The organism is Sphingobacterium wenxiniae (assembly GCF_900116225.1).
GTDB classification, from domain to species: domain Bacteria; phylum Bacteroidota; class Bacteroidia; order Sphingobacteriales; family Sphingobacteriaceae; genus Sphingobacterium; species Sphingobacterium wenxiniae.
On sequence record NZ_FOZZ01000014.1, the window covers coordinates 1 to 57,671 of the forward strand.

Annotated in this window: 42 protein-coding genes and 1 pseudogene (1 of these 43 running past the window's edge); 23 read left to right on the plus strand and 20 right to left on the minus strand. The window is 41.9% G+C overall.

The features are described from left to right. The first annotated feature begins 262 nt into the window (after positions 1–262). On the plus strand, positions 263–2,614 hold the full coding sequence (locus tag BM375_RS15065; protein ID WP_093367263.1) for a WG repeat-containing protein: 2,352 nt from the start codon (positions 263–265) through the stop codon (positions 2,612–2,614). A gap of 11 nt (positions 2,615–2,625) precedes the next feature. After that, positions 2,626–5,196: a WG repeat-containing protein gene (locus tag BM375_RS15070; protein ID WP_212611696.1), complete on the plus strand. Its 2,571-nt coding sequence runs from the start codon at positions 2,626–2,628 to the stop codon at positions 5,194–5,196. 56 nt (positions 5,197–5,252) lie between these two features. Here BM375_RS15070 and sucC read toward each other — a convergent pair whose 3' ends face one another. Next, positions 5,253–6,449: an ADP-forming succinate--CoA ligase subunit beta gene (gene sucC / locus BM375_RS15075; protein ID WP_093367267.1), complete on the minus strand. Its 1,197-nt coding sequence runs from the start codon at positions 6,447–6,449 to the stop codon at positions 5,253–5,255. Between the two features lie 118 nt (positions 6,450–6,567). On the opposite strand from sucC, the gene BM375_RS15080 reads away from it, so the two are divergent. The 5 genes from BM375_RS15080 (at position 6,568) to BM375_RS15100 (ending at position 10,951) form a co-directional block, all read left to right on the plus strand. Then, positions 6,568–7,221 carry an ABC transporter ATP-binding protein gene (locus tag BM375_RS15080; RefSeq protein ID WP_093367364.1) on the plus strand — a complete coding sequence of 218 codons (654 nt, stop codon included), beginning with the start codon at positions 6,568–6,570 and terminating at the stop codon, positions 7,219–7,221. Between the two features lie 99 nt (positions 7,222–7,320). Then, on the plus strand, positions 7,321–7,791 hold the full coding sequence (locus tag BM375_RS15085) for a hypothetical protein (protein ID WP_093367268.1): 471 nt from the start codon (positions 7,321–7,323) through the stop codon (positions 7,789–7,791). Further along, on the plus strand, positions 7,791–8,345 hold the full coding sequence (locus BM375_RS15090) for a hypothetical protein (protein WP_093367270.1): 555 nt from the start codon (positions 7,791–7,793) through the stop codon (positions 8,343–8,345). The genes BM375_RS15085 and BM375_RS15090 overlap by 1 nt, the downstream gene beginning before the upstream one ends. A 9-nt stretch (positions 8,346–8,354) precedes the next feature. Continuing rightward, a complete protein-coding gene (locus BM375_RS15095) occupies positions 8,355–9,911 on the plus strand; it encodes a S41 family peptidase (RefSeq protein WP_093367271.1) in 1,557 nt (518 codons plus the stop codon). A 35-nt stretch (positions 9,912–9,946) separates the two neighbouring features. After that, the gene (locus tag BM375_RS15100; RefSeq protein ID WP_093367273.1) at positions 9,947–10,951 is read left to right on the plus strand and encodes a LacI family DNA-binding transcriptional regulator; all 1,005 of its coding nucleotides are present in this window, start codon (positions 9,947–9,949) and stop codon (positions 10,949–10,951) included. Positions 10,952–11,064: 113 nt separating this feature from the next. On the opposite strand, the gene lpdA (BM375_RS15105) is transcribed toward BM375_RS15100, so the two are convergent. After that, on the minus strand, positions 11,065–12,453 hold the full coding sequence (gene lpdA, locus BM375_RS15105; RefSeq protein ID WP_093367274.1) for a dihydrolipoyl dehydrogenase: 1,389 nt from the start codon (positions 12,451–12,453) through the stop codon (positions 11,065–11,067). A gap of 207 nt (positions 12,454–12,660) precedes the next feature. Between lpdA (BM375_RS15105) and BM375_RS15110 the strand changes: the two genes are divergently transcribed. Beyond that, positions 12,661–12,981 carry a DUF3817 domain-containing protein gene (locus tag BM375_RS15110; protein ID WP_093367276.1) on the plus strand — a complete coding sequence of 107 codons (321 nt, stop codon included), beginning with the start codon at positions 12,661–12,663 and terminating at the stop codon, positions 12,979–12,981. A gap of 76 nt (positions 12,982–13,057) precedes the next feature. Here BM375_RS15110 and BM375_RS15115 read toward each other — a convergent pair whose 3' ends face one another. The 7 genes from BM375_RS15115 to BM375_RS15145 form a co-directional block, all read right to left on the minus strand. Next, on the minus strand, positions 13,058–13,459 hold the full coding sequence (locus BM375_RS15115) for an acyl-CoA thioesterase (RefSeq protein ID WP_093367277.1): 402 nt from the start codon (positions 13,457–13,459) through the stop codon (positions 13,058–13,060). A gap of 125 nt (positions 13,460–13,584) precedes the next feature. Beyond that, the gene (gene lpdA / locus BM375_RS15120) at positions 13,585–14,991 is read right to left on the minus strand and encodes a dihydrolipoyl dehydrogenase (protein WP_093367279.1); all 1,407 of its coding nucleotides are present in this window, start codon (positions 14,989–14,991) and stop codon (positions 13,585–13,587) included. A 243-nt stretch (positions 14,992–15,234) separates the two neighbouring features. Continuing rightward, complete coding sequence (locus tag BM375_RS15125; protein WP_093367280.1) at positions 15,235–15,762, minus strand: plastocyanin/azurin family copper-binding protein; 528 nt, start codon at positions 15,760–15,762, stop codon at positions 15,235–15,237. A gap of 70 nt (positions 15,763–15,832) precedes the next feature. Beyond that, positions 15,833–17,431, minus strand: a complete 1,599-nt coding sequence (locus BM375_RS15130) for a response regulator (RefSeq protein ID WP_093367282.1) — start codon at positions 17,429–17,431, stop codon at positions 15,833–15,835. A gap of 7 nt (positions 17,432–17,438) precedes the next feature. Beyond that, on the minus strand, positions 17,439–18,008 hold the full coding sequence (locus BM375_RS15135; RefSeq protein WP_093367284.1) for a chemotaxis protein CheB: 570 nt from the start codon (positions 18,006–18,008) through the stop codon (positions 17,439–17,441). Next, the gene (locus BM375_RS15140) at positions 18,005–18,835 is read right to left on the minus strand and encodes a CheR family methyltransferase (RefSeq protein WP_093367285.1); all 831 of its coding nucleotides are present in this window, start codon (positions 18,833–18,835) and stop codon (positions 18,005–18,007) included. The genes BM375_RS15135 and BM375_RS15140 overlap by 4 nt, the downstream gene beginning before the upstream one ends. Continuing rightward, the gene (locus tag BM375_RS15145) at positions 18,823–22,260 is read right to left on the minus strand and encodes a response regulator (protein ID WP_093367287.1); all 3,438 of its coding nucleotides are present in this window, start codon (positions 22,258–22,260) and stop codon (positions 18,823–18,825) included. The genes BM375_RS15140 and BM375_RS15145 overlap by 13 nt, the downstream gene beginning before the upstream one ends. Before the next feature lie 213 nt (positions 22,261–22,473). Here BM375_RS15145 and floA point away from each other — a divergent pair, with 213 nt between their 5' ends. Next, positions 22,474–23,460 (plus strand): flotillin-like protein FloA, encoded by a 987-nt coding sequence (gene floA / locus BM375_RS15150; RefSeq protein ID WP_093367289.1) that lies wholly within the window; start codon positions 22,474–22,476, stop codon positions 23,458–23,460. 122 nt (positions 23,461–23,582) lie between these two features. Next, positions 23,583–24,887: a DUF3472 domain-containing protein gene (locus tag BM375_RS15155; protein ID WP_244525926.1), complete on the plus strand. Its 1,305-nt coding sequence runs from the start codon at positions 23,583–23,585 to the stop codon at positions 24,885–24,887. 47 nt (positions 24,888–24,934) lie between these two features. On the opposite strand, the gene trpA is transcribed toward BM375_RS15155, so the two are convergent. The 9 genes from trpA to BM375_RS15200 form a co-directional block, all read right to left on the minus strand. Next, entirely contained in the window at positions 24,935–25,693 is a 759-nt protein-coding gene (gene trpA / locus BM375_RS15160) for a tryptophan synthase subunit alpha (protein WP_093367290.1), read from the minus strand. A gap of 40 nt (positions 25,694–25,733) precedes the next feature. Then, a complete protein-coding gene (gene trpB / locus BM375_RS15165) occupies positions 25,734–26,918 on the minus strand; it encodes a tryptophan synthase subunit beta (protein ID WP_093367292.1) in 1,185 nt (394 codons plus the stop codon). Further along, positions 26,911–27,522 (minus strand): phosphoribosylanthranilate isomerase, encoded by a 612-nt coding sequence (locus BM375_RS15170; RefSeq protein WP_244525927.1) that lies wholly within the window; start codon positions 27,520–27,522, stop codon positions 26,911–26,913. Before BM375_RS15170 ends, trpB begins: the two co-directional genes overlap by 8 nt. Positions 27,523–27,526: 4 nt before the next feature. Then, entirely contained in the window at positions 27,527–28,516 is a 990-nt protein-coding gene (gene trpD / locus BM375_RS15175; RefSeq protein ID WP_093367293.1) for an anthranilate phosphoribosyltransferase, read from the minus strand. 538 nt (positions 28,517–29,054) lie between these two features. After that, positions 29,055–29,513, minus strand: coding sequence for a hypothetical protein (locus tag BM375_RS15180; protein ID WP_093367295.1), 459 nt, complete (start codon positions 29,511–29,513; stop codon positions 29,055–29,057). A gap of 76 nt (positions 29,514–29,589) precedes the next feature. Further along, positions 29,590–29,811, minus strand: a complete 222-nt coding sequence (locus BM375_RS15185; protein ID WP_002996718.1) for a DUF2795 domain-containing protein — start codon at positions 29,809–29,811, stop codon at positions 29,590–29,592. A 109-nt stretch (positions 29,812–29,920) separates the two neighbouring features. Further along, entirely contained in the window at positions 29,921–30,679 is a 759-nt protein-coding gene (locus BM375_RS15190; protein WP_093367296.1) for an ABC transporter ATP-binding protein, read from the minus strand. Positions 30,680–30,705: 26 nt separating this feature from the next. Beyond that, complete coding sequence (locus BM375_RS15195; RefSeq protein ID WP_093367298.1) at positions 30,706–31,449, minus strand: lysophospholipid acyltransferase family protein; 744 nt, start codon at positions 31,447–31,449, stop codon at positions 30,706–30,708. Positions 31,450–31,664: 215 nt separating this feature from the next. Next, on the minus strand, positions 31,665–33,035 hold the full coding sequence (locus BM375_RS15200; RefSeq protein ID WP_093367299.1) for a dipeptidase: 1,371 nt from the start codon (positions 33,033–33,035) through the stop codon (positions 31,665–31,667). 321 nt (positions 33,036–33,356) lie between these two features. On the opposite strand from BM375_RS15200, the gene BM375_RS15205 reads away from it, so the two are divergent. Further along, positions 33,357–36,113: an outer membrane beta-barrel family protein gene (locus tag BM375_RS15205; protein WP_093367301.1), complete on the plus strand. Its 2,757-nt coding sequence runs from the start codon at positions 33,357–33,359 to the stop codon at positions 36,111–36,113. Continuing rightward, a complete protein-coding gene (locus BM375_RS15210; protein ID WP_093367302.1) occupies positions 36,113–36,898 on the plus strand; it encodes a GLPGLI family protein in 786 nt (261 codons plus the stop codon). The genes BM375_RS15205 and BM375_RS15210 overlap by 1 nt, the downstream gene beginning before the upstream one ends. Before the next feature lie 82 nt (positions 36,899–36,980). On the opposite strand, the gene BM375_RS15215 is transcribed toward BM375_RS15210, so the two are convergent. Then, positions 36,981–37,160, minus strand: coding sequence for a histone H1 (locus tag BM375_RS15215; RefSeq protein WP_093367304.1), 180 nt, complete (start codon positions 37,158–37,160; stop codon positions 36,981–36,983). A 124-nt stretch (positions 37,161–37,284) separates the two neighbouring features. Then, the gene (locus tag BM375_RS15220) at positions 37,285–39,423 is read right to left on the minus strand and encodes a S46 family peptidase (protein ID WP_093367305.1); all 2,139 of its coding nucleotides are present in this window, start codon (positions 39,421–39,423) and stop codon (positions 37,285–37,287) included. A gap of 130 nt (positions 39,424–39,553) precedes the next feature. Between BM375_RS15220 and BM375_RS15225 the strand changes: the two genes are divergently transcribed. The 11 genes and pseudogenes from BM375_RS15225 to BM375_RS15275 all read left to right on the plus strand — a co-directional run. Beyond that, positions 39,554–40,864: a DEAD/DEAH box helicase gene (locus tag BM375_RS15225; RefSeq protein WP_093367307.1), complete on the plus strand. Its 1,311-nt coding sequence runs from the start codon at positions 39,554–39,556 to the stop codon at positions 40,862–40,864. Positions 40,865–40,866: 2 nt separating this feature from the next. Then, positions 40,867–41,112 (plus strand): hypothetical protein, encoded by a 246-nt coding sequence (locus BM375_RS15230; protein WP_093367308.1) that lies wholly within the window; start codon positions 40,867–40,869, stop codon positions 41,110–41,112. A 54-nt stretch (positions 41,113–41,166) separates the two neighbouring features. Next, positions 41,167–41,517 (plus strand): gliding motility protein GldC, encoded by a 351-nt coding sequence (gldC, locus tag BM375_RS15235; protein ID WP_093367310.1) that lies wholly within the window; start codon positions 41,167–41,169, stop codon positions 41,515–41,517. Positions 41,518–41,586: 69 nt separating this feature from the next. Continuing rightward, on the plus strand, positions 41,587–41,997 hold the full coding sequence (locus tag BM375_RS15240) for an EVE domain-containing protein (RefSeq protein ID WP_093367311.1): 411 nt from the start codon (positions 41,587–41,589) through the stop codon (positions 41,995–41,997). Positions 41,998–42,403: 406 nt separating this feature from the next. Continuing rightward, positions 42,404–43,687: pseudogene (locus tag BM375_RS17530) on the plus strand (hypothetical protein); the annotation flags it as partial. Positions 43,688–43,861: 174 nt separating this feature from the next. Continuing rightward, positions 43,862–44,566, plus strand: coding sequence for a prolyl oligopeptidase family serine peptidase (locus BM375_RS17535; protein ID WP_262987268.1), 705 nt, complete (start codon positions 43,862–43,864; stop codon positions 44,564–44,566). Between the two features lie 358 nt (positions 44,567–44,924). After that, positions 44,925–45,659 (plus strand): LytR/AlgR family response regulator transcription factor, encoded by a 735-nt coding sequence (locus BM375_RS15255; protein WP_093367316.1) that lies wholly within the window; start codon positions 44,925–44,927, stop codon positions 45,657–45,659. 4 nt (positions 45,660–45,663) lie between these two features. Then, positions 45,664–48,864: a sensor histidine kinase gene (locus BM375_RS15260; protein ID WP_093367317.1), complete on the plus strand. Its 3,201-nt coding sequence runs from the start codon at positions 45,664–45,666 to the stop codon at positions 48,862–48,864. 163 nt (positions 48,865–49,027) lie between these two features. Then, a complete protein-coding gene (locus tag BM375_RS15265) occupies positions 49,028–50,608 on the plus strand; it encodes a collagen-like domain-containing protein (RefSeq protein ID WP_139227617.1) in 1,581 nt (526 codons plus the stop codon). A 29-nt stretch (positions 50,609–50,637) separates the two neighbouring features. After that, positions 50,638–52,350 carry a hypothetical protein gene (locus BM375_RS15270; protein ID WP_093367320.1) on the plus strand — a complete coding sequence of 571 codons (1,713 nt, stop codon included), beginning with the start codon at positions 50,638–50,640 and terminating at the stop codon, positions 52,348–52,350. Next, positions 52,347–57,671: the 5' portion of a carboxypeptidase regulatory-like domain-containing protein gene (locus BM375_RS15275; protein ID WP_093367322.1), read on the plus strand. The gene runs 2,829 nt beyond the window's last position; the window shows 5,325 of its 8,154 coding nt (coding positions 1–5,325); the start codon lies at positions 52,347–52,349; its stop codon lies beyond the right edge, outside the window. The genes BM375_RS15270 and BM375_RS15275 overlap by 4 nt, the downstream gene beginning before the upstream one ends.

The window sequence follows — 57,671 nt, forward strand, 5'->3', positions numbered from 1 at the left end:
GCGAAAGAGTTTGGTGTGTCAGCGAAAGAGTTTGGCGTGTCGGCGAAAGAGTTTGGTGCGTCAGCGAAAGAGTTTGGTGTATCAGCGAAAAAGTTTGGTGTGCCAGCGAAAGAGTTTAGGGGCAGTATCCCTAAAAGTGTGTAAGTCGAAAATTGTTACTTTGAAGTAGAAGAATAGAGTAGGGAAAAATTCCCTGCTTTCCGTTATTTTAGACCTCAAAGCTTTTGGCTATATTCGTCATATCAAATACACTCCGCTCTATATGCTACGTAGAATCCATAATATACTGCTTACAATGCTTGTGATTTATATATCTAACGCCCCGATACAAGCACAGGAATGGCAGACCTTCGATAAGATTAGTTTTAGTGATTATACCCACCCCTTGGTGAACGTGACAAAAGATGGCATTAAATACTATTACCACTTGGATAGCCAAGTGTGGATGGACGATATGCACAACCGTGCGGCGGGCATGACGGTGGGTATGAAAGATGGGGCTTATGGTGTGGTGCGTGACGATGGTAAGCTCATTGTCCCATTTGTCTATGACGAGGTGCGTGTGGAGGACGACTACGAAGGGCAGTGGTATGAGGGTATTCCCTACAACTACAAATTTATCGTGCTACAGCAGGATGGACTTTATGGATATGCAGATACGAACGGACATGTCTTGGCCCAGCCAAAGTACCAGCAGCTGAAGGTCATCAGTAAGGATATCATTGCTGTGGCCAAGGATAACCGTTGGGGTTGGTTGGATGCTTTGACCGGAGATTTGCTTCAGCCTTGTATCTACGATGAAGTAAGTAAGACCTATCTTTTTGACCATTATGTTATTGTCACGAATAGTGGTAAGGAAGGAGTTGCTACGAAAGATGGCACGTTGGTGGTTCCTGTCGAACAGGAGCAGCTCCATTTTATCAAGACCAAGGATTATAACTATATACATGCCCTTAAGGGTGGTCTGGCTACGCTGTATGGCATTTCTGGTGAGGTTATGGTGGAGGGCGATTTCCCTACTTTATCCGCCATAGCCCATAGCAATATGTTATCCATTCGGAAGAATAAACATGTCGGCTTACTCAATCCTCAAACAGGTAAAGTAGTACTGGAACCACAGTTTTCGTCCATTATTAACTATACAAGGGGGCTCTATATCGTAGTTAGGGATCATAACCTCTACAATGTCGCCAATGGAGAAGGTCAACTCCTGTTTTCAACGGACTTCGAACGATTGGATTTTGTCAATGCGGAAGGACGTGTGAAAGTCAGCGGACAAGTGGTGGATATAAGTGCTTACAGTGAAAGGGGAGTGAACCTGACTCCGCAACAAATTGCTAACATAAAGTATGAGGTCAAGGTGGATAGTCTGCCCTATTATATCCGCGGTTACAAAGAGGGGACGGAGGGTCTGTATGATTGGACCGGAAAAACCGTCGTACCACAAGGGAAATACCGTACTGTGAAACCGTATTGTTATGACCAATCGGTATGCTTTATAGTAGAAAATACCGAAAGAAAAATCAGTGTTTTGGATGCGCAGGGCAAAACTCTTTTGCCTATGGACTATTGGGTAAAAGATACCTACCAATACAATGCACAGGCTTTGAGCTCCAACCTGACCTTGAAAAAGCGTTACCTAGAGATAGTGGGTCAGAAAAATGAAGACAGCTATACAGAGTCTATAGGACTTTTTGATTTCGAAATAGGTAAGCTTATCGTTTCGCCCGCTCCACAATCTATTAAATGGCTTAACGAAAACTATTTTCGTATAGTAAAACAGGGAATAGAAGAGAATTTAGGTCGGGTAAGCCTATACGATAAGGAAGGGAATGCCTTACTGCAATTTGATAAAGAGGTGCGTGATGTTGAAATGCTGGGAAACCATTTTTTGTTGGTAGAAAAAGCCGAGGGATACAATAGCCCTGTGTATGTGTTGATGGATATACAAGGGAATATCCTTTACGAAAACCCTCAATGGAAAGTAAGGGGCAGCTATGGACATATCAACTTCCCCGAACCCGAAGGAAGAAGTATCGCTGGATTTCATGCAGGATTAAAGAAAATCTATGCCGATGAAACCAATCTTTTTATCAATGAAAAGGGAGAACCCAAGCGTTTTACTGACTATGAACAAGTTGGCGAATTCATAGAAGACTATGGCATTGTGGCTAAAAAAATGACCACCTCCTCAGCGTCTAACACTTATCGAACAGGCAATCATCTTTTTGGCGTTATAGACGCAAGTGGTAAAGAAGTGTTTCCACCAATATGGTCTGATGTTCATGCCTTTGGCAATTCCTCTTTACTATTGCAGGTCCGATTGGGGGATAAGGTGGGATTGGTAGACAAACGAGGGGTAATCATCTTAGAGCCCGAATACGAGTATATCGAATGGAGTAGTGGAAAACCTTATCTGCAGATTAGAAAGGATGGTAAAGAAGGGTTGATTACTGCGGAAGGTAAGGTGGTGATAGAACCCCGCTATGATAATATCCGTACAAGCTATGAGGGGGAGGAAAAGACATGGCCAATCCTGGTTAAAGATGGGGATTGGTACTACTTTGTTCGTAAAAATGGTAAGCCTTATACGATTCGAAGCAAATCAAATTAATGAAGAACAAGATGAAGCTAAAATATTATAGTTTTCCGGTGCTGATTTGGATAGCAGTCCTATTCGTGCCCGCAAAAAGCGATGCACAGGGTATTCCGCCCCCAGCAGTTGCGCCCCCGGTTGTCCCACCTGTTCAATCATTATCATTGAGTCCTTTCAGAAGCGGTTATGCTTTGGTGCGGGAAGGTAATATGTCTTATTATATCGATACCCAAGGTGAGAAAATACAGACGGTAAGCGAAGGCATACTTGGCGTGCCTTATGTACAGGAAGATTACGTGAGGGAAGTGAAAGAAGGATATGGCAAATACTTGCCAAAGAATAAGACGATTTTTGAAAAAGAAGGTAAGTATGGGGTATTATCCCCAATGGGAGAACAGTTGATAACAGCCGAATATGATTATATCGATACACAATATCAGCAGTTTTGGGAATTGCACAAAAATAAGAAAAAGACCTATTACCTGCCTGGTGGAGTCATGCTCCCGCTATTTGATGACATAGGCTTTTTGGATGGGAAATATTTTGACGTGAAGCAGGAGGGAGCCTGGCGTTTATATAGCAAATCCCAAAACCGTATAGTGACCAAACAAGCTTATGAAGGATTCGATTATTGTGGTGGTTGCTCAACCGGTGCACCTTATGTGTATGCCAAGAAGAATGGAAAATGGGGTGTCATCAGTTGGGAGGAACAGGTTCTTGTGCCGTTTGCCTTTGAACATGAGCATCGTTCTATGCGTAGCGATAACTGGGTAACCTCTTTTTATCAACAGGGCAAAAACGTAGTTATCCATATCCCCACAGGCAAAGTATTTGATGGATCATCGCCCGAAACAGATGTTATTTCCGGGATGTTAGTGACTGTAGAGAACGGCTTGTATGGTGCGTTTAATCGTGATGGCGAACTGGCCGTTCCGCATACCTATGATAAACTGGAAGCACCCAACGACAATTCATATTTGGGATATTTTGGACATTATCTCTTGGCTACCAAAGACCAGAAACAAGGATTGATCCATGTGGATGGCGATGTTGTATTGCCTGTGGAATATGAAAGTGTACAGGTCTATGATGATTACTTTGTGGCGAAAAAGGCAGGTGAAACATTTCTCTTTCAAGCCCGAAAGCCAGAAGCTTTATTGAAAAAAGAACATGCCGAAATCCAACATACCAACGAATATTTTTATTCTTCGGGAAGCCTAAGGTTGACGGTCTTCTCCATAAAGCAGAAAGCTTATTATGGACTTTATTTTGCGGAGAGTAATCGTTTATATGAACCCGAATTCTACAATATCAGGGTCAGAAAACAGCCAGAAATTGAAGGAGGTGAATTTATTGAGGCTGAAAAACAGGGGGTGAAAATTTTGTTCGACCGCAAGGGAGAAAAAATTATCCCTTTTGCTATACAAGATTATGCCGTCGCCGAGATTGCTAATAAGCTATTTTTAGCTTTCCAAGAAAAGGACAGGTGGGGGCTTTATGATATGGAAGCCAAAAATGTGATCATTCCAGCAATGTACGACCGATATTTTAATTCGTTGACTACACCCAACGGTATTATCGTACAAGCTGTCTTGGATGCGTTTAGTGGTATAGATCTGTATGACCTGCAAGGGAAAAAATACAATGATTTTGCCTTAAAACGGATAGATTCGTTGGATCGGGCGCATTATCTTACGGAGTATGCACAAGCGGGAGAAAAGCGGTATGCTATCTTTAATGTAGAAGGTTTGCACATGGAAGAACTCGACTACAAGACTGTAGAGATGATTCATGGAACGAGGGATCTTCTATTTGTATCCAAAGACGGCTTAGCGGGACGATTGTATGATGTTAAGGGAAAAAAAGAATGTTCGCAGCTGCTGTATCTCTTGAGTAGTTTGCCTGTGGATTTTGATATGGAAGAAGATGACGACCATTGGCTGTTATATGGGTTCGAACAAGGCTACGGTAAGATCCAATCCAAGGGTGGAATGGGGTATATCGATCGTCATGGAAAGGTTATTGTAGAACCTAAATATGCACAAGTACGGTTTGTGGGTAAAGATGCCTTACTGATAAATGCGGAGAAACAATCCAATGAAAATTATTGGGGCAACCCGTCACGGTGCTATTTTGTAAGTCTGAAAGGAGAGAAAATCTTTCCTCCTGACTACTTTGTCGATGATATGTTGTTTCACAATATAGATGATTTTGATTTAGAAAATAAGGTGATTTTGATGCGGGAAGGAGATAACGGCGATCTGTGCTTTGGTATTGGAGATTTGATGACGGGTGAACTCCTGTTACCGGCCATCTATCATGACATCCGTAGCATACCCGGCCTGCCTTATTTACTGGTTGAAACAAGGGTGGATGGCAAAAGCTGGGGCGGACAGCGGAGATATGGCATAGTGGATTTTCAGGGCAAGGTCATTGTGGAGCCAACGTTTGCCGATATCTATCCTCCTGTAACCATGTATGGAGAAGACAATCCTGAGAATTCCTTGTTTCCTTTATTGGTCAACGATGGCAATAAATGGCGGTATGTGAAGGAAGATGGAAGCTATCTTCCGATTACTGGAGATTATGCGAATAGATAACAAAAATAAAGGGGCATTATATAATGCCCCTTTATTTTTGTTATCTATATAAAGATTTATTTGTTCTCAAGAACTTTGGTTACCAATTCGGCAGCTTCTTTTAATAAGATAGCCGAGTAAACCTGTAGACCGGATTCGTCAATCAATTTTTTCGCTTCAGCAGCGTTTGTACCTTGAAGACGAACGATGATAGGCACAGGGATATTTCCGATTTCTTGGTAAGCGTCGATAACACCTTGTGCTACGCGATCACAACGAACGATACCACCAAAGATGTTAATCAAGATTGCTTTTACGTTAGGATCTTTCAAGATAATATTGAAACCAGCTTTTACTGTTTCAGCATTAGCCGTACCACCTACGTCCAAGAAGTTTGCTGGCTCACCACCTGCTAGTTTGATGATATCCATAGTTGCCATCGCCAAACCTGCACCGTTTACCATACAACCTACGTTACCGTCCAATTTTACATAGTTCAAATTGGATTCGCCTGCCTCTACTTCAGTAGGATCTTCTTCGGCAACATCGCGTAGCGCAGCGTAATCAGCGTGACGGTATAATGCGTTTTCATCAAAGTTTACTTTGGCGTCAACAGCTAATATTTTATCGTCAGATGTTTTTAATACTGGGTTGATTTCGAACAATGAAGCGTCGATAGTGTCATAGGCTTTGTATAAAGCAGCAATGAATTTCACCATGTCTTTGTGCGCAGCACCTGAAAGGCCTAAGTTGAAAGCAATTTTACGCGCTTGGAAACCTTGTAAACCTACTTTAGGGTCAACCTCTTCTTTGAAGATAAGGTGAGGAGTCTTTTCAGCTACCTCTTCGATGTCCATACCACCTTCTGTAGAATACATGATGATGTTACGGCCTTTAGCGCGATCCAACAATACAGAAACATAGAATTCTTTGATGTCGCTATCGCCAGGGTAGTACACATCTTGAGCAATCAAGACCTTGTTTACCTTTTTACCTTCCGGACCTGTTTGTGGCGTTACCAATTGCATACCGATGATGTCGGTTGCTCTTTGTAATACCTCGTCGTGGTTTTTAGCAAGCTTAACGCCGCCACCTTTACCACGGCCTCCAGCATGAATCTGAGCCTTTACTACTACCCAGTCCGAATTAAGATCTTCTTTTAACTTTTGTGCAGCTTGAACAGCTTGCTCTGGAGTTTCTGCAAGGATTCCTTCTTGAACTCTTACACCAAAACTCTTAAGTATTTCTTTTGCTTGATATTCGTGAATATTCATCGTAAAAAATTTGAGGTAAAAATAGGATTTTAAAATGGAAGGGTCAAGTAATTCTTTGGTAAAAAGTGATTAAAGAGTTTTGTTTATGGAATTGAGCCAATTTCCTTACCTTCGTACTATGATATTGCAGGCAAATGACATACATAAATCCTTTGGACAACTAGAAATATTGAAGGGTGTTGACCTTTCGGTAGCCAAGGGAGAAATCGTCTCGATAGTAGGTGCTTCTGGTGCCGGAAAGAGTACACTGTTACATATCGTAGGGACATTGGATAAGCCTGATTCGGGCAAAGTCACTATCAATGGGGTAGATGTCACAGCCCTGAACGAGAAGAAATTGAGCCAGTTCCGAAATGAGCACATTGGCTTCGTCTTTCAGTTTCATCATCTTTTACCCGAATTTACCGCATTGGAGAATGTATGTATACCTGCTTTTATCCAAGGGAAAAGCCCAAAGGAAGCAGAAAAGACAGCTATGGAACTTTTGGAAAGACTAGGGGTGCAGCACCGCGCATATCATAAACCCGGCCAACTTTCGGGAGGGGAACAGCAACGGGTTTCTGTCGCCAGAGCTTTGGTGAACAATCCGGCATTGATTCTTGCTGATGAACCATCGGGTAATCTAGACTCCGAAAATGCAGCTTCCCTGCACCAACTCTTTTTTGACCTTCGGGATGCCTTGAACCAGACATTTATTATCGTGACACATAACGAGGAACTTGCCGGTATATCTGACCGCACCGTTCACATGCGTGATGGGTTGATACTTTGAAATCAAGTGATGACTGTTATGGTAGTGAAGATAGTGATGTAAGATACAGCTTCCCTCACCTCCATAACTTCGTTCACTTCCATAACATTAAAATTATAAATGGAAAAAATAGTAATTACTTATGGTACGCGACCACTGGCACAACGTATCGGTCGCATGTTGACCCCTCGATTTGATGTGGTGTTTGCCTCTGCCGAAACCTTTCCAGACATATTGCTCCGTCAGAACTACCGTCAAATTCCAACCGGAGTTAACCCTACTTATGCACACGAGTTGCTCAAGACCTGTTTGGATGAGCAGGCTGATTACGTGCTGCCGCTCGGAAAGATGGAGTTAGCTCCTTTGCATGAAGCGCGGATCCTGTTTCATGAGTATGGTATTGAGGTTTTACAGCCAGTGGATCTGGCTGAATTCTTTATCTTGAAAAATCCGCCAAAAGAGCAACAACTGTATGTCTGTAGAGAAGGGGTGGATTTGCTGCATGGTGAAAAGATAAATGATGCCGGTTTTTCGGGAGTAGGGATGCTTTCTGATTCCGAGGAAGATATGATGTGGTGTTTAGCTGATTAATGATGATTATTCCAAGAGATAAAGAAATCTATGCTTTCGAGGTGGACGATGTGCTTTTCCCTAAACGGGACTATCTGTTGCAGGTGTACTACCTATTTGCCAATTTTACGGAATATACAGAAGGGAAAAGCCTGTCCAAGTCTATGGTGGACTTCATGAAGCAGACTTATGAAAGGGAAGGGGAAACGGTCGTGTTGGATGAAACGATAAACCATTTCCAATTGCCGGAGTCCTACAGGGAGAACTTTGAACGTCTAAAAGCAAATGCGCACCTGCCATTGAAACTGATCTTGAAGGATGATTTTAAGGCATTGGCAAAGGAGCTGATGGATAGCGGAAAGCGTATTGTGCTTTTGACAGACGGAAATCCGATTGAGCAGCTGAATAAGCTAAAGCACATCGAGTGGGGAGAGCTTGATGAACTTAAAAAACAGTTGCGCGTTTATTTTGTACAGGAATTGCTTTTCCGTAATATAAAGCCAAATGCTTATATTGCTGAGGAATTCGGGATAGGTACAGATGAAGTATATCCTGTAAATCATTTAGAAAATTAGAAATAGGTTATGAGAATTGTATACCTAACATTGGCTTTGGGGCTTTTTTTTAGCTTTTCCGCCTGTAAGAAAGAGGTGAACCCGACAACGGGTGGTAATCCAGTAGACCCGGTAGACCCTAGGGAGGTCTATCTGGATAATGAGCACGAGAATAAGGTGCGCGATTCTATCTGGTATTATTACAAGGTGCTCTCTTTATGGGAATCGTATGTCCCGCCCCGTAATATCAATGATATTGAGAAAGCAGGCTATATAAGAAACGAGTATACCAAGTATTATGAAACCGGAGAAGATGTGCTCGACTATTTAATGGACTTAACAAAGGCTCCAGGTACGGAATCTACTAAAAATTATGATTGGTATAGCTTTTTGGATAGAGCCGGTGAAGTAAGTGGCGAGATACAGGACGCGGTAGCAACGAGCTATGGTATGTATGTGTTCTATTTGCAAACGGAAACTTCGGGCAATAACGCCTATCTGTATGTCAGAATGGTAGACAAAAACTCGCCTGCGTATAAAGCAGGTATCCGTAGAGGGGATATGATTTTGGGCATTAATGGCGATACGAAGATTGACTATGACTCTCAGGCAGCACAGAATTTTCGTGGCATCAATACCTATTTGAGCTCACAAAGTATGAAGGTTCGTTTTGCCAAACCTGATGGGACGATTACAGAAAAGGATATAGCGAGCGTCCAATACAAAATGGATCCTGTTATGGATAGCCGAGTTTTTGATCGAGACGGAAAGAAGGTAGGATATTTAGCATTTAGTTCTTTTGTAAATGTTCTTGAAGCCAAGAATGGGATGAAGGCGACTTTTGATGGCATCTTTAGCGATTTTGAAAGCAAAGGAATAAATGAGTTAATCGTCGACCTGAGATACAACGGTGGTGGAGCTGTGGTTACGGCGGAATATCTGGCAGATAGAATTGTGCCTACATCTGCTGATAAAGACTTAATGTATAAATATGAAGTAAATGATTTGCTGAAAAGCTGGGATTGGCTAGAAGAAGGAGAAGGATTCGCTCCAGTATATTTTAATAAAACGGGGGCGCTAAACTTATCACGGGTGTATTTCTTGGTCACCAATTCCACGGCCTCGGCGAGTGAGTTGCTGATTAACTCTTTGACACCGCACATGCAAGTATATATGGTGGGGACTAACTCAGTGAATAATCAAAATCAGGTAGTAGGGAATAATACGTATGGAAAACCTGTTGGATTTTTCGGATTGCCTATCGTAGATGATGATATAGAATTGTATGTGACATCTTTTAAAACGCTGAATAAAAAAGGAGAAGGAGATTATTTCAACGGTTTAGAACCAAATGCACATGTTTGGGAATTCAGTGATTTTCGTGATTTTGGCGATGATGAGGAACCTATGATTGCTTCGGCATTGAACCATATCCAAAACGGTACATTTGCGACAGTAGCATCCCGGGTAGCTATAGCGTCCAATGGACGGATAACGACCAAACGCCCTAAAGCCGTTTCTGTTTTACAAGAAAACAGACTAAATAACGGGATGTATAAGTTCTTAAAAAAGGATTTGCGAAAATAAAGCGTATCTTTGATTAGAACTAAAATACCAGTCGTATGAAGAAGAAGCCAGCTACAATAAAAGAGATTGCCCGCAAACTACGGATTTCTCCGTCTACGGTTTCTCGTGCGCTGAACGATCACCCCAGTATAGGATTGGTTACCACGATGCGTGTTAAGAAAATGGCGGAAGAGTTGAACTATGAACCGAATCAGACTGCTATCTTTTTCAAACAGCGCAAAACATTTACCATTGGTGTTATCCTGCCAAGCCTATCTGAACCCTTCTTCTCTTCTGCTATAAGTGAGATAGAAGATGTGGCGAAGGATCATAACTATATGGTACTGATGGGACAATCGCACGATGATGCAGATCGGGAATTGCAGATTCTCCAAACGTTTAAAAAGCACCGTGTGGATGGTATCCTCATATCATTGGGGAAAAATACGGAAGATTTGAGCTTTATAGAGCTTTTGGAGGAAAGCGAGATTCCTGTAGTATTCTTTGACTGTGTGCCCAATATAGATCAGGTGAATAAGGTGTACAGCGACCTTTCTTCAGGCATGAAAGAGGCTATTGAGGCTTTTGCATCGATCGGTCATCGGCGGATTGCCTTGATTAACGGCCCAGAGAATCTGCTTGCTACGCAAGAACGGGAAACAGCATATAAAGCAGCACTCACTGAAAATAATTTAGAATATAACGATAAGTATATCGTGCATACAGATTTGACGGAACAAGGGAATATAGAAGCTACCGAAAAGTTACTGGCATTGCCGGAAAGACCGTCGGCTGTGATTTCCTTTAATGATTTTGTAACGTTGGATGTGATGAAGTATGCGCGTCAAAAAGGGTTGGTCCAGAAAAAAGATGTTTATTTCATTAGCTATGCGAATTATCCTCTGTGGAAGTATATGGAGAATCCGCCTATGGGTAGTATTGAGCAATATCCCGATAAGCAGGCGCGCAAAGCTGCGGAAATTCTGTTCGAGAACCTGGAAGCAAAAGATCCTATTGAACCAAAAACAGTAGTTTTTGAATCGAAATTGGTGTTAAAATAAAAAAGCGGTTTTTAAAAACCGCTTTTTTTATTTTAAAGTTATCGAAGTGAAAAAGTTATGGAGGTGATGAAAGTCTTGTCCTCCGTAACAAGCATCACCACCATCACTTTATTTTATAAATGAATCACTTCGCCATAAGCATCGGCAGCAGCTTCCATAATCGCTTCACTCATTGTTGGGTGCGGATGTACGGCTTTAATCATTTCATGACCGGTAGTTTCCAGTTTTCTGGCGACTACGATTTCAGCAATCATTTCGGTAACGTTCGCACCAATCATGTGTGCACCTAACAATTCACCATATTTCGCATCAAATACCAATTTGATAAATCCGTCTTTTGCGCCAGCTGCAGAAGCTTTACCGGAAGCAGAGAATGGGAATTTACCAACTTTTAGTTCGTATCCGGCATCTTTAGCTGCTTTTTCGGTATAACCTACTGATGCAATTTCCGGTGAGCAGTATGTACAGCCCGGGATATTGTTGTAGTCAATCGGATCGACGTGAAGACCTTTGATTTTCTCTACACAAGTGATACCTTCCGCAGAAGCTACGTGTGCCAATGCCTGACCTTTTACAATGTCACCGATCGCGTATACACCTTCAACGTTTGTTTTGTAATAATCATCTACAAGAACACGACCTTTGTCTGTTTTCACACCAACTTCTTCCAGACCTAAGTTTTCGATATTTGGCGTAATACCTACGGCCGAAAGAACAACCTCAGCCTCAATCGTTTCGGTGCCTTTAGCAGTTTTGATAGAAACTTTCGATAAATCTCCTTTGGTATCTACCGATTGTACTTCGGATTTGGTCATGATGTCGATACCTGCTTTTTTGAGTGATTTTTCCAGTTGTTTGGAAACTTCTTCATCTTCCACAGGAACGATTCTGTCCATAAATTCTACGATGGTTACTTTTGTGCCGATAGCGTTATAGAAATAAGCGAACTCAACGCCGATAGCTCCTGAACCGACAACAACCAATGATTTCGGTTGTTTAGGCAGGTTCATCGCCTGACGGTAGCCGATGATTTTTTTACCGTCCTGAGGCAGGTTTGGCAATTCGCGGGAACGAGCACCGGTAGCTAAAATAGTGTGTTTAGCGGTATATTCTTTGGTCGAACCATCCGCAGCTTTAACATCTATTTTACCACCTTTTTTGATTTTGGCCGTTCCCATGATGACATCGATTTTGTTCTTTTTCATCAAGAACTGTATACCTTTGCTCATGCCATCGGCAACGCCACGGCTTCTTTTTACGATAGCTCCAAAGTCGGCTTCGCCACCTTGTACCTTAATACCGTATTCTTCGGCATGGTTCAGGTATTCGAAAACCTGTGCACTTTTCAACAAAGCTTTTGTAGGGATACAGCCCCAGTTTAAGCAAATTCCACCTAACGCTTCACGCTCAATAATAGCTGTTTTGAAGCCTAACTGTGATGCTCGGATAGCAGCAACATATCCTCCGGGACCACTACCGACTACTATGATATCGTAATTCATATAAATTATTTGTAGTTAAGACTATATTTACATTATGAATAGCCAAAAATACGATTTTTTTTGGCTAAGAAACAAGTGTTTTGCATCAATAGCACACAAAAAGCCCTCCCAATGTCAACCGTGGGTCAATAGATGATTTTAATCTGGAGATTAAAGTTTTAGGATGTATGTTTGCCGGAAAGTTATTTATCCGGTAGTATAAATTATATGTTACGTATCTTCAGACAAGTGGCCCTGTGGGAGGCTATTTCTACGATTATCCTGTTCTTTGTGGCGATGCCCGTCAAATATCTCTTAAAATATGTGATGGATGTGCCGGAAGATATCCGAAATGGTGCCGTGCGGATTGCCGGTTCTATTCATGGATTTTTGGTTGTTATATTCGTTATCCTACTTATTATGTGTTGGAGCGAATATAAATGGTCTTTCCGTAGAGTGGTAAGTTATTTGTTTGCCTCGTTTATTCCTGTTGTATCTTTCTGGGTAGAGAAAGACCTTAAGAAGATTATCAACGGCGAAAAGAAATAAAACTTAAAGTTATGGAAGTGATGGAAGCTGTGTCTTACATCACTATCTTTACTACTATAACTGTCATCACTTTATTTTAATCCTTATTGGTCTTGTCAATACTCATGTAGGCATAGGTGATTTCAGTCTTGCCATGTGGAGTAGGTATGCCATCTTCGTTCAGGTTCACAAAAACCAATTTATCAATCGATAAGATAGTCTTACGGGTGATCTTATTACGGACCTCACAGGTCAGTGTGATTGAGGTGTTGCCAAAATGTGTAGCGATGATACCCAATTCAATAATATCGCCTTGTCTCGCTGAACTCACAAAGTTGATTTCTGAAATGTATTTCGTGACCACATGTGGGTTGCCTAGCTGTACAATAGCATAAATAACTGCCTCCTCGTCTATCCAACGTAGAAGGGTGCCACCGAAGAGTGTGCCGTTGGGGTTTAGGTCTTCGGGCTTTATCCATTTGCGTGTATGAAAGTTCATGGGGGAGTGGCTTGATATGATTTTGAGAAACTTGTTTTTAAAACTTCGGAAGTTTTCTGTTTAATTATAAGCTGTAAACTATAGGCAGATAAGATAGCTTACTGCCTATAGCTTATAGCCTTATACTAAGCGTGAATTGCTCGATTTGCTGTAGCAGCTAATGCGGCTTCTTTGAATGCTTCGGTGAAAGTTGGGTGGGCATGGCAGATACGACCGATGTCTTCTGCGGATGCTCTGTACTCCATGGCTACGACTGCTTCGGCAATCATATCCGCAGCACGAGGACCAATCATGTGTACACCTAATAGTTCATCTGTTTCTGCATCGGCAAGTACTTTAATGAAACCATCGGTATCGCCTGACGCTTTCGCACGACCGGAAGCTTTGAAAGAGAAAGAACCAGATTTGTATTTAACACCAGCTTCTTTCAGTTGCTCTTCAGTTTTACCTACGGAAGCAACTTCCGGCCAAGTGTAGACAACGCCCGGAATCAAGTTGTAGTCGATGTGTGGTTTTTGACCTACGATACGCTCTGCGACATATGTTCCTTCATCTTCAGCTTTATGTGCCAACATGGCTCCTCGAACGACATCACCTATCGCATAAACACCCTCTACCGAAGTTTCCATGTGTTCGTTGACAGTGATTTTGTTTCCTCTTTCCTCTGTTTTGATGCCGATATTTTCCAGGCCTAAGCCTTCCGTATAGGCTGTACGCCCAACAGCTACGATACAGTAATCGCCTTCAATGGACACAGGTTGACCTTTGGCATCTTCTGCTGTTACGGTCACTTTTTTGCCTTTGGCTGATGCGCCAGTTACTTTGTGGCCAAGTAAGAACTCCATACCCAAAGATTTCTTAAGCACGCGTTGTAGCTCTTTACCCAAGCCCCCATCCATCGTGCCGATGATAGATTTTGCATATTCTACTACGGATACTTTAGCGCCCAATCTTGCGTAGACTGAACCCAGTTCTAAGCCAATAACACCGCCACCGATAACGATAAGGTGTTTAGGGACTTCCGTCAAGTTTAATGCTTCTGTGGAAGTTATAATACGTTTTTTGTCTACGGGTAAGAATGGTAATGCTGTAGGTTTAGAACCTGTAGCAATAATAATGTTCTTCGCTTTTAACTCTTCTGTAGAGCCGTCTTGTTTCGTTACTTTAATGGTGTTCTTGTCAACGAAAGAGCCCACACCTTCGTAGGTGTCGATTTTGTTCTTTTTGAATAAAAATGTGATACCTGCTGTGTTTTGCGCGATAACCTCATTTTTGCGGTCAATCATCTTCTGTACATCGATGGAAAGATTACTTAAGTTGATACCGTGTGTTTCAAAGTTGTGAGCTGCATTATGATAGTGCTCGGATGTATCCAATAATGCCTTGGAAGGGATACAGCCTACGTTTAAGCAGGTTCCTCCAAAAGTGCTATATTTTTCTATGACTGCGGTTTTTAGGCCTAATTGCGCACATCGAATTGCACCAACATAGCCTCCTGGACCACTTCCTATAACAATTACGTCGTATTGCATAAAAATAGTTTTATTGTTTTGGCTTCAAAGTTAACCATTTAAATAAACTCTTGGGAATTTATCTTATAAAAATGGGGCTGTATCATAGATGCAAAATATCAGCGTCATTGCGAGGAAGAATGACGAAGCAATCTGCGTTTTTGACATCACTCCCGCTCAAAGCGAGACTTCGTTCCTCGCAATGACGGCGTGTTTGCATTTCTGATACAGCCCCTTGTTATGTCTTATTAAATGCCGAACTGCTTATTCAGCAACGATTTTTCCTTGCATAATTCCAAAGTGGCCAGGGAAGCTACAAAGGAAAGGATAAACGCCTTTTTCTAATGTGAAGGTGATTTTATCTTCTTCACCTGGACCCAACAATTTTGTGTGGGCAACGATGGATGACAAAGAAGACTTAGGAATATAATCATTGTCTACCGCGGCAACAGCTTCGCTACCGAAGGTAGGAACATCTACACCTGGTTTTAAAATGACAAAGTTGTGTCCCATGGACTCTTTCGGTAAAGAACCTACATTTTTCAATGTCAATTCTACAGTTTCTCCGGCTTTTACGCGCAACAATTCTTTGTCGAATTTCATCTGGTCGTTACCTTCAACAGCGATTGTATTCGATAATTCCACATTTTCAATACCCGGAACTGTTTCAACAGGAGTTGATTCCGTAGCAGCAGTTTCCCCTGTAGTCGTGGTTGTCTTGTTGTCTGAACCTCCACAAGCCGCTAATGACAGTGCTACTGCAACTGCTGGTAATATGAATAATCTTTTCATGATAAAATTTTAATTTATTACTATAAAAGCAAACATACTAAATATTAATGATAAAGAAGTGGTTATAACGTCATTTTGAAATCAGCTTTTCAATCTTCTCGTGGAGATCCAAAGGATTGAAAGGCTTGCCAATTACGCTATCTGCTCCGGCTTCGTATGCTGCGGCTTGCTCGTGCTTAAGCACAGAAGCTGAAATGGTCAGGATAGGTGTAACTACGTTGTTCGCTTCATCATTCTTTTTAATTTCTTTGATAGCCTCAAAACCTGACATAATTGGCATATGTGTATCCATCATAATCAAGTTATACTTTTTCTCTCTTGTCTTGTTGACGGCGTCGCGACCGTTTTTGACAATATCCACGCGGCACCCCCAGGTCTGAAGTAGATTTGTTAAGATGAAACTGTTCAAGTCGTTATCTTCTGCTACTAATACATTTATACCTTCAAATCTGTTGAGGTCTGCCAATGGAGTGTTCTCCGATTCGGTTTCTGTAGCATATTTGTCGACTACTTCAAATGGAGCTTCAAATGAAAATTCTGAACCGTTTCCAAAGCTACTTTTCGCACTGACTTCCCCATTTAATAGAGTGGCTAATCGCTTAACTATAGCCAATCCCAAACCTGTTCCGCCGAATTTTTTCGTGATGCCGTCGTCCCCTTGCTCAAAGGCCAGAAATATTTTCTCCACGACTTCGGTCCGGATTCCTATCCCCGTGTCTTTGACGGTAAACTTGATTTTACAGGTGCTTTCAGTTTGTTCTTTGGCTTCTACAATCAAGGAAACCTCACCATTCTCTGTAAATTTGAGGCTATTGGAGATAAAGTTTCCGATAACCTGCTGTATTCGTAGTGGATCACTCTTGATATATTCAGGCACATTATCAGCGATATACATGCCAAAGGATAAGCCTTTGTCTTCCGCTTTTATTTTGAAGATTTTGTTCATATCCATCAGTTTCTGATGGATGGAGAAACTCTCGTATTCGATCTTCATCATTCCAGAGTCGATTTTGGAAATATCCAAAATATCGTTGATAATCAATAGTAAAGAGTTAGAAGAACTGTCGAGCCTGTTGAGCCAATCTTTCTGTTCTTCATCTAACGATGAATTGCGCAGCATGTGTATAATGCCCATAATGCCGTTAATTGGTGTCCGGATTTCATGGCTCATGTTTGCCAGAAACATTTCTTTGGATTTGCGGGCTTGTTCTGCTTCCTCCTTGGCTTGTATCAATTGTCGGCGGGACTCTTCCAACGCAATATTTTTGTACTTTATCTCTTCTTGAATATGTACCTGCTTTACAAATGAACTTACTTTGGCAATCGTAATTTCTGGATTCAGGGGTTTATATAAGTAATCTACCGCACCGCTTTCTAGCCCCTTGACCAAATATTTGTCTTCTTTGGAAATAGCTGTAACCATAATCGCAATGATATGGCTCGTTTTGGGGTTAGATTTCAACAGTGAAACAAATTCAAAGCCGTTTATTTCCGGCATCTGTACATCAACCAAAGCAATGGAAATATCGTTTCTCCAACAGATTTTTAAGGCTTCATTGGGGTCTGTACAGCTGATGATATTAATATGCTCCACCTCGGAAAGCAATGCGGATAAGCTAATTATATTTTCTTCCTTATCATCTAATAAAAGCAAGTTAACAGGCTTCATTATACGGTTATGTTAAGTTTCTAAAATAAGAGATAATCTCTTGGTTGGAGTAAATTGTACTTGTTTCGCTCTGTTCTATCGCGCTGAGTGGCATGGTTGTGATTAAGGCTTCATCCGGTGATTGAATGAAGGTCTGTCCGCCCATTTGGTCGATATGAGATATACCGTTGGCACCATCCTTGTTCGCTCCTGAAAGAAGAAAAGCTGTGCAATCTTTCTGATATACATCCGCCGCTGATTCAAAAAGAACATCAATGGAAGGGCGAGAAAACGCTACAGGTTCCGACGAATCGAGCGCAAATGTATAACCTGGTTCTACAAGAAGATGATATCCCGGTGTAGCAAAGTATATGCTGTTCTGTAAAATGGGTTCTTTATCATTGGCTTGGCTAATGACGCGCCCTGATTTCTTGGTCAAGGTCTCTTCCATGTGCGTTTCATAACGGGCATTACGGTGGATCAGTACGATGATGGCGGCACGGAAATATACAGGTAAGGCTTCTATAATCTGTATGATGATAGGATAGGAACCAGCACTACCTCCAATAAGAATGATATTTTTGGCTACCGCTGTCATTTTATCTTTTGGTAAATGTTAAAATCTCGATTAACCAGCTTAAACTTGGCTCTCAAATCGCTGTAGAGTAGTTTTTCTTTCGAACCAAGGCATAGGAAGCCAAATTCACTAAGGGAGTTGTATAAGAGATTGAGTACCTTCTTCTGCAATTCCGGGTCAAAATAGATCAGTACATTTCTACATGAAATAAACTGAAATTCATTGAAGATGGAATCTGTAGCTAAGTTATGTTGCGAAAAAAGAATATTCTTGCGGATTTGCTGATTGAAAATGGCCGCATCATACATAGCGGTGTAGTAAGTAGAGAGACTATTTGCTCCTGTAGTCGCAATGTAGTTCTCGGTATAGAGCTTTATATTCTTCAGTGGATAAATCGCTTTTTTTGCAGTTTCGATAACTTGTCCGTTGATGTCCGTACCATAGATAAAGCTACGGTCATAGAGGTTTGCTTCTGACAGCAAAATGGCTAGTGAATAAACTTCTTCTCCTGTAGAACAGCCTGCACTCCATAGCTTGATTCGAGGAAAAGTTTCCAGATAGGGGAATACTTCCGTACGCAAGGCCGTGTAATAATCCGGGTCTCGAAACATCTCGGTAACATTCACCGTAATTTCGTTCATTAGGAAAGTCTGAAAACCTTCGATGTTTGTGATAGCATTTTTCAAATCGACAATATCCATCTTCTCTAAGGCCATGATACGCTGGACCCTCCTCTTCAAAGAGGATTTGCTATAGCCTGAAAGGTCATAGTCCGAAATGTTGTTCAGCAGAAGGATGATCTCATCCAGTTCCTGAAAGGTAATGTATGCATTCGTTAGCTTAGCCATACGCGTATTAATGAAACCAACTTATCCATATCAATAGGCTTGCTAATATAGTCATTGGCACCTATCTGTATGGACTTTTCTCTATCTCCTTTCATTGCTTTGGCCGTGACCGCTATAATGGGTAGATGAGCATGGCGCTTGTCCTTGCGAATATTTCTGATTGCCTCATAACCATCCATCTGGGGCATCATGATGTCCATCAATACAATGTCTATAGCCGTGTCGGGATTGTTGACGATCTCTACAGCCTCTATACCGTTATTGGCTATTTCTACCTGCATATCGTACTGTTGTAGTGCTGTAGTCAATGCAAAAACATTGCGCATGTCATCGTCAGCAATCAAGACATGTTTGCCCTTTAATGTATCCTGAAGTGGGGTAATCTGCTCTAATTTTTCCGTATTTTTCAACGGGGCATAGTTGTCCGAATTGAGCTTATTTAGGAAGAGCGTAACTTCATCAATCAATCGGCTGTTGCTTTTACTCGATTTCAGGACCATTGCCTTGGTGTACTGATGGATGTTATCTATCTGTTCCTGCGAAAGGTCGTATGCTGTGTTTATAATAATAGGTGTCTCACGGTGGTTCTCCATCGATTTGATGGCGTCCAATACGTCAAGTCCATTGGCATCAGGGAGCTTAATATCCAAGATTACACAATCTATATTTTTATCTTCTGTCAATTTTGTCAAACCAGATTGTGCCGTAAATGCTTGGATAACATTGATATTCTGTTCTGCAAAAGCGGACTTGATGACTTCGCTCTGAAATTCTTGATCTTCGATCAACAGAATTCTTTTTACGCCCTCTTTGATATTCAAATGGATATTTTCAAAGGTGCGCTGTATGGCTGATTCGGACACGGGCTTGGAAAGAAAACCAATAGCACCATGTTCTATAAACTCTCTTTGGTCAAAGTTTGCGGCAGACATCATGTGGACAGGGATATGTTTGGTTTCCACATCGGCTTTCAGGGTTCGCAAGACTTCCCATCCATCGGATAAGGGTAGCATCACGTCCAGAATAATGGCATTGGGCTTTAGTTCTTTGGCCTTTTGCAGTCCTGTGGTGCCATCATGTGCCAAAATGGCCTTAAAACCTGCTTGAACGGCAAATTCTCGGAGAATTTCTGCAAAATTAACATCGTCCTCAACGATTAGGAGAGTTTTGCCTACATTGCTATCTTCGTTTTTCTTGTTGAAAGAATGGATAGGTTGAACTTCTTTTTTCTCTTCTGGAATAAATGCAACCGTTTCGATAGGTGTATCTGTCGGGGCTGTGTGTTTGAATGGAATAATCAGAGAAAAAGAGCTTCCTTTGTCGATTTCGCTTTTCAGGGTAATCTTTCCGCCTAGTAGGGATGCTATCTCCCTGCTTATGGATAAACCAAGGCCTGTCCCTCCATATTTGCGGCTTGTCGAACCGTCTTCCTGACGGAATGCCTCAAATATGATGGCTTGTTTGTCAGGTGCTATACCCTTCCCATCGTCTGTTACGGTAAATGTTATATGCTCTTGGTCGCTTGTAATAGCAAATTGGACATGTCCTTTTCTTTCTGTAAACTTGAATGCATTAGAGAGAAAATTCTTTAGAATCTGCTCTAATCGATATTCATCGCTGACAAATTCGACAGGAGTCGATGGATCTATATCTATGTTAAAGGTAATGTCCTTTTCCTGTGCAGTTGCTGCAAATAGATTTTCTAATGTTTTTGCAAAAAAAGTAGTTTGTATCTGCTCAAAGCTGAGTTCCACTTTGCCCGATTCTATTTTTGCCAAATCCAGTATAGAATTGATAAGTGAGAGCAAATCACTTCCTGCACTATGGATAACGGATGCATATTTGACCTGATCGTCGTATAGGTTTTTTTCCTTATTGTCACGAAGTAGCTTCGCCAAAATGAGAATACTGTTTAGAGGCGTACGAAGCTCATGGCTCATATTTGCCATAAATTCTGATTTATATCGACTGGCTTGTTCTACTTCCTGAATTTTTTGCTCTACAGTTTGCTGTGCTTGATGAAGATCATTATTGCGTGTTTCCAATAACTGTGCTTTATCTTGTAGCTCCTGATTCGCTTGCTGTAATTCTTCTTGTTGTACGCGAAGTTCTTCTTCGGATGCCTCCAGCAGATTGGTCTTATAAACAAGTTCCTCATTCGTAATCCGCAGTTCTTCCTGTTGTGCCTCTAATTCTTCTGTTTGTTGTTGGGTCTCTTCAAATAAGCTCTCCAACAAGGTGTGTTCCTGTCCGAATTTAATGCTCATAGCAAGTGTGCGCATTACCCGCTGTAGGTATTTGGTGACCTTTTCCAATTCATTTTCACTTTGGAAGTCGACTCCTATTTCCAAAAGCCCCCAACTTCTATGCTCATATACAAAAGGAACTAATATGATTTTTTTCAAAACATCAGAAGCAATAGTGGAGGAAGATCGTATGGTGTCTTGTGTTGGGTCTTGATCCAGAATAATCATCTCTTGATTATTGGTTGCCAAACCGCGAAGTCCCTCCCCATCTATGAAAGAGGAAAGATGTCCATTCTTGTTATCAATACCAACGTGTTCGTGTAATATATATTCCTGTGTATCGCTTTTTTTGATATAGAAAGCACCAGCAAGGAATTTGGTCGAGTGCCGTATAGTTTCAAAACCAATTTTGGCAATCTTTCTTTCATCATCTATGCCGTTGAGCTTCTCATTCAATATATTGACCTCTTTTAAAACCCAGTTGGTCATATTGATTTTCTCTTGGGCGACTTTGTATTCTTTGTTTAATTCTTCTGCCGCGTGGTTGTTTATACGGAGCTGCTTATTTATTCGGATAACCCGGCTGGCAATATACAGGATAAAAAGCAAGGGGAGTCCGATGGCAACGTAAGCTAAGGTTTTGGTACGATTGGCAGCAGCATAAATAGCATCATTCTGTGTGTTGCGTAGACTGATTAATGCTTCCCGGATAGTTGTGATATGGCGACTGACTCGACTGTGCTCGGCGATGAGGTCACGTTTATTTTTGTCAAAATCTTCGTTTTTCTGTCTTTCAACCTCTGTAAGGTTGATGATAGGTGCTATGGTGCTCTCTAGATTGTCAATCTGTTTCGATAATAATGATGTGCTTTCATAGCCTGCTCTTAAGTTGCGGATAGCATCTTCTATCTCATCCCGTGATGTGGCAATGTTTTGGAAAGAAAGCTGGTCATCTAGTACAAAGTAGCGTGTCTTTAATTGTTCAACTTCCAGCATTTGGCTCTCAATAGCATGTAGAATGCCTAATTTTTCCTGAGCATCATAGGTTGTTGCTTGAATGCGATCCATGTTGGCACTCATGGAATAGTAAAAATAGAAGGAAGCGCTCAAAACAATAGCATAGGCAATGGCGACTGCAATCACCAACTCCCATCGAATAAGTCTTTGTTTATGTTTCATTTTTCAACATTCAAGAATATTATAAATTCCACAAGTAGTATAATGATTATAGTGGTTAGATTAAATCTCTAAATTTAATATAATTTCAATACACACCGCTTTGCAAAATTAATTTTTTTCATCTATAAAAGATGTATTGAATTTTAGAACAGGTTTTTATTAGAGATTTACGCAGGAAAATAATATCTTTAAGAACAATTAAATAAAAAATGTATGGATCCAGGAATTAGCTTAATCTTAATTATCGTCGGAGGCGTTATTGCCTTCTTCTTCTTATTGTATTTGTTGCCGGTCAACTTATGGTTTACAGCGCAGTTGTCCAATGTGAAAATCAGTCTGTTGAACTTAGTGTTGATGCGGTTGAGGAAAGTACCACCTTCTTTGGTTACTAATGCGATGATTACTTCCACGAAAGCGGGTCTGCGCATTACTTCCAATGAAATTGAAACACATTATCTGGCTGGAGGCAATGTCAATAAAGTGATTAAGGCATTGATTTCTGCAGATAAGGCTAATATTCCTTTGGACTTTAAACTGGCAACGGCTATAGATTTGGCTGGTCGTGATGTTTTTGATGCGGTGCAGTTGTCTGTAAATCCGCAGGTTATCAACACACCTCCTGTTGCGGCTGTAGCGAAAGATGGTATTCAGCTAATAGCAAAAGCCCGTGTTACGGTGCGTGCAAACATCAACCAATTGGTCGGTGGTGCAGGTGAAGAAACTATTTTGGCACGGGTTGGTGAGGGTATCGTAACGACCATTGGCTCCTCAACGAATCATAAGGAAGTGCTGGAAAATCCAGACAGAATTTCCAAGACCGTATTATCGAAAGGTTTGGATTCTGGGACTGCCTTTGAGATACTTTCTATTGATATTGCCGATATAGATATCGGCGAAAACGTGGGCGCGAAATTACAGACCGATCAGGCAGAAGCTGATTTGAAAGTGGCGAATGCACGTGCGGAAGAGCGCAGGGCGATGGCGGTAGCGACAGAGCAGGAGATGCGTGCAAAGGCTCAGGAAGCGAAAGCCAAGGTTATTGAGGCCGAATCACAAGTGCCGATGGCGATGGCTGAAGCATTTCGTAGCGGGAATTTAGGCATTATGGATTATTACAAAATGCAGAATATCCAAGCGGATACGGATATGCGTACCTCTATTTCTAAACCGGGTTCAGGAGGAAATAAAGGTAATAGTTAATTTTTACAGGAACTTGTTTTCTGAAACAATCCAGCTACACAACCGATTGATTGAAAAAATCAGTCGGTTTTTTGTTTTTTTTATGCTAAAATTAGTCTTTGAAATCAGAGATTGAAAAGAAAATGAAAGCGATTACAAAGAAATTATGGGTAGCCTTGACTGCAATTGCAGCCCTCTCGGTAGGAGATATCATGGCACAGACTGCATCTAAGGAAATTATTGTTCCTATATCGGGTAATACCTGGCAGTCACCCAAGGAAACAAAAATCCTAACCCGGGAAGACGGGATAAAAGCGGGAGACAAGGACAGTGAATTTGCAACCTATGTGCGTTTTGCTACATTGGGTACAATAAATCTAGCGGTGCAAGTTGGGGAAGTGAAAGAGTCGGCCTCTATAAAGCTATCCGTTGGCAATCAGGTGTCGGAAGTTCAGGTCAATCCCCAGCAGAGTAACGGCACAGTTGCTGTTGGTGATTTTGTCGTGCAAGATACGGGATATGTCGCGATTAAATTGTCAGGCAACGGAAATCAAGGGCTTCCGACAATCCAGTCCTACCGCATAACTGGAAATCAAGAGTTGATTAATTCTGCAAAATATGTAGCCGATAACGAAGGAAATTACTTCTATTGGGGACGCCGTGGCCCATCGGTACATCTTTCTTATACAACTCCTGCCGATAAAGATATTGAATACTATTACAATGAGATTACGGTACCGGAGGGTGAGGATGTTGTCGGGTCTTACTACATGGCGAATGGATTCGGGGAAGGTTATTTCGGGATACAGGTCAACAGTGCGACGGAACGTCGTATTCTTTTCTCGGTATGGAGTCCTTTCCATACGGATAATCCAAAAGAGATTCCAGATGACGAAAAAATTCTGTTAACAGCCAAAGGAGCGGATGTTTATACGGGCGAGTTTGGCAATGAAGGTTCAGGCGGACAATCGTTCTTGCGCTATAACTGGATTACGGGAAATACCTATAAGTTTTTGTTACGAGGCCGCCCGATTGCTAACAATTATACGGAATATACGGCTTGGGTATTTGCTCCGGAAAAAGGCGATTGGCAGCTTATTGCACAGTTCCAACGCCCTAAAACAAATACATATCTGAAACGCTTTCACTCATTTTTAGAGAATTTTATTCCTTCACAAGGTAATTTGGAAAGACATGTTCGTTTCGCTAATCAATGGGTAAGGGATGTGAATGGAAAGTGGCATGAATGCACGCAGGCGAAATTCACGGCAGATGCTACGGCGAGAAAGGCATATCGTTTGGACTACGGTGGAGGTGTAAAAGGTAATGATTTCTATTTGCGGAATTGTGGTTTCTTCGCAGATTATACGGCTATTGGTTCGGAATTCGAAAGCGTGCCGAATGGTCAACAGCCTAATATAGATGTGGAAACGCTTCCACTACAATAATTAATAAAGAAGTAGAGACGTAGCATGCTACGTCTCTACTTCTTTATCTATAATCCTTTAATGCCTTGTATAAAGCTTGGAATTTTGTCCATGTAATCCGGTTCGCCTAATAGCTTAACAAAGGCACTGCCCACAATAGCCCCTTGGGCATATTCTGTGGCTTTTTGGAAAGTTTGTGCGGAAGATATACCGAACCCGATAACCAACGGGTTTTTGAGGTCCATGTCTTTAAGTTTTTGATAGTATGCTGCAGAAGATTCCTTAACCTCCAAGGTTTTTCCGGTTGTTGCATTTGAAGACAGGACGTAGATAAAACCTGTAGAAAGGTTGTCGATATACCGGATGCGTTCTTCTGAGGTTTGAGGTGTGACCAAGAAGATGTTGCTAATGCCGTTTTCCTCGAATATGTCCCGATAGAGTTCCTCATACTCATACATCGGAAGATCTGGAATAATGACACCATTTACACCCACTTCCTTACAGGATTTACAAAAGTTCTCTATACCGTATTGAAGAACGGGATTGAAATACCCCATCAGAAAAACTGGAATAGAAACTTGTTCACGAAGGTTCTTGAGTTGTTCGAAAAGTAGGGGGATGTTCATCCCATTTTGAAGGGCTACTTCAGAGCTATGCTGAATCACCGGTCCATCTGCAACAGGGTCGGAGTAGGGAAAACCAATCTCCAGAAAATCCGCTCCTGCTTCTTCTAGCATCTTGGCAATTTGTAAGGTGCTATCCAATGATGGATAGCCGGCTGTAAAATATATGGATAGTAATCCGTTTGCGTGTTTATTGAGTTGCATTTTTATACATTGTGATGTAGGGGCAAAAAATGTTTTGCCCCTACAAGTTAAAATACTTCATGTAATTATCTAAATCCTTATCGCCACGACCAGACAAGCAGATGACCACATTTTCTTTTCCGCTGAAGGTCATTTTTTCCAGATAGGCAAGTGCGTGTGAGCTTTCAATGGCCGGGATTATTCCTTCCAATTGCGTTAATCTCAATCCGGCTTGCATAGCTTCGTCGTCTGTAATGCTGACGTATTGACCACGCCCACTTTTGAATAACCAAGCATGCTGAGGACCGATTCCCGGATAATCCAATCCTGCAGAGATAGAGTAAGGTTCTACAACTTGTCCATCTTCCGTTTGCATCAATATGGAGCGGCTGCCGTGTAAGACACCTTCTCTGCCTAATGCTGTAGTCGCAGCCGATTCGCCACTATTCACACCATGTCCAGCAGCCTCTACGGCAATCAATTTTACCGTTTCATCATCTAAGAAATGATAAAACATGCCTGCTGCGTTAGAACCTCCACCGACACAAGCCATGACATAATCAGGTTGGTCATTTCCAGTTTTCTCAAGCAATTGTTTTTTGGTTTCTTCTGAAATAATGGATTGAAAGCGCGCAACCAAATCGGGGTAAGGATGAGGGCCGACCACGGATCCAATGATATAATGTGTATCTACGGGGTTATTAATCCAGTCGCGCAAAGCTTCGTTGGTGGCATCCTTTAATGTTTTGCTCCCCGATTGCGCCGCTACAACTTGTGCGCCCATCATTTTCATACGCGCGACATTGGGCGCTTGACGCTGTATGTCCATTTCACCCATATAAACGACGCATTCCAGCCCTTTCAATGCGCATACTGTAGCTGTTGCTACACCGTGTTGTCCGGCACCGGTTTCTGCAATGATGCGTTTTTTTCCTAAACGTTCAGCTAGGAGAATCTGGCCGATAGTATTATTGATTTTATGTGCACCAGTATGGTTGAGATCTTCCCGTTTTAGAAAGATATTGGCGTTATAGCGTTCCGATAGTCGTTGTGCATGGTATAAGGGAGAAGGACGTCCTACGTAATCTCTTAGCAATTGCTGAAACTCTTCCTGAAAACTTTTATCCTGCATGATGGCCAAATACTGCTGACGCAGTTCTTCCACATTGGGATATAGCATTTCGGGTATATATGCTCCTCCGAAAGGACCATAATATCCTTTTTCGTTGACTTGATATTTACTCATCTTTTATAATTTTCAATGCTTTTTTTAATTTTTCAATATCCTTTAAACCGGGAGATTGTTCAAATTTAGAATTTAAATCTAATCCTACTAACCGTGGATCTTGGATTTCTAAGGCTTGGGCAATGTTGTCTAAGCTTATCCCCCCGCTTAAGAAATAAGGTTTGTCATATGGGTAATCATTCAATATTGACCAATCGAATACCTGACCGGTACCTCCGTGCTGTTGGCTGCTGGTATCAAAAAGGAAGTAATCTACACTATCGAGATAAGGCTCCAGTATCTCCCACGAAAAATCGGGATGCAGACCAAAGGCTTTCCAGGTTTCCACACCTAACTTTCGCACTTCTGTACATAAAAGAGGAGATTCCGAACCGTGCAATTGCACAACTTGCAGACCTTCTGCTACTTTTTGTTGAACGACCGAGAGCTCAGCATTGACAAAGACACCTGTTTTGCGGATGTTCTTGCTGTCAATGTCCGGTATATACGCAACATAACGCGGGGATTTTTCGTAAAAGATAAATCCAATGTAGTCGATGTCTAACTGCATGAGCGTCTCGATATTCCTCTGCTCGCACATGCCACATACCTTGATTTTCAACATGCTGTTATGCTTTAACTAATTTCTTGAAACTGCCTAAAGCTTTTCCTCCAAGCAAGGATGCTTCGGCTTCATAATAGCAATCGCCAAAACTTTTTTCCGGGTGAAAGGTCTTGATACCAAAGGCTGCATTGGTCAATACGACATTGTTTTGCACATCTGTACCCTTGCCGTCCAGTATTTGTCGGAAGATAACAGCTGCGTCCTGCACATTATCACCTCCGGAGAGCTCTTCCATCTGCACTTTCTCGAAACCAAGTCCTTCCACCGTGTAGTAATTTTCACCTTGGTTATTGATGACTTTAAAATCACCTGTTAAGGAGATCTCGTCATAGCCATCTAAAGCATGGATAATGCTGTATTGCTTTTCAGTGTGCTGATAAAGGTAATTATAAAGCCTTGCCAGTTCCAAACTGAATACGCCTACAGACTGAAATTTCGGGTTCGTAGGGTTGGTCAAGGGCCCTAACATATTGAAGAAAGTTTTTACACCTAAAGCTCGGCGTATAGGCGCAACAGTTTTCATCGCCGGATGGAAGAGCGGTGCGTGCAGAAAACAGATATTTGCTTCGTCAAGCTGACGCTTGAGTTCTTCCTTGTCGTTGGTAAAGGTGTAGCCTAAATATTCCATGACATTGGACGAGCCGCATCCTGAAGAAACACCTACATTGCCGTGTTTGGCGACATGATAACCTGCGCCTGCGACCACAAAGGAGGCCAAAGTGGAGATGTTAAAGGTATTTTTGCCATCGCCTCCTGTACCACATAGGTCTATCAGGTCATAACCCGGAAACTCGACCTTAACACATAGATCATACATCGCATTGCGGAAACCACTCAACTCTTCCACACGGATGCTACGCATGCCGTAAGTGGTCATAAAAGCCGCAATCTGATGGGAGTCATACTTTCCTGTCGCAATATTGGTCAGGATCTCGTAAGCTTCCGCTTTCGTAAATGTCTTGTACTCGAATAGATGTATTAGTATTTCTTTCATTGTCTGTTGCTGTAAGCTGTATGCAGTAAGCTTTAGGCATTATCTGTACAGCTATGGTTAAAGTTCTCTCTCCAATCTTTTGCTTCGCGATGGCGGAGGAATAAAAAAGGCCTGCCTTTTCAAGGCAAGCCCACTATCTTTTGATGTAAATAATTCAAGCAATAGGTTTTCGCCACAACATTAGATGTTGTGCCACCACCACGCTGTATTTACATTGCTGAATTTCATTTTTAACATTATCTAAAAACAAATGTCATATATTTATTAATTAATTCCAAGAAAAATTATGAAAAAATAAAGACTTCTGTTTAATATCTTGTTTTTAAGTTTTCTTGTTACAGAGGTAGAGTGTTTGGTGTTGAGAAAAAAACACTTCCGAGGTCATCGGTCAACGCCATTGTATTAAGTTAACAGATGTCGCTTGATATTCGAGGTACACACGGCACGTGTGCACCAGCAGTGTTTGCTGTCGCGCTCGTGATTGTGTTAAGTAATCATAGAAGGCTTATAGCATAAAGCTTACAGCCTATTGCTGAATCTAATACGTGACAAAATGCGCAACTCGATTTCCTTTAGAAACTAAGGTAAAAGACGCTATTCTGTTGTCTTCGATATAGATAGCCAACATTTGTCTGCCTTTGTACTTTAAGAAATACATGTTTTCCGTCGGTTTCCCTTCCGGGTCGATGTCCCGGGTCTCTTTGCGCGGGAGTTGTTGAAAGGAAATGTACTGGATTTCATCTATATTTTTTGTGCTGAGATTGAGCTTGATTTCCTCAATACTTGCCTCAAGGTAGTCGTACATATCGTTGTCAAGCGAGTCGCTAAGCCAGACATGTTTATTGAGGATGACATCAGACCTTGATTCACTGTTGGCAATATCGTTTATGAAGTTATGGATGATATCTAAGTGTGAGGTGTTTGTAGCAGAGGGTGTATCCTGTGCATATAGCGCGTTGGTCAATACCATGACCAGAATAGTAATTATCGTTCTCATTGTAGGGATTAGACGAAAGACATCTTAAAAAGATTAATTTACTAAAAAAGCCACCTCAAGGTGGCTTTTTTATGTTTTAATACTCATCTTCGTTGAAAAAGAAGTCGTCTTTGGTCGGATAGTCAGGCCAGATTTCTTCAATGTTTTCATACGGCTCGCCATCATCTTCCAAAGCTTGTAAGTTTTCGATGACTTCCACAGGAGCTCCTGAACGAATAGCATAGTCAATTAACTCGTCTTTAGTTGCTGGCCATGGCGCATCTTCTAAGTGTGATGCTAATTCAAGTGTCCAATACATATCTAATAATTTATAGTTGCCATTTTCCGCAAAAATAACATTATTATTCACTAAAGCAAGTCAAAAGAATGTTAAGTATATAATTTACTGAAAAATAGTTGTTTAAAATTTATATATTCTCAAAATCTGTTCCTTTCTCCCGCAGGGCATTCAACCGGGGGAGTACGGATTTGACATCGGGATTTGGATAATCGTCTTCAATAAGGCCATCCCGCATACGAACAATACGGTGTGCATGTTGCGCAATATCCTCTTCGTGTGTCACCAAAATAATCGTATTACCCCGTGCATGGATATCCTCCATAAGTCCCATTATTTCGATAGAAGTTTTGGTGTCTAAGTTACCTGTTGGCTCATCGGCTAGGATAATGGAAGGGGTATTGATAAGTGCTCGGGCTACGGCTACACGCTGTCTTTGACCGCCCGATAATTCGTTAGGCTTATGGTCGACACGGTTCCCCAATCCAACATTTTCAAGCGCTTGCAATGCACGTTCCTCTCGAGCTTTTTTGCTTAACCCTGCATAGATAAGCGGCAGAGCAACATTTTCCATCGCCGTACTTTTTGGCAAGAGGTTGAATGTCTGGAATACGAAACCTATTTCCTTGTTCCTCACTTCTGCTAGCTCATCCTCGCTCATATCCGATACATTTATCCCATTCAGAATATATTCGCCTTTGGAAGGTGTATCCAAACAGCCCAAGATATTCATCAAGGTTGATTTTCCTGAGCCGGAAGGCCCCATCAATGCCACAAATTCGCCTTTTTTTATGTTCAAGGTGACCGATTTTAACGCATGGATTTCCTCTGCGCCTATGACATATCTTCGTCCGATATCGTTTATCTGAATTAAGTAGTTATCCTCCATGTATTATGTTGCTAACAGGGGTTAAGTTACGATTTATTATAGATATCCCAAGCATCTTTCATCTTATTGTACACGTCGGTTTCCAGAAAATCAATCGCTGCTGTATCCAATCCATTGGTTTGGATGGGGGCAAGTACTTTTACGTGGATAGTACCAGGTTTTGATCCTGATTTTAGACCATCATCCCATAAGACTTTCCAAGCGTCTTGGATGACTACGGGAAGCAATGCAATATTATTTTCGGTTGCGATGCGAAACGCACCAGACTTGAAACGGTGCAATGTCGGGGGGTATTGATCGTCAATTTTTCCCTCGGGGAAGATGACCAATGACTTGCCCTGTTGTACAAGTGCAGAACCATTTTTATAAGCCTTGAAGGATGATACTTTACTGTCTCGTTTAACAGCAATGTCTATCGTCTTGAAAAATATTCTGGTAACCGGATTTTTCAATAATTCTATCTTTCCCATAAAAGAAAATGAGGAAGGACAGAGGTTATTGATGACGGTAATATCGAGGATAGAAGTGTGGTTAGGGCAGATGATATAGTTGCGGTTCCAGTCAATAGCTTGCTCGTATTCAATCTTTATACGAAACCCTACTGTGTAAAAACCAGCTAAGCTAATCCATCTGCGCATCTTTACAAGCTGATTGTAATACTTTGTTGGGTTGCGGGCATAAAAAAGCAGGAAGGGATAACCCAATAGGAAATAAAAAAGTATAGCAGTAAAATAGGCAATTAGATGTAGTCTCCTTAAAGCTTTGTTCATACTGGGGTGTAATAAAACTTGTAGAGGATGTCTGGAGGACTAACTATAACTATCGTCGTCATTACGAGGTACGAAGCAATCTGACGATAGTAAAACGCAGATTGCCTGCCTGCGGTAGGCAGGCTTTGTCGCTACCACTTCTCGTCCCGAATACTTTCGGGAACGCGTTTTTAGTTTAGCAGATGCTTTCCCAGACATCCTCATAAATGCCCATTCTATTTATTTAGTTCTGCATAGTATTTGAAAAACGAAGGAATTGTTTCAATACCTTTCAGGTAGTTTTCAATACCATACTTTTCGTTTGGCGAATGCAGATTGTCGCTATCCAGACCAAAGCCCAGCAATACTGTTTTTACATTTAGCTCTTTTTCAAAAAGTGCAACGATAGGGATAGAACCTCCACCTCTGGTTGGAATAGGCTTTTTGTTGAAGGCTTCTTCCAAAGCTTTTTCTGCAGCTTGGTAAGCTATGCTATCCGTAGGAGTAACTACAGGCTCACCACCATGATGCGGTTTTACTTCGACTTTGACACAAGCTGGTGCTATGCTTTCAAAATGTTTCTTGAATAAATTGGTAATCCTTTCCGAATTTTGGTTAGGAACCAAGCGCATGGATATTTTGGCATAAGCCTTAGACGGAAGCACGGTTTTTGCACCTTCACCGATGTATCCACCCCAGATTCCGTTTACCTCTAATGTAGGACGAATACCTGTGCGCTCGATACTTGTATAGTCTTTTTCTCCCCAGACATCGGCTATACCCAAATCTTGCTTGTATTCTTCAATATCAAAAGGTGCTTTGTTTAATGCTTCTCTTTCTTCAGCGGATAGTTCGATGACATCGTCATAGAATCCCGGAATGGCGATGTGGTTGTTTTCATCATGCAGGGAAGCAATTAACTTTGACAAGATGGTTGCCGGATTGGCAACAGCACCACCGTATATACCTGAGTGAAGGTCACGGTTAGGGCCAGTTACTTCGACTTCTACATACGACAAGCCTCTAAGCCCTGTCTCGATTGAAGGCTGTTCTAAGCTAATCATGGCCGTATCAGAGATGACAATCACATCACAGGTCAACCGATCTGTATTGGCTTTTACAAAAGTGCCCAAGTTAGCAGAGCCAACTTCCTCTTCTCCCTCAATCATGAATTTGACATTGCAATGCAAGGTGTTGGTTTGCATCATGTATTCAAAAGCTTTGACATGCATGTAAAACTGCCCTTTGTCATCAGCAGCACCGCGAGCATAGATTTTACCATCTCTTACCGTAGGTTCGAAAGGAGGTGTTTCCCACAACTCCAAAGGATCAGCTGGTTGAACATCGTAATGCCCATAGACTAAAACGGTAGGAAGCGCGCTGTCTATTATTTTTTCACCATAAACGATCGGATTTCCTGCTGTAGGACATACCTCTACTTTGTCAGCTCCCGCATCGCGAAGTTTTTGGGCTACAAATTCAGCTGTTTTAAGCACATCGCCTTTATATTTAGGGTCGGCACTTATCGAAGGGAAACGTAACAATTCAAATAATTCTTCTAAAAATCTGTCCTTGTTGGATTGAACATATTCTTTAATTGTCTGCATAATTTACCAGTTTTTACAAATCTAAACAATAAATCCAATGGCCTGTAACTTTTTGGTCTATTCTGCGACATATTTATGGAAAGAAAGGGATTTCAGCATCTTCTCTTTGCAACATCTTTGTTAATATGAAGGAAAAGTACGACTGATCTTTGGAAAGGGCGTAGTATTATGATATTTTCGTAGATGTGTTTCCAAGCAGCCTCCCGTAAAGAAATTCACAGGATGTTAAGAATGGTTAAATATGAATGTGAGAGGAGAGATTCAACCATAATTATAATATTTTCGCACAGCTATTAAAATTTAAAACTATCTATTTTTGTAATGAAAAGACTAACCCTACTGTTTGCCTTAATCTTTGTGAGCAGTTTCATGCTTGTGCATGGACAGACGAAGATCACGGGTGAGGTTGTTGATGAAAGCGATCAAACAACGAAGCTAACCAATGCCACTATTATGCTTCTGCAAGCCAAAGATTCTATTTTAGTGGATTTTACCCGAGCCAATGAAAACGGGAAGTTTTCCTTGGTAAAGCCAGATTCTTTGTCGTATCTCGTCGTTGTTAGTTATCCAAAGTTTGGGGATTACGTACGTGAAATTACTGAGCAGGGTGAGGTTAGCTTAGGCAAGATAGGATTGACAAGCGTGAGTAATCTCTTAGAGGAGGTGATGGTAACGGGGAAAATTCCTGTGGTTATCAAAGGCGACACGGTAGAATATGATGCATCTAGTTTTGCGGTAGAAAAAAATGCGAAAGTAGAGGACCTGTTAAAAGTATTGCCGGGAATCACGGTAGATGCAAATGGTAAAATTACTGCGCAGGGAAAAACAGTGGAAAAAGTGTTGGTCGACGGAGAAGAGTTTTTCGGTGATGACCCGACATTGGTCACACGTAATCTGCGTTCGGATATGGTGGATAAAGTACAACTTTATGAGAAAAAATCGGAAGAAGCCGAGCGCACCGGGGTCGATGACGGCGAGCGTATACAGACCCTGAACGTAACGTTGAAAGAGGATGCCAAAAAAGGGATGTTTGGAAAGGCGGAAGCAGGTGGCGGTACGGATGAATTTTATCTGGGGAAACTGGCATTAAACCGATTTAGAGGATCGCAAAAGATTGGGGCTTATGCTATTGGTGCCAATGACGGAACATTAGGCTTGGATTGGCAGGAGTCAGAAAAATTTGGTATGTCGCAGATGGAAATGTCCGATGATGGCGGTTTCTTTTTCATGGGAAGCGGTCTTGATTATTGGGATGGCAAGGGGCGTCCAAAGGCTTTTAATACCGGGATTAGTTTGACGGATGCATGGAAACAAAATAAGCATAAGTTAAACGCTAGTTATAAATATGGAATTATCCAAAATGACATTGAAGAGAGCACTATCTCCCAGAATAACTTAGTTGCCGGACAGATAAACTCTACAAACAACTCGCTGCAAGAGTCTGATAACCGTAAGCATAGATTCAATGCAAAATACGATTTGAAGGTGGATTCATTGACTACGTTTACCTTAAAATTATCTGCGGATAAGAGCAAAGTGGAGGTGGATAACTTTACAAATGCAACAACTTCAGACGAGAATTTCAATTTGATGAATAGTAACGAAAGGACACAAAAATCGATAGCGGACAACTCGAATTTTACGTATGACGGTTATTTGACGAGAAAGTTCAATAAGATTGGACGTTCATTATCGCTGCGTGTAGCGGGTAATGTGGCTGAGAACCAAGGTGACGCTTATCTACATTCTACGACTAATTTTTATGAAAACGGTGATCTCAGTAGAACACAATTAATCGATCAGTATAAAGATATTTCCAGTAAGTCCAATAATCTACGTTCATCCGTAACGTATACAGAACCACTGACTAAAAAACTCAATGCTTCTGTGGGATACGAGTTTAATCGCGCGAATACGCATTCGGTAAACAATTCCTACAATAATGATGGGACAGGAAATTACAACCAGTTGGATGCGGAATTCAGTAATGATTTTGATTTCAATACGATTCGCAATGCGGCGAACCTTTCTTTCAATTACAAGATGGAAAAGGTAGACATTAATTTTACCAATAATTTGCGGAACGATAATCTATTCCAGCGGAATAATTACCAAGATATGGAATTGAGCCGTGACTTCTTGACGTATAACCCGTCTATGCGGGTGACGTATAATATTAACAAGAATAAAAGGTTAAATTTCAGTTATAATCATTCTAATACGTTACCATCTTTATCGCAGATTCAACCTTTGCGCCAAAATACGGATCCACTGAATATCATCGTGGGAAATGAAGCATTGACGCCGGCAAGGAATGATAATTTCAGTATGTTTTTCAATAACTATAATATGCTGAAGGGGAAATATGCTTATGTCAGTGCAAACCTGAGACAGGTTCGAAACTCGATCCAACAGAATGTGATGATTGATGAAGTGACGGGTGTAAGAACATCTTTCTTTGATAATTTGGATGGTTATGTATCGAACAACCTGAGCTTGTGGGGAGGTGGTGGATTCCCGTTGATTAAGAAACATAAGATTGATGGTGGTTTCGACGTGGATGGAAGCTACGGTAATTATTATAATTTCATTAATGGTGAACTCAATGAGAATACGAATTTCAATTATTCTGCTGGACTTTCTATCAGAAAAAATACCACCAAGAATATTGACTTTCGTGTTAGCTTTCAACCCGGATGGCGGAATATGAAAACCTCCTTACAACCGGAATTCAATAGTTCTGGCTTCACGTACCGAACCAATGTCTGGTATAATTGGTACTTGCCGCTCAAAATATCCGTGTATGGAGACCTTTCCTATGACTATGAAGCTCCGACAAAAGCATTTGATGAGAAATTTGAACGCGTCCTGTTCAAACCGGGCGTGTCTAAAAAATTCTTGAAAGATGAAAGCTTGAGACTCGATTTTTATGTGAACGATATATTCAACCAAAATGTTGGGTTCAGACGCTTTCAATCAGGAAACGTTATCACCCAGAACACTTATAATACGATTTCCCGTTACTTCATGCTGAAAGTGACCTGGGATTTTACAACGATGAAAGGAGGAAGTAACTAATGAAAAGATATATTTATATAATAATTGCTTTGTTGATCACGACAAAGTTGAGCCATGGACAATATGCTTATTTTCCGGTAGAGGGGAGTATCGAGTACGATAAGACGGTACACGTGAAGAATTTACTAAAGCGCCATATTTCTACTTTGAAGGATGATGCTTTCTCTAAAAAGATATTTGAAGATATGATAGATAAAGTGAGTGAAACAGCTGTGCTGAAGAAAAAGCTTGCTTTTCGGGGTGAGGAAATGAGCTTGGAAAATGTTGAACAGACACATCCACCCATGATAAATAACCTCTTAAGACAAGGCTTGTTGGATTATCAGCAGACTGTTTATCAAAATTTGGAAAAATCTATCTCTAAGTCCAGCTTTGATATAGGAGGTTCGCCAATTCTGGTACAGGACTCACTTCTAAAGGTAAAGTGGAAAATCACCAACGAGTATAGAAATATTGCAGGTTATGAATGCCGAAGAGCCAATGGCGTTACACTGGATTCGGTGTATGTGGTTGCTTTTTATACCGATCAGATCCCGACTTCTGCAGGTCCGGGAACTATTCACGGCTTGCCAGGCATGATTCTGGGCTTGGTGGTTCCGGAACAACATTACAATATTTATGCTACGAAAGTTGATTTTAGCCAGCCAACCCTAAAAACGAATATTGGAGGGAGAAGAGATACGCCGATGACGCGTAAAGAGACACAGGATAAGCTAAAAGAAATATTAGGTAGATGGATGAGTGATCAACAGTTTAATCTGGTGATGGCGGCGATGTTATTATAGAAAGAAGCGTCGATATACCAAATAAAAATAGCCGTTGTGATATCACAACGGCTATTTTTATTATATGCAAAAAATCAAAAGACTATTTGCCGTCGTTTTTCTTAGCTGTTACTTCGTTACGAATTTCTTGCGCTAAAGTTTTGATTTCTTGTAGGCCTTTACGTACACGTGTACCAGCTGCTGAATTACCGTTGTTGAAGAATTTGTCAGCGTCAGCTTCGATAGAGGCTACTAAGCTTTTTAATTTGTTGTAGTTTTCCATTTTTAATGATATAATTTTAGTTTCTATTAATTAACTGTCCTAAGTTATTATAAAGATACAAAAACAACGAATGAAAGTGCAATTTTTGTATCTTTATTAGCAAATAAATTTGATTTTGACGTTTTTAATCTACAATTTTAAGTTCATCGATGATGTTTTGTGCTCCAGCAAATTTGTCGATGATGAAAAGTACATAACGAATATCGACTGAGATCGTACGCTGTAAAACAGGGTCAAAAATCACATCGCCAGCCATCGCCTCGATATTACCGTCAAAGGCCAAACCAATCAATTCGCCGTTTCCGTTAAGTACAGGTGAGCCCGAATTACCGCCTGTAATATCCTGATCGCTTAAGAAATTCACCGGCATATAACCCGCTTTGTCGGCATAGCGTCCGAAGTCTTTCGATTCGTACAATTCCATTAAGCGTTTAGGCAAATCAAACTCTTCGTCGTTAGGCTTATATTTTGCGATTGTACCTTTCAACGTGGTGTAGTTGTTGACTTTGGCATCGTTGCGTGGGTCAGCAGGTAAAGCGCGGATACTGCCGTATGTCAAACGCAAAGTGGAATTAGCATCCGGATAATATTTTCCTTTCGGGTTGGACGCTAACACGCCGGCGATGTATTTGCGGTAAGCTGCTTGGTATTGATCGGTCAAAGCCTCCAATTCCGGACTTTGCTCGCGATACTTGTCCATCAACGATTTGGAGATAAGGTATAAGGGATCGTTTTCTATGCTCTCCGTACTTGGCGATTGTAAGAAAGCTGTTAATTTATCCTTATCGGCGAAAATGCTTTTCGCAAAGGCTTCTTCAATCTGCTTTTGGAAATTATTGTTGTTCTGCGTAGCCAGTTGCTGAATGTACGGTGCTATGTTACCTGCTTTGCTTGCGTACAGGTTCAGCTCAGCGGCCAAAACATCGATCTCCAACGGAATATGGATATCCTCAAATGTAGATGAGAATGCATTTTCCAAGTTTGGTTTCATTTCTTGGCGTTTAGCCTCGTTGGCACCTGTATATTGTTTTAAAGCATTCCCGATGCTATAAGGAAGAGCCGCGTATTGTGATGAACGAATCATGCCGATAAGGTAGTTGTCGTGCAATGCCTTCTCGTTTGTTGTTTGAAAATAAGTATTGATGTCTGCCAATACATTGCCGTACTGCGCACGGTTAGCTTTCTTGTTTGCCCATTTCTGGAACTTAGCTTCTTGCTTGCGCTTGGTTTCCGCAGTACGGTGTTTCGTCAACGCATCAATCATTCCCTGACGATTTTTCCAATAGTTTGCTACACCAGAGTATTTTGATGCATAGTTTAATTTTACTGCTTGGTCTTTATCCATGTGTTTTTTCATGGCATCCATACCAACTTTAGAAGCTTCTACCCAAGCTGGATAAGCATAATGTACATTTTGATCGATACCTGCGGCAGGCATCCAGCGATTTGTACGACCGGGATAACCCAAAATCATGGAGAAATCACCTTCCTGGAACCCTTTGATGCTGATAGGCAAAAAGTGTTTAGGTTTTAAAGGTGTATTTTCTGTGGAATAAGGTGCAGGGTTACCATCTTTGTCACCATAGACACGGAAAACGGAAAAATCCCCGGTATGTCTTGGCCATTCCCAGTTATCCGTGTCCCCACCAAATTTACCGATGCTGTTCGGAGGTGTGCCTACCAGGCGTACATCGCTGTAATCCTGATACACAAAATAATAATACTCATTGCCGTTGTAAAAAGATTTGACGGAAACAACGTATTTTCCACCTTCGCTGTTCTCTTGTTCGATTTTTGCAATCTCCTGATTAATGATTTTCTCACGTTCTTTTTCGCTCATGTTATCATTGACCAAGCTCAAAATGCGTTTTGAAACATCGTCCATGCGTACGAAAAAACGTACGTAAAGTGATTTTGGCTTTAGCTCTTCGCTAAATGATTTTGCCCAAAAGCCATTTGTTAGATGGTCGTTTTCCGGGGTGGACAATTCCGCAATAGCACCATAACCGCAGTGGTGGTTTGTGAATACAAGTCCCTGTCCGGAAACGATTTCCGCGGTACATCCCCCATTGAATTGTACAATGGCATCCTTCAATGAAGAATTGTTGATGCTGTAAATTTCTTCGGCTGTCAGTTGCAAGCCTTTTTTCTGCATATCCGCCTCGTTCAGACGTTTCAAATGCATTAAAAACCACATGCCTTCATCGGCAAATGTGCTCATACTGACTACAGTGAGTAGTACGAGAATCCATATTTTTTTCATGTTCAACCTTAATTTAGTGATACGCAAAGTTGATTTATTTATTGCATATCTGCAAATAAGCCAATTGTCAAATTCATCAATATGTAAATCATGCCAACATGAAGTGGATGCTTTTCCCTATCTTTGTCCAATGGCATCATTTGAAGATTTCAAGTTCAATAAACAGATACTGAATGCAATAGCAGAAGCGGGTTATGAAACGCCTACGGAGATACAGCAGAAAGCAATAACACCTATTCTTGCCGGACAGGATGTAATGGGTATAGCGCAGACGGGAACGGGTAAAACGGCAGCTTTCGTATTGCCAATGCTCATGAAGCTGAAATATGCGCAAGGCAATGACCCAAGGGCTTTGATTCTTTCCCCGACGAGAGAATTGGCGATGCAAATTGAAGAGAATATTCGTTTGTTTTCCACCTATTTAGATCTGCGTACTGTGGTTCTATACGGTGGTCTAGGTCCTAAGACCCAAAAAGAGCAATTAGCAGCGGGCTGTGATATCATCGTGGCCACTCCCGGTAGGTTTTTGGATCTCTATCTGGAAGGCGACATCCATACCAAATCACTGAAATTCCTAGTAATGGATGAGGCGGACAAAATGATGGATATGGGCTTTATTTCCAAAATACACCGTATTTTAGAAATTGTACCGCGCAAACGTCAGAATCTATTGTTTTCAGCGACTATGAGTGAATTGGTTCGGAAGATTTCGGGTGATTTTTTGGCATTCCCAACTGTGGTGGAAGTCACGGAACAGGCTACTCCTGCAAAGACGGTCTCACAAACGTTATACTTTGTGCCTAATCTGAAAACAAAATTGAATTTATTGCAGCACCTCTTGAAAGATGATGAGTCCTTCAATAGGTTGATCGTGTTTTGCAAAACAAGGGCTGTAGCAGACAATGTTTTTCGCTTTCTCGAACGTAAGTATGGCGAAGAGAATGTGCGTGTTATTCATGCCAATAAAGGACAGAATACGCGTATCAATTCCATCAATGCTTTTAAAGAGGGAAATATCCGGATTTTAGTAGCTACAGATGTAGCAGCACGAGGACTGGATGTGTCTAATGTCAGCCATGTATTCAACTTTGATGTGCCGATAGTTACGGAGGATTATGTACACCGTATAGGTCGTACAGGCCGTGCTTTTAATAATGGCGATGCGATTACTTTCTGTAATCCGGCAGAGGAATATTACCTCAAAAAAATTGAAAAGCTTATTCGCCAATCTATTCCTGTAGCGGAAGTTCCGGAGGATGTGTTTGTCGAGAAAACCGGTTTTGAAGAGCGGCAAGAGATTGCACGGGAAATAGATGCTCAAAAGCGCCGTGAAAATCCAGACTTTAAAGGAGCGTTTCACGAGAAAAAGTATGCCCCGAAACCAACACAGAAAAACAATAAGGGGCGGAAACCGACCTCGAAAAAAACAAAAAGACGCTAAGCATGAAACTGACACCCTTAAATATCGTGTTGGCCTGTTTTTTGGCTTGGTGCGTTTCTGAATGGGGCAACGATCAGTTGCAAATGACCTGGTGGGCTATCTTATTGATGGTCGTGCTGCTAATTGTATGTGATTTGCTGTTTCGAATCGTGCTGAAAGATTTTAAGCGCCTATGGATGGGGCAGATTGGTTTTGTGTTGATTGCGGGGATATTAATGGTCGTGATACGCGTGATGATTTATAAATAGAGCTTAGAGCAATAGGCTGTAGGCAATAAGCTTTAAGCCACAAACTTTAAAAATATGAAAACAGCAGAAATAAAACTTAATGTAACATTGGATGAGCAGAACATCCCGGAAAGCATAGACTGGTCATCTACTGATGGTGAAACATCGGAAGAGATGCCATCTAAAGCGATGTTCCTGTCTTTGTGGGATGCGCAGTATAAGAACTCCTTACGTATAGATTTGTGGACGAAAGATATGCCTTATGATGAAATGAAGCGTTTCTTCTACGAGACCTTGCAAACCTTAGGTGATTCGTTTCTACGCGCATCAGGGGGAGATCCGATGGCAGAAAAAGTAATTGGTGATCTACGTGATTATTGTGCGCATTTCGCTGATAAGATGGAGGTATTGGAAACTGGAGATTAGAGGACTGGAAACTGGAAATTGGACCAGGACTTACTACTTACAACTTACTACTGATAACTTTAAAAAACGATGAACTACTTTTTAGTAAAATCAGAACCATTCAAATATAGCTGGGAGCAGTTTAATAAGGATGGACAAACCTTTTGGGACGGTGTGCGCAATTATCAGGCTAGGAACAATCTGAAGGCGATGAAAGAAGGTGACTTGGTGTTGTTTTATCATAGCAATGAAGGGAAAGAGGTTGTTGGTGTGGCTAAAGTTGTGAAAGAATTTTACCAAGACCCAACCACCGAAGATCCGAAATGGGTTGCGGTGGATTTAGCACCTGTAGAAACTTTCAAAACACCGGTTACTTTGGAGACGATTAAAGCTGATGAATTTTTGCAGGATATAGCTCTGGTTCGTCAAGGCCGACTTTCTGTAATGCCACTGAAACCCGAAGAATTTGACCGAATAATTGAGTTAGGTAATAACGCCTAAAAAATATGGAACAGGCCAATTGGTCTGTTCCCTCCTTCATTCCCCCCTTGTATATCCAAAAATAGCCTAAAAGGCACAGTTGTCCGATTTTTTTGACCTGGGATATGATCAATCATTAATAGGTCTATTTCATCATCTATGACGATATAGCTATATTCATGCATGAGGTGTGGATCTTTAGGGTTAAATACAATGTTGTTGTTACATTTTGTGTGTTTTGTTAAAAAAATAGTACAAATAACCTGCACGTAGGGCGTGTGTTAGCTGTTTTTTCTGCCATTTTTTATTTCAGGAGCATCGTTTGTCTATTTGTGTTTGTGGATAGAGTTAATCGTCTCTATATTAGTCTTATGGAAATATGCAAGTTGCTTGTCATGTTACCATACGAATCTTAAAACAGAACGATATGAAAAAACTAATCGTACTACTTACAGTGATTACCTTGGGGCAAATCACGTTTGCCCAATACCGCTACCCGGCTTCGAAAACCGTAGAAGTATCCGACACGTATTTCGGAACCACAGTATCTGACCCCTACCGTTGGTTGGAAGATTTGAAAAACCCAGAAGTGGAAACTTGGTTCAAGGCACAGGCGGATTATACCAATGCGGAGCTTGCCTCCCGCATGGGCGGGACCAGTCAGGACATCTTGATGAAAGAATTGAAAGCGTTCGACAATATGAAATCTGGAAGATATTCGCCTGTTGCTAAAGCCGGAGGCAAATATTTCTACGAGAAACGTCTGCCGGATGAACAGGTTTCAAAACTGTATTACCGACAAGGCAAAAATGGCAAAGAAATTTTACTCTTTGACCCGCAGGCTTTTGTAGAAGGGAAAACATACGATTACAGTCCGAGTGTAAGCGCTGACGGAAGTAAAGTCGCAATGGTATTGAGCGAAGCGGGAACTGAAACCGGTGATATTCATATTTTGGATGTTGCCACAGGAAGTTTTTTGTCCGATGTTATTCCGCATAGCACGGGTGGATTTGCCGAAGGGAGCAACACAGATCTGCATTATCATCAACTTAAAGGCTATGATGTTCACGACCCTGAACAGCGCTTGAATATCCCTTTCAAGCTGCACGTTCTCGGAACGCCTGTTGAAGAAGATATGGTATTGGTAAGTGCTAAAAACAATCCCGAACTGAATATTTCGGCAGAGATTCATCCGGTGATTATGGAGTTTTGAGGTTCGCCTTATATGCTCTTGGGATTATTTACCGTAGATAATAATGCGCCTTTGTACTATGCCAAAAGGTCTGAACTAAAATCAGAAAACATCGATTGGAAACCTTTGGCAACCAAAGAGGATGAGATACAGGGTGGTTTTATGAAAGGAACGGATATTTTCCTCCTGACCACGAAAGGAAACCCGAAATTCAAAATCATCAAAACTTCGTTGGATAATCCTGATTTAAAAAATGCAGCAACCATTGTGGAAGGTAACGATGAATGGCAGCTTTCGCCCAGTGCATTTACAGAAACCAAAGATTATTTCCTCTTCAACAAGACAAAAGATGAATTGCTCACCAAAACGTATCAGTACGAGTACAAAACAGGTGCAATTTCCGAAATCAACGTTCCTTTAGAAGGGAATATCTCTACTTGGAGCTGGTCAAAAGAAGATAACGAAGTTATTTTGGTAAATAGAGGTTGGACGACGCCGTTTAATTATTACAATTACGATGTAGAGACCAAGGACTTTTCTGACGGAATTTTGTACGTAAAATACAAGTATCCTAATTTAGAAAATATTGTTTACGAAGAAGTTGAAGTACCGTCTTGGGATGGGACGCTTGTGCCGTTGAGCATCGTTTACGACAAGACCAAATTGAAAAAAGACGGTAGCAACATCGCTTTTATGGAAGGCTACGGTGCGTATGGGGCAAATGCTTACACCCCGTATTTCGCAGCCAATAACCTGGCTTTGCTCAATCGTGGCGTTGTCATGGCTTATGCGCATATAAGAGGGGGTGGCGAAAAAGGCTACGAATGGCATCTGGCAGGAAAAAAGACCACCAAACCCAACACCTGGAAAGATTTTAACGCCTGTGCAGAATGGCTCATCGAAAACAAATATACTTCATCGGACAAATTTGGTATTTCAGGAGCAAGTGCCGGAGGAATTTTAATTGGCCGAGCCATTACCGAACGCCCCGATTTATATAAAGTTGCCATTCCAAAAGTGGGCGCTTTAAATATGATGCGAATGGGGTTTTCGCCGGGCGGACCTGTCAACATCCCTGAGTTTGGTACAGTCGAAATCGAAGAAGAATTTAAGGCATTGCTGGAAATGGATGCTTACCAACATATTCAAAAAGGGGTAAAATATCCGGCACAACTGATTACAACAGGCTTTAACGATCCACGCGTACCGAGTTATAATTCCGCAAAATTTGCCGCAAAAATGCAGAATGAAAACGGTTCGCAAAATCCGGTTTTCTTGGATGTCGATTATAGCGCCGGGCACTTCGGCGGCAGCACCATGGACGAGTATTTTGCCCAAATAGCCAAAGAATATGCCTTTTTGCTTTGGCAATGCGGGGATACAGAATTTCAGAAGTAACGAACAATTCAGATCTTCAAGATTTTCAGAATCTTGAAGGTCTATGTCTGCCCTGTCTGGTCATTCGTTTGAAACGAGTTATAGTCCTGCCTTTTAATCTCCCGTCAAAGCCGGGACGGGCTTTCTCCAAAGGAGAGGGAAACCAATTAGTTTCCTTGACAGTTAGATAGGTAGCAAGCTATATAGCTCCCTCTCCTTTGGAGAGGGTTGGGGAGAGGAAAATAAAGCAGGACTCAGACTGACAGTTCCCTCCCTCATTCCCCCCTTTCACATACAGAAATAGCCTTCTTGCTCATTTATAATGAAAATTATAAATAGAATATTTAGCTTTATATGAGCAATTGTATAGCATGATATTATGATGAAGGCCGTTATATTGGATGATGAAGTGAAAGGAAGCTCCCTTTTACAGCATAAGTTGAAACCTTTTTCATCACTTATCTCCGTAGAGAAAGTCTATAATGATCCACAAAAAGCGTTACGTGAAATAGCTTCTGTGAAACCCGATGTGCTGTTTTTGGATGTAGAAATGCCGATTTTAAACGGATTTCAATTCCTCGAAAAATTGGGGTATTTTGATTTTGAGGTAATCTTTGTGACAGCTTACAATATGTATACCTTGGATGCATTGCGAGCTGATGCTTTGGATTATTTGCTGAAACCGGTAGATCCTGAGGAATTGGAATGTGCGGTCAATAAGCTCTATAAACGGATAGAGGCGAAGAGAAATCGGCATACCGTTGAACCGCTGCGGGCTCCTAACACCAGTGATCGATTGGCTCTGCCGACAGGAGAAGGAATATACTTCGTTAAAAAAGAGGATATTATCAAAGTAGAAGCCATGAGCAACTATTCTGTTTTTAAATTAAAGAATGCCATGAAAATTATTGTTTCTAAAACGTTGAAAGAGTTTGAAACAGTGTTGGAGGCGGGCAATTTTTTGCGGGTTAACCGAAGCGTAATTGTTAATCTCGATTATATCGTCCGTTATAAGAAAGGCGAGGGGGGTACGTTGGAATTGGTAGATGGTTCAGAGATTGAGGTTTCTGCGCTTAAGAAAAACTTGTTATTGGAGCGATTGTTAGGCGATTGATAGGATGATAGGCAGAGCAGGATGTGGTAATTGGGTATGGGTTCTACTTTGTTGGATAACCTGTGTGTCGTTATGTTCGGCGCAGCAGCAAATCCATAATTACCTGCATTTTACTACGAGAGATGGGTTGCCCAGTAATAATATCCGTGATGTCAAACAAGATAAAGATGGGCTTCTGTGGATTACGACCAAAAAAGGACTGGCTTATTTTGATGGCACACATTTCTTTTCGATCAATTTCAATAGCGGAGAGCAACTGTTTTCTACAGATCTGGGACAACTAAGCCTGTCCAATAATGGTTTGAAGATCTGGATAACCACGTATAATCAAGGTCTGTTGTGCTTTGACAGGACACAGCCATTAGAACAGGCCGTTAAGGCTTATGATGTGCAGGTTGCCAATGGACAAACGGCTCTGCAAAAGCACGAATTGTATGCAGTGCACGTAGCTTCTTCGGGACTGGTCTATTTTGGCGGACAGGAAACGGATCTACAGGTCTTGGATCCAAAGAGCGATAAAACGCAGGTGATAAAGCTCGGCGATAAAAATAGACACGAAACCATATACCGTATTCGGGAAGACCGTTATGGGAGACTTTGGATTGGCACGCGATATGGCGGTATTTATTCCTACAATCCGAAGAATAGGGAAATTACCTCGTATGATTTGGGAAATACAGGGGAAAATGGAAGTTCAGCATTATGCTTTGTCAATGATGAAGTATATGCTTCCTATTATGATCACGACATGGTGCGGATTGACCCGAAAAACCGAACGATTGTCGATAAACGTATCTTGGGGATGGAAGTCAACCAAGAGCTTTATGAAAATCATATTGATGATATGGCCTATGATGCGGAACAACAGCAATTAATAGCTACACATCGCACGGAAGGACTTTATAGCTACCATATTCCATCCAAAACATTGGATATTATCGGCTGGGATGAAATCTCGCCAGAAGAACCTGTCCAGACAGCTATACACAGCATCCACATGGTTCGTGAAGGTTATTATCTGTGTACAGCAAATGGGTTATTTTATTATTCTCACAGATTTAACCGACTACAGGAATATATTCCAGATACAGAAAAGCCTATTGAAAAAATTTTTAAAATAGAGGGGCAACTATGGTATGTTACGGCGCAGGAAATCGGACAATTATCGTCTGATTTTAAGCAACGGTTGTCAGCTATTCCACTGAAAGGATTGCGTGTTAGCGGAATACATGTGGTAGGGTCGACGATATATTTGTCAACTTATGATAAGGGCATTCATGTTTTTGATGCAACATCATCTTCGATAAAACCTTTATCCGTAGTAGGGGAGATCTTTGGTCTGGGAAAAGCAGACTGCAATACTGTTTTACCCGATACAATTGATAATGAACCTGTGCTTTGGATAGGTTCGTGGAGCTCTGGTTTGTATAAGTATCATTTTCCTACCAAAACTATCCAACGATTTAACCAACAAAATGGACTTCCGGACCATAAGATTATTAGCTTGGGAAAGGATAAGGCGGGAAATATCTGGCTGGGAATGGATGGGTATGGAGCCGTTCAGGTAACAGATAAGTCAAAGGGAACATTTACCCACTTTCTGCATACGCCTTTGCCGTCCAGTCTGGCGTCAAATACAGTTTTTAACTTCCTATTGGATGCCAATGGGAGATTTTGGTACAGCAGTGGGCAGAGTGGGATAGGGCTGATTGATTTCTCTTCAGACTCGGTTACCTTTCGGCAGGATAGGGACAATAACCAATTCCCATGGGTATATGCCTATGCATTAAAGGCTGACGATAAGAATCGCATCTGGATGCAAACACCCGATGGGGTCATGATTTTTCATCCCGAGCAGCGCACTTTTTCACAACTGCGCACGGGTGATGGCGTGTTCCCGCCGGAACGGTTTCGTGTGTCTAATTTCTATTTTGATGACCAAAATATTATTTGGCTAACAGATAAAGGATTGATAAAGGGGGAAATGAAAGATGTATATAATACGGATATTTCCGCTTTCTCTCCCTTAATTAGTGCCTTTAAAGTATTGAATAAGGACCATACCTACCGCCTTTTGCAGGATGCCATTCGGCTGAACGCAAAAGAGAATACGTTCTCATTTACATTTTCTACACCTGCACTTGTAAAACATAATCACCTGCGATATGCTTATCGTTTGGATGGGGTAGATGAAGATTGGGTAATAGCCGATGATCTCCAACAGGCGATTTATACCAATGTAGCCGGAGGGAAGTATACCTTTTATCTGAAGGTTGGTGATCTGGACGGCAACTGGTCTGAAAAGGTGCTGGGTATACCTGTATATGTGAAAACAAACTGGTACCAGAGCTTATGGTTCAAGTTTATGGTTGCAGGGATATGTTTTTTGGTTATCTTTCTTTTTCAGGCCTATCGCATCAAGCAACAGAAACAAGTGAACGAGTTGCAAAGGGCATTCACCGTGACGCTACAGCAGGAACTGGAAGCCAACGAGAAACAGATAAAAGAGCAGGCACAAATATTGGAAAGGGAAAAACAGGAGAAAATAGAATCGGAATTTAAGCAACAGCTGTATGAAAGCGAACTAAAGGCTATTCGTTCGCAGATGAATCCGCATTTCATTTTTAATATACTGAATTCCATTGAGGCTTATGTCGTGGAGAATGATGCCCGTAGCGCAAGCAAATTGATCCATAAGTTTGCCGCATTAAGCCGTATTGTCTTGGAAAATTCGCAATTTGCTTTAGTATCCATCGTGTCAGAATTGCAGTTGGTCAAGCTCTATCTGCAATTAGAACAGGAGCGCTTCGACCATAAATTCAGTTTCGAGATTCAGGTGGATGAAAAACTGGAAAAGCAAAGCGTAAAAATCCCTTCTATGATTATCCAGCCTATTGTTGAGAATGCTGTTCATCACGGTATCCGGCATCTGCAAGACGCGGGAAAGATACTGATACGTGTTACTGAGCAGGAAGATTCTATTGTCATCGATATATTGGATAATGGTGTCGGGTTTGATTCGACTTCGGTCTCGGATTCCTCTCCTTTTAAGACCACATCCTTCGGACTAAAAGGGGTCGAACATCGGCTAAATATGCTGAACGGTCAGTTAGCAAGCCAACGTGCTTTCTTTACCATCGATAATCAACCAGAGGAAGACGGTTATACAGTAAAAGTAACCATGTTGCTTCCTGCTATGCTATAAACTTTCGGTATTCCCTCACCCAATTCAGACTTTCACGCATTAAAAATCCCTGTTTGCTCATTCTTGAAAAAGCGTAAAGAAATATTCTTTCTATTTGTTTTGTGAACTCTCTCTATGAGCGGATTCTAAGTTAAGCTAACAACTAAAAAATAAATATTTCGATATGAAAACGCAAAACATTTTTAGGGCAATTCTTATGGGAATAGGCCTGTTTATTTTTATAGCAGGGTGCACAAAAGAAGGTGCTGTTGGTCCACAAGGACTGCCGGGAGAAAGAGGTGAGCGTGGTGAACGCGGAGAGAGAGGAGCTGCAGGGGATGATGGATCGCGTATATTTAGTGGTACAGATGCACCCACCTCTAACTTAGGAAATGTAGGTGACTTCTATTTCCGAACTTCCAATAGTGATTTTTATGGGCCAAAGACATCATCCGGTTGGGGAAAACCTGCCAATTTGAAAGGGGCTACAGGAGCCAAAGGCGCTACGGGAGCTACCGGAGCTGCAGGTTCAAAAATACTGAGTGGTACGGTTGCTCCGACAACGGGTCAGGGCGCCAATGGTGATTTCTACTTCAATACGGTAACAGCCGATTTCTATGGTCCTAAAACAGGTTCGGGTTGGGGTACGGCGATCAACCTAAAAGGTGTAAAAGGTGCTGACGGTTCGCGCATTTATAGCGGAGCGAATGCTCCAGATGCAGCTTTAGGAAAGAACGGCGATTTCTACTTCCGTACTAACGGCCTCTTCTATGGTCCTAAGACGGCCTCGGGCTGGGGAACGCCTGTAAACTTGAAAGGAGCTACGGGTGCAACTGGAGCCACGGGGGCTACCGGAGCTGCAGGTTCAAAAATACTGAGTGGTACGGTTGTTCCGGCAACGAATCTGGGTAGAAACGGTGATTTCTATTTCAATACGGTAACAGGCGATTTCTATGGACCTAAAACAGGTTCGGGTTGGGGTACGGCGATCAACCTAAAAGGTGTAAAAGGTGCTGACGGTTCGCGTATTTATAGTGGAGCAAATGCTCCAGATGCAGCTTTAGGAAAGAATGGCGATTTCTACTTCCGCACCAACGGCCTCTTCTATGGTCCTAAGACAGCCTCGGGCTGGGGAACGCCTGTAAACTTGAAAGGCGCTACGGGTGCAACAGGAGCTACTGGTACCGCAGGTAAAGATGGGTCTAAAATACTTGCCGGAGCAGGAGCACCGTCAAGCTCTATCGGAACTGTGGGCGATTTCTATTTGGATACAGCAACTGGGAATATATATGGGCCTAAAACGACAAGTGGATGGGGAAGTGCTATTCTCAGCGTGAGAGGTCCTGCTGGTCCTACTGGTCCACGTGGTCCTGCCGGTCCTCAAGGCCCTGCAGGAACGGCCAATGTAATTTATAGCGACTGGATTAAACCAAGTTGTGACGACTGTTACTACTTTGATATTGATGTTCCGCAATTGAAAGATGAGATTCTTCACCGTGGACAGGTTTTAGTCTATAGAGGTGTCATGAAAGGTGGTGACTTAATATTTGTTGATCAGTTAGGATCTGATAGTGCTCCCACAACTGGTTTTTATTATACAGCATATTCAGGCCGTATAAGTATTAATGCAAGAAGAAATTCGAAAATTTATGTAGATGATGCTGTGTATCGTTACGTCCTCATTCCAGGTAGTATACAGGCAAGCGCTAAAGTCAATTTTAAGGATTTTAATCAAGTGAAAGCAGCATTTAATATCCCGAATTAGGTTGATAATTTCGATAACCCGCATGTGTTATGAAAAAAGTTCATATATGGTTAATGGTTTGGTTAGGTTTGATTCCTGGGCTTTTAGTAGCCCAGGATTTCACCAATATTGCCTCACAACGCCCGGTTGCCTTTAATGGTAGCGTGGAATTGCGGGGTATGTTTTATGGAGCGAGTGGTATTGCTAACCGCATGGAGCCGTTTAACTACTTTCTAAGTGGAAGTCCTACGCTCTCTATCTATGGTTGGACTATTCCTTTTAATTTCACCGTAAGCAAGAAACAAACCTCCTTTCAACAGCCATTTAACCAATATGGTCTTAGCCCAACTTATAAATGGATAACACTGCATGGAGGTTATCGCAATGTGACATTTTCTCCGTATACCCTGGCCGGTCATACCATGCTTGGTGGAGGAATAGAACTGAATCCGGGAAAATTAAGGTTTGGTGTGATGTATGGTCGGTTGAATCGGGCGACTGTTATCGATACGGCCAGCATGTCATTGGTGCCTTTTGCCTTTACGCGAAAAGGGCTGGCTGTTAAATTAGGATATGGTACTGCCGATCGTTTTTTGGATTTGAGTTTCCTCCGGGCAAAAGATGATAGTACGAGCTTGCCAAGTGGCATATTGGGCTTTGAGGATAGGGTAAAACCGGCAGGCAACTCGGTTTTAAGCTATGGAGGTAAATTTACGCTGTTTCAGCAGTTTTTTATAGAAAGTGATGGAGCAATAAGTCTGTTGACGCGCGATTTGAATTCTACGCTTACACTGGATTCGATTCCTGATAAAACTTTACGCAGGCTCAGCGATTTTCTGGACATCAACGGTACTTCCGAATGGTTTTTGGCCTTTAATGCGGGCTTGGGTTATCAGGCAAGAAATTACGGAATCAAAGCAAACTATAGACGGATCGAACCGGGCTTTACCTCCATGGGAGCCTATTATTTTACCAACGATATTGAAAACCTGACGATTAGCCCGAACTATAATCATCCTTCGGGTAAATTTCGGATAAATGCCAGTGTCGGTATTGAGCAGGACAATGTCCGTCTGCAAAAGGAATCCACTTCTAAAAGGGTTATTGCCTCGGGTAGCGCTTCGGCAGAGTTGACCAAAAATTTAGGTGTGGACGTCAATTTCAGTAATTTCTCCAATAACCAACGACCGAACACTTTAAGATTTGCAGATTCCCTTAAAATCGTACAAACCACACGGACTTTGGGCATCATGCCGCGTTTCACCATCAGCAGTCCTGAAAAGATACAGATGTTCTTGCTGTCAGCAAATTTCAGCAATATGAACGATTATAACAGCTACTTTGATAATAATCCCGACATTCCCAGCAGGGATATACGGAATGGACAATACCTTTTGAATTATACCCTGTCACTACCCAAAAGACGGATGTCATTCAATGGTAGCTTAAGCTATACGAATCTCAAAAGTGCAGCGGTTACGAACAGCTATCAAGGCGTTACCATTGGAGGGAACTATCTTTTGCCGAACAATAAAATTTCTGCTGGAACTAACCTCAGCTATATGTTGGGTAAGTCCAATGATACGAAGAGTAATATTTTCAATGGATCGCTTAATGTTAGCTATGCTATCAATAAGCTACAGTCCATTCGTGCGATGGTTTATTTTACGAACAATAACCCAGGCAGTGCAGTGACGGGTGTGAACCCATCCTTCTCCGAAACCCGAGGAGAGATTGCCTATCAATTGAATTTTGGATTATGAGAACCTATTTGTCTACTATACGATTTGCTTTGTGCCTTTTGTGGACACTGCTTACTGTTGTTTGTGCACAAGCGCAAGTGCAGATTAATGCACATGTTGTTCCTCCATATCTCAGCAGGGTTACGGATTATGCCTCGCAGCCTCATTTGATGGTGGTGACGCTAACGAATACTTCCACCTCGGAAGTACAGGTGCAACTGACGGCAAGGATTACCGGTGATAACGGTATTGCTGCTTGGGTAAAACCGGGCTATCGGAGTCCAAGCCCTATCGTCATCCAGCCGGGGCAGACCATTAACCTCAATGGTAATGATATTGCTTTTCTGTTTGATGTGAATAAAATAGACTATACCGGTATCAGCCGTGCAGATATGACAAGGGGATTGGGACTGCTGGAAGGAAGTTATACGCTCTGTATCCGAGCACTGCAATATCAGACCCTGCAACCCCTGAGCCCTGAGCAAACAGGTTGTACCACAATTCGGATAACGGACCTAGAGCCACCACGTATACTGACGCCTTATAATGAACAAAAGGTAGATACTAAGGGCGTGCAGGCACTTCCCATCACTTGGACAACTCCTCCGGGTTCTTCTCCATTTATACAGTATAAGCTTAAGATTGTGGAGATGGTTACGCCACGTAATCCGAACGATGCCATACAGTCTACGCGTGCACACTACGAAGAAACCTTGAACAGCAATATGCTGCTCTATGGGCCACAGTACCCGGCGCTGATCCCGGGTAGAAAATACGCAATGGTTGTGCAAGCGGTAGACCCTACGGGGATGTCTAATTTCCGCAACCGCGGGATTAGCGAGGTGATGTCTTTTACGTATATGGGCAACCTGTTGAAAGCTCCGCTGATTATTTCTCCGGAACATCAAGGTACTTTCAGCGGGCAACAACAGTTTGCGGTACAGTGGAATCCCATAGCTGAAGCACCTGCACAAACAGAATACACCGTTAATTTCTATCACGGGGATCAAGCCGGAGGAAAAAATAAATCCATTCAGTCGTTACCTTTTTATTCGCATAAAGTCATCGGGGCAAGTGAGCTAATCTATGACTTTACGAAGATGCCGCTGCTTGAGCGCAATGAAAACTATCAAGTCGAAGTCATCGCTAAAGACCCCAATCAGCAAGCTCTTTTTGAAAATGAAGGCCGGAGTAATCTGGTTGATTTCTTATTTGATGCCAAGATACACCGCGATACCACAAAGATAAAAGGTAGGTTGGTATATCAATTCAAAGATGACCTAACGGGACAGGTTTATCCGATAGCAAATGAACGTGTATACCTAAGTAAGGTTTATGCAACGGTTTCAGATGATCCTAATGGATTGACACAACCGAAGGAACTCAGTGGAAGTGCTGCTTCCTTCTTCAATAACGAAGAAGTATTTGGCGGGCAGTACGTGACCACCGATGCAGATGGCAATTTTGAGTTACCTTGCTTTTTTACAGCATTAGATAGTGCGGGAGTTATTCCAACAGATAAATGGGATCAAAATCTGGTTCATGGCGGTGGTAGTTCCAATCGTCTGTTAAATCGATATGTAGAAAACCTGAAAGGTAAGGTTGGCGTATTCTATAAGATAGCGGTGCTTAATCCGCATTTTAAAGCCAGCTCGGAGCTCTATAACTTTACTCCGGGTGGAGAAAGAGACTTGAGGCAGATTACTTTAGACGCGAATGCTTATTCGCTCAAAGTGAATGTGCGCGAAGTGTTTAATAACCTAAAAGGGGATTATGTAGAGAATGCGACTGTTCGGATTTATAGAGAGCAGCAATACAAAGAAGAAGCACACTACGGCATACCGAAATATGAAGGTGATATTCTTTCAGATGAACTATACGAAAAGGCTATAAAGGATGGCAAGGTATTGATTGCGGAAAGGAAGACACCTATACTTAATGACAAGAAAAATGCCAACGAGGCTTATGTAACGTTTAATTCGTTGTTTAAGAACTTGCCATCGGATCCTTATAATTATAAGATCGTGCTGATGGATGGAGCTGTCGTGTTGAGGGAAACCTCGTTTAAGGACATCTCGAATGGTCTTTCGACTTCTGCTACAGACAAGAACGTAAAGCTGAATAATATCCAGGCTGTTCAATATACCACAAATGCAACTGTGGTGAATGCGGTGAAGAACAGCCTGTCCGCCACCCCTAAGATCAGCACAACAGCAAATGTGAAAGGTGTGAATATGGCAATCAATACAACAAGCACGACAAAACAGGTGTCGGCTGCTAATCAGCCTGCTCTGACGGTTACGGCTAAAGGCACATCTGTATTTGGCACCGGTGTAACTCAGGGGGCGTATACGAAAGACAAGTGGGCAGATTACCGTTATGACAAACAACCGGAAACGGCGTACCTGACGTTGGAAAAAGAATTGCATACGCCGCCGAGAACGAAACTGACAGGTACTTTAAAGTATGCTTATAAGAATAAACCGGGAATACCGGCACAGGCTTATGCCAATATGCCGTTGAAGCTGGTGGTATTCTATGATTATAGGGAAAAATCGACAACTGCATTAGGTGTAAGTAATTTGGGATACACGACTGGTGGTAGCTACTATGCATCGGTGAATAGACAATTGATTAATTTTGGTTACCAAAACTTTTTGAGTACCGCCAAGGTGGAGACGGCTATACAGGGCTCTTTTCTTGATGTTGGAGGGAAAGCGGCGGAAGACAATTACAAGGTCGTACAGACGGTTATGACAGATCAAGACGGGAACTTTGAGTTTGACTTCCCGAATGCCGATCCCACTGGTCAGTATATGGATGGCGTATATGGCACAGGTTATGGCGATTTAAGCTCATCTATGAACGTAGAGATCCGCCGGGTGTATCGACTTGTGCCGGATGTGCCTTATTATTGTGTGCCGGATGAAGCGATTGTCGTGCAGCCCTGGGAGAGTAAAGATGCAGGAACGTATACTTCTTTTGTAAAAACACATCATATCCGGGTTCAGGTAAGTCGGGTCGATCGGGAAACCGATCCGCAGACAGCAAAACCTTTTGCCAATGTGCCTGTCAATCTGTATTTTGATGATGGATTTCAAAACCAGCAATATTTGCCTACAATTCCGGGACTGGATAAGAACATGAAGGCAAATGTCAATACGTCAGCACCAAATTCAGGTTATAACAATACGGCAGCGCCATCCGCTCCTGCAGGTGGCTCATCAAGTACAGGTAAAGGATTAACCCTCTTATCCTATACGGCTAATATAGGCGCTAATTATTCGGGAACGTTGCTGAGCAGCGGGGTGGTAGTACAGGCTGCCCAGCAAACAGTTCTCCATAGCTTATATTCACACTTGTTGATGCGCGAAGGACAACTTAGTGATGATCGCGGTATCATAGAGTTTAAAGATGTGGTGCGCCTGTCCTATATGAGCGGTCAAAAATCATTAAAATATCTTTTGGAGGCTGATGCGCGTGGACGAGAGAATGATGTTTCCTTCCATCAGGATTACTTCTTGCTGCAGAGTGCCCGTGCCAATCGTTATGTAAAAGACGATGTTCGAGGTATTGAGCCTGAATCTCGTACGCCGGATATTTTGTTCAATAAAGACCTGAATCCAGAAGAGGTGCAGCAGTACTTATTCCGGCTGGTGCCAAAATCTACACTCATCCGTGGCCGTGTAACGGATAGTTACACGACCTTGGGAATAAAAGGTGTCAAGGTGAAAGCACGTGTTGCACTGAATGGAAAATCCTATCATAACAATAATTATGATTTTCTGTTTGAAGAATGGGCCACTACTGATGAGAATGGATACTATTCTTTTCCGAATTTAGAGAAACGAATAGGTTCTTTTAATCCGGATGCAATAAATAGTGGTACGGTTACAACGTCTAAAAAGAATGAGATCAGTATCGCTGCGCCGGGATATGAGCCGCAAACAGATAACATTGGTGTTTTAGAACCGGGACTGTCCGGTAAGCAGATTGTTCGGAATTTTGCGCTTAATCCATTGGGCAGAGGTGCATTTGGCTATGTGATGGATGCAGAAACAGGCGAACCGGTCACGGCACGTGTCAAATTGAAAGTGAACGGGCGATGGGTTGATACGGAAGGAGCCTTACAAAAAGAAGTCGCGTTCAACTCGTCGCTCAATATCGTTGCGGGGCAGTTGGCTCAAACCAATTTTCAGGCGACAGTGAATCGAAGTGTGAACACCGGGAAAGCTATCAACATAGGAAATAGCGGTAGTAAGATTACGGCTACCAAAAATCCGCAAGGCAAGGTAACAACTACGGTGACGGTAGCGGATAAGAAGGATTTGGGGGTTAACATCGTGGAAGCCGCTGTATTGTCGAATAGCAAGTATGGAGAAGATGTGCAGGTGCTGTATAGCGGTAGTGCAAAATCCAGCAATACCGCGTCTGCCACTTCCGGTTTTTCTTCTCAGGCATCCACCGACCTGTTGAACCTGAACCAATGGCAATTGATGCTACATTACCCTTATCAGCGGTTTGTTATCGACTTACCGACAAAGCCGGATTCTATCATGATCCTACCTTACGATCCTGCCTATATGCCATTGACGGCAGCAGTGCATGCGAAGGAACCTAAAGCTAATCTTGGTGATTTCAAGTTGACACGACGCAAACATAAGATTAATGTCGTGGTAAAAACACGAGATGGCGCACGTATACCAAATGCAAAAGTATATATTGAAGGTGGGGGGGATGACTTTAAGCGAACCAACGGAAATGGAGAAGTTTTGTTTGAATTTGTTAATAACTCCACGTCAAACTTTAATATCTATGTTACCAATGATGATGTGCAGTTGCCGAAATCAAAAGCGGAGAAATCGGGTAAAGCGGATAATGTCGCTGATAGACAAACAATTGGTGTCGAAAAAATCGCTTTTATGCCGACCAGCCTCAATAACGTGACCAGTGTAGACAACCAGAAAGTCAAAACTGTAAACGTTACTGTGGATCGGGCCAATGTATTGAAAGGTAAGGTCTCCTTTGCTGATGATAATCAACCTGTTGAAGGTGCTGTGGTCTATTTAGAGCAGGGCACAGGAGCTAATTCAGAAAGTCAAGCCATTACTGATGCAAACGGTAATTATACTTTATTGATACCCGAACCTCGCCCCGTACGTGTACCACAACTACAAAGAGGAGCTGCCGCCAAGGTGGCACAGAAGAACCCACAAATACAAGTGTCGGCAAGCTATAATGAACCTAATAGAACTTTTGTAGGTGTAAGTAGGAAAATCACCATCCAGCAGGAATCGCAAGTGGTTAATTTTGCAATCAATGAGATTAAAGACATAGACATC

Excerpts from the sequence above, each read along its gene's own strand:
- BM375_RS15065 (WP_093367263.1), top strand. The coding sequence starts at position 263 with ATGCTACGTAGAATCCATAATATACTGCTTACAATGCTTGTGATTTAT.
- BM375_RS15070 (WP_212611696.1), top strand. The coding sequence starts at position 2,626 with ATGAAGCTAAAATATTATAGTTTTCCGGTGCTGATTTGGATAGCAGTC.
- sucC (WP_093367267.1), bottom strand. The coding sequence starts at position 6,449 with ATGAATATTCACGAATATCAAGCAAAAGAAATACTTAAGAGTTTTGGT.
- BM375_RS15080 (WP_093367364.1), top strand. The coding sequence starts at position 6,568 with ATGATATTGCAGGCAAATGACATACATAAATCCTTTGGACAACTAGAA.
- BM375_RS15085 (WP_093367268.1), top strand. The coding sequence starts at position 7,321 with ATGGAAAAAATAGTAATTACTTATGGTACGCGACCACTGGCACAACGT.
- BM375_RS15090 (WP_093367270.1), top strand. The coding sequence starts at position 7,791 with ATGATGATTATTCCAAGAGATAAAGAAATCTATGCTTTCGAGGTGGAC.
- BM375_RS15095 (WP_093367271.1), top strand. The coding sequence starts at position 8,355 with ATGAGAATTGTATACCTAACATTGGCTTTGGGGCTTTTTTTTAGCTTT.
- BM375_RS15100 (WP_093367273.1), top strand. The coding sequence starts at position 9,947 with ATGAAGAAGAAGCCAGCTACAATAAAAGAGATTGCCCGCAAACTACGG.
- lpdA (WP_093367274.1), bottom strand. The coding sequence starts at position 12,453 with ATGAATTACGATATCATAGTAGTCGGTAGTGGTCCCGGAGGATATGTT.
- BM375_RS15110 (WP_093367276.1), top strand. The coding sequence starts at position 12,661 with ATGTTACGTATCTTCAGACAAGTGGCCCTGTGGGAGGCTATTTCTACG.
- BM375_RS15115 (WP_093367277.1), bottom strand. The coding sequence starts at position 13,459 with ATGAACTTTCATACACGCAAATGGATAAAGCCCGAAGACCTAAACCCC.
- lpdA (WP_093367279.1), bottom strand. The coding sequence starts at position 14,991 with ATGCAATACGACGTAATTGTTATAGGAAGTGGTCCAGGAGGCTATGTT.
- BM375_RS15125 (WP_093367280.1), bottom strand. The coding sequence starts at position 15,762 with ATGAAAAGATTATTCATATTACCAGCAGTTGCAGTAGCACTGTCATTA.
- BM375_RS15130 (WP_093367282.1), bottom strand. The coding sequence starts at position 17,431 with ATGAAGCCTGTTAACTTGCTTTTATTAGATGATAAGGAAGAAAATATA.
- BM375_RS15135 (WP_093367284.1), bottom strand. The coding sequence starts at position 18,008 with ATGACAGCGGTAGCCAAAAATATCATTCTTATTGGAGGTAGTGCTGGT.
- BM375_RS15140 (WP_093367285.1), bottom strand. The coding sequence starts at position 18,835 with ATGGCTAAGCTAACGAATGCATACATTACCTTTCAGGAACTGGATGAG.
- BM375_RS15145 (WP_093367287.1), bottom strand. The coding sequence starts at position 22,260 with ATGAAACATAAACAAAGACTTATTCGATGGGAGTTGGTGATTGCAGTC.
- floA (WP_093367289.1), top strand. The coding sequence starts at position 22,474 with ATGGATCCAGGAATTAGCTTAATCTTAATTATCGTCGGAGGCGTTATT.
- BM375_RS15155 (WP_244525926.1), top strand. The coding sequence starts at position 23,583 with ATGAAAGCGATTACAAAGAAATTATGGGTAGCCTTGACTGCAATTGCA.
- trpA (WP_093367290.1), bottom strand. The coding sequence starts at position 25,693 with ATGCAACTCAATAAACACGCAAACGGATTACTATCCATATATTTTACA.
- trpB (WP_093367292.1), bottom strand. The coding sequence starts at position 26,918 with ATGAGTAAATATCAAGTCAACGAAAAAGGATATTATGGTCCTTTCGGA.
- BM375_RS15170 (WP_244525927.1), bottom strand. The coding sequence starts at position 27,522 with ATGTTGAAAATCAAGGTATGTGGCATGTGCGAGCAGAGGAATATCGAG.
- trpD (WP_093367293.1), bottom strand. The coding sequence starts at position 28,516 with ATGAAAGAAATACTAATACATCTATTCGAGTACAAGACATTTACGAAA.
- BM375_RS15180 (WP_093367295.1), bottom strand. The coding sequence starts at position 29,513 with ATGAGAACGATAATTACTATTCTGGTCATGGTATTGACCAACGCGCTA.
- BM375_RS15185 (WP_002996718.1), bottom strand. The coding sequence starts at position 29,811 with ATGTATTGGACACTTGAATTAGCATCACACTTAGAAGATGCGCCATGG.
- BM375_RS15190 (WP_093367296.1), bottom strand. The coding sequence starts at position 30,679 with ATGGAGGATAACTACTTAATTCAGATAAACGATATCGGACGAAGATAT.
- BM375_RS15195 (WP_093367298.1), bottom strand. The coding sequence starts at position 31,449 with ATGAACAAAGCTTTAAGGAGACTACATCTAATTGCCTATTTTACTGCT.
- BM375_RS15200 (WP_093367299.1), bottom strand. The coding sequence starts at position 33,035 with ATGCAGACAATTAAAGAATATGTTCAATCCAACAAGGACAGATTTTTA.
- BM375_RS15205 (WP_093367301.1), top strand. The coding sequence starts at position 33,357 with ATGAAAAGACTAACCCTACTGTTTGCCTTAATCTTTGTGAGCAGTTTC.
- BM375_RS15210 (WP_093367302.1), top strand. The coding sequence starts at position 36,113 with ATGAAAAGATATATTTATATAATAATTGCTTTGTTGATCACGACAAAG.
- BM375_RS15215 (WP_093367304.1), bottom strand. The coding sequence starts at position 37,160 with ATGGAAAACTACAACAAATTAAAAAGCTTAGTAGCCTCTATCGAAGCT.
- BM375_RS15220 (WP_093367305.1), bottom strand. The coding sequence starts at position 39,423 with ATGAAAAAAATATGGATTCTCGTACTACTCACTGTAGTCAGTATGAGC.
- BM375_RS15225 (WP_093367307.1), top strand. The coding sequence starts at position 39,554 with ATGGCATCATTTGAAGATTTCAAGTTCAATAAACAGATACTGAATGCA.
- BM375_RS15230 (WP_093367308.1), top strand. The coding sequence starts at position 40,867 with ATGAAACTGACACCCTTAAATATCGTGTTGGCCTGTTTTTTGGCTTGG.
- gldC (WP_093367310.1), top strand. The coding sequence starts at position 41,167 with ATGAAAACAGCAGAAATAAAACTTAATGTAACATTGGATGAGCAGAAC.
- BM375_RS15240 (WP_093367311.1), top strand. The coding sequence starts at position 41,587 with ATGAACTACTTTTTAGTAAAATCAGAACCATTCAAATATAGCTGGGAG.
- BM375_RS17535 (WP_262987268.1), top strand. The coding sequence starts at position 43,862 with ATGGAAGGCTACGGTGCGTATGGGGCAAATGCTTACACCCCGTATTTC.
- BM375_RS15255 (WP_093367316.1), top strand. The coding sequence starts at position 44,925 with ATGATGAAGGCCGTTATATTGGATGATGAAGTGAAAGGAAGCTCCCTT.
- BM375_RS15260 (WP_093367317.1), top strand. The coding sequence starts at position 45,664 with ATGATAGGCAGAGCAGGATGTGGTAATTGGGTATGGGTTCTACTTTGT.
- BM375_RS15265 (WP_139227617.1), top strand. The coding sequence starts at position 49,028 with ATGAAAACGCAAAACATTTTTAGGGCAATTCTTATGGGAATAGGCCTG.
- BM375_RS15270 (WP_093367320.1), top strand. The coding sequence starts at position 50,638 with ATGAAAAAAGTTCATATATGGTTAATGGTTTGGTTAGGTTTGATTCCT.